This window comes from Maribacter polysiphoniae, assembly GCF_003148665.1.
In the GTDB taxonomy this organism is placed as follows: domain Bacteria; phylum Bacteroidota; class Bacteroidia; order Flavobacteriales; family Flavobacteriaceae; genus Maribacter_A; species Maribacter_A polysiphoniae.
Map to the genome: position 1 here is coordinate 124,471 of NZ_QGGQ01000009.1, position 57,671 is coordinate 182,141.

A 57,671-nucleotide genomic window follows, 5' to 3' on the forward strand; every position below is an offset into this window, starting at 1 on the left:
TGAACAATTTACAATGAACAATGAACAATTGGCAGTTGGCTTTTAGCTGTTAGCAGTAAGCGCTCTACGAAAAGCAATTTGCAATGAACAATTTACAATGAACAATTTACAATGAACAGTTAGCGATAAGCTATTAGCGAAAAGCGATTAGCGATTAACCTTAACTCTTGATTCTTAAACGTTAAAAAAAGTTAACACCCCTATATATTCCCATCGCTTCTTATATCTTTAATTACTTTAAATAGCTAAACCAATTTTATGAAAATGAAACTATTGGCACTCACCCTGCTATGGTGTGGTGCAACTTTATTTGCCCAAGATTACTTTCCGGACAATGAGGGAGTAAAATCAAAAAACAATAATTACACGGCTTTTACAAACGCCAAAATCTATATAACACCTACACAGGTCGTTGACCAAGGAACCCTTTTAATTCAAAATGGAAAGGTTGTCCAAGTCGGAAAATCAGTGGCAATCCCAAAAAACACAGTAACTATCGACTTATCGGGAAAATCTGTATATCCTTCCTTTATCGATGTCTTTTCCGATTTTGGGATCAGCAAACCGAAACGGGCCGAAGGTTCTGGACGTTCCCCACAATACAAACCTTCCAGGGAAGGCTTTTATTGGAACGACCATATTATGCCTGAAAGCAATGCCATAAGCACATTTAAGTTTGACGACAAGAAAGCGAAAGAATTGCGCGATGCAGGATTTGGTGTAGTCAACACCCATATTCAGGATGGTATTGCCCGTGGCACTGGTGTTCTTTTAACCTTAAACGGTGAAGGAGGTGACTCCCAAAGAATCATTGATGATCGATCTGCTCAGTATTTTTCATTTTCAAAGAGTGTGGCTTCAAAACAAAGCTATCCAACCTCCTTGATGGGGGCCATGGCCCTACTGCGGCAAATGTATACCGATGCCGATTGGTATGCCAAAGGGAATGTGGATACGAAAGACCGTTCCCTAGAAGCGTTGAACGCCAATATGGAATTACCCCAGATTTTTGCCGCCGGGAACAATGGCAATGTACTAAGGGCCGACGGTATTGGTGATGCGAGGGGAATACAATATTCTATTTTAGGGGGTGGAGACGAATATGAAATCATTGATGCTATAAAAAACACCCAAGCCAAGCTGATCATTCCTTTGGATTTTCCAGATGCTTACGATGTGAGTGACCCCAACCAGGCCTCTTATGTTTCCTTGAAAGATATGCGTTATTGGAACCAAGCCCCGGCCAATCCCAAGATCCTTGCCGAAAACGGGGTTACTTTTTCCTTTACCCTGAACGGATTGAAATCGCCCACCAAAATGATGGAAAAATTACAAAAGGCCATTGCTTACGGACTATCAAAATCGAAGGCCTTGGAAGCACTTACCACCGTTCCCGCCCAGATCATAGGCAAAACAGATAAGGTCGGCTCATTACAACCAGGTCGTTATGCCAACTTTTTAATCACCTCTGGGGAAATTTTCGATAAAGGAACAACACTCTATGAGAACTGGGTACAAGGCAGTAAGAACGTTGTCAATACCATGGACCTTATCGATATTCGTGGTGATTACACTATGAAAACAGGGAACGAAACCTTTACGATATCCATTACCGGAAAGCCAGGGAAACCTAGGGCGAAAGTTACCCAAGACAGTAGTACATACACTTCCAAAATAGTTTATAAAGACCAATGGATGAATCTTTCCTTCTCAAAGGATGATGCATTGTACCGTTTGACGGGATTGGTAAAGGACAAAAGTAAACCTCTTACAGGAAAACTAGTACTTCCGAATGGAAATGAATCCTCTTACGTAGCTATGCTGTCCAAACCATTTGATCAAAACAAAAAAGAAAATACAACATCCAAAAAGCCGGAAATAGTACCGATTACCTATCCGAATATTGGGTATGGATATCAAAGTATACCCCAATCGGAGAATACCTTGTTCAAAAACGCTACTGTATGGACCAGTGAAGAAGCTGGAATTCTTGAGCAAACCGATGTTTTGGTCAAAGACGGTAAAATTGCCAAAATCGGTAAAAACCTGAATGCCGGCCGGGCGAAAGTCATCGATGCGTCCGGAAAACATTTAACAGCGGGTATTATTGACGAGCATAGCCATTTGGCCGCCTTGGCTATTAACGAGGCCGGCCAGAACTCCTCTGCCGAAGTAAAAATGGAGGATGTCATAGACCCCAAGGATATCGATATTTACAGAAATTTGGCAGGAGGGGTCACCTCCTTACAATTATTGCACGGTTCAGCAAACCCTATTGGCGGACGGTCTGCCCTACTGAAATTAAAATGGGGGGAAATTGCCCAGAACATGATTTACGACAACTCCCCGAAATTCATAAAATTTGCTTTGGGCGAAAATGTCAAACAAAGCAATTGGCAAAGCTTCAGTCGTTTTCCGCAAACACGTATGGGTGTTGAACAAGTTTACATGAATTACTTTCAACGGGCCAAGGAGTATGCGGCCAAAAAGAAAAGTGGGAAACCTTATCGCCATGATGAGGAAATGGAGACCTTGGTCGAAATCCTTAATGGGGAACGATTTATCAGTTGCCATTCCTATGTACAAAGCGAGATCAACATGTTGATGAAAGTAGCCGATAAATTCAACTTTAAGGTAAATACCTTCACCCACATTTTGGAGGGTTACAAGGTAGCCGACAAAATGATGGAACATGGTGTCGGCGCTTCAACCTTTAGCGATTGGTGGGCTTATAAATATGAGGTAAAGGATGCCATACCTTACAATGCGGCCATAATGCAAAGCCAAGGTATTACCGTTGCCATAAACAGTGATGATGCCGAAATGTCGCGAAGGCTAAACCAAGAAGCTGCCAAAACCATGAAATACGGTGGTGTGTCCGAGTTGGAAGCTTGGAAAATGGTCACCATCAATCCAGCCAAACTTTTGCATATAGACGATCGTGTGGGAAGTATAAAGGAAGGAAAGGATGCCGATCTGGTCTTATGGAGTGACAACCCTTTATCCATTTATGCCAAGGCAGAAAAAACATTGATCGAAGGGGCTACCTATTTCGATTTGGAAAAAGACCAACAACAACGAAAAGCAATCACCCAGGAACGCAATAAACTTATTCGCATGATGCTAAAGGAAAAAGAGGGTGGCAACAAAACCCAAGCCCCAAAAAACAACAAAAAAGAAAAGTTTCACTGCGATAGCCTATAACAAAAGAATCATGAAAAAATTAATATATACCATAGTATTTATCGGGTCCTTTTTCTTGGGAACGGCCCAGCAAACCCCTGCCGGACCACAACTCGAAGCCATATCCATAGATGGTGCCACCGCGCATTTGGGCAATGGAAAGGTCATTGAAAATGCCTTGATCATGTTCGAGGGAGGTAAGCTCACCTTTGTTGGGAGTGCAATGACAAAAATAGCCCGAAGGGGAACCGTCATTAAAGGTGATGGCAAACATGTGTACCCCGGATTTATCGCCCCGAACAAATCGTTGGGACTGGTTGAAGTCGATGCGGTTCGCGCCACCAATGACCAGGATGAGATTGGGGAAATGATTCCCCATGTGCGTAGTTTGATTGCTTATAATGCCGAATCACAGGTCGTGGAGAGTATGCGCCCCAATGGTGTCCTTCTAGGACAGATAACCCCAAAAGGAGGACGGATTTCAGGTACTTCATCCATTGTCCAATTTGATGCATGGAACTGGGAAGATGCCGCCATTAAAGTTGATGATGGCATCCATATGAACTGGCCCACAAACTTTCGAAAAGGTCGCTGGTGGATGGGGGAACCCAGAGGGTTTCTACCCAATAAAGAGTATGCCAAACAATTGGAAGGGGTAAAACATTTTTTTAAAAATGCCGCTGCTTACGACAATGTGGGGAATTCGGAATTGAACCCTGCCTTTGCGGCTATGCAAGGACTTTTCGACGGCTCCAAGAAGTTATTTATCAATGCCAATGATGAAAAAGAGATTATCGACGCCATAACAACGGCAAAGGAGAACGGTATCAAGGATATTGTATTGGTTGGTGGGTACCATGCGTATAAGGTTACGGATTTCCTAAAGAAAAACAATATCCCCGTATTGTTGCAGCACACCCAAAGCTTGCCTGTATTTGATGACGAAGATTACGACCTACCCTATAAATTACCAAAGTTATTGACCGATGCCGGAATTTTGGTAGCCTTACAAAATGGGGATGCCGCCAATTTTCAAACCCGAAACTTGCCCTTTTATGCCGGACAGGTCGTCGCACAAGGTTTGGAAAAAGAGAAAGCACTACAACTCATTACAGGTAATAGTGCGAAAATATTGGGTATCGATGACGCATATGGCACACTGGAAATCGGCAAAAGCGCCACCCTGATTATATCAAAAGGAGACGCCCTCGATATGAAAGGCAACAAACTTACCCATGCCTTCATTGATGGACGAAATATTTCATTGGAAACCCATCAAACCGAATTATGGAAACGGTATATGGGTAAATACGATGGAAAATAATATAAGTACAAGCGAAGCGAATAACCAATGGCCACAAACTACCAAAACCATAACCCAACCCTAACCGGACTGATGGGGAAGTTATTAAAACTTACCCCTCAACTCCCCCAAATTATAAAGAATGTCAGAAAAGCGAAGGGTATAAATCCCAACAGTTATGCTTCCATTGGTAAAATCATAGAAGCCAATGCCACCAAACATGGCAATATAGTTGCCCTAAGGTTCGAGGAACAAAGTTATACCTATACCGAATTCAATAAAACCATAAACCTATATGCGAACTACCTTCTTAAGAAAGGGGTCCAAAATGGTGAAACGGTAATCGTTTTCTTGGAAAACAGGCCCGAACTGCTCTTTTTAATTGCCGCATGTGCAAAAATTGGAGCTATTATATCGCTTATCAATCCCAATCAAAGGGAACAGACGCTAATACACGCCATAGAGCTGACGAAATCCAAACATCTAATTATCGGTGAAGAACTGGTTCCTTTTTTCGAAGACGTCAAAACCAGTATTACAACCTTGACCGACCCAAGCTATTATTGGGTCAGTGACCAAAGCATTTCGGGTTGCCCCAAAGACTACATTGAACTGAAAAAGGAACTATTAAAAGTTGATACGACCAACCCTAAGACAACATCGAACATAAAGGCCAGTCAAGTTTACGCCAATGTTTTTACCTCGGGAACCACGGGATTGCCCAAAGCATCAAGACAAACGAACAGAAAATGGATGGCAACATACTATTGGTTCGGAAAAGTAAACATGAACCTCAACCCCGATGATGTCATGTATGTTCCCCTACCCTTTTACCATACCAACGCTCTTATTGTAGGTTGGCCTACAGCACTTGCGGCTTCCTGTACCATGGTAATGAGAAGAAAGTTCTCTGTCACCCATTTTTGGGAAGATGTTGCCAAATATAATGTCTCCGCTTTTATTTACATTGGGGAATTGTGCCGCTATTTACTGAATGCCCCTCCTTCAGACCTAGAGACAAAACACAGGATCAAAAAAATAATGGGTAATGGACTAAGACCCGATATTTGGCACCAATTCAAGGAACGTTTTCAAATTAAGAACATCTATGAGTTCTATGGTGCTGCCGATGGCAATACGAGTTTCACCAATACCTTGAATTTCGATTGCACTATTGGATGGTGTCCTCAAAAGTTCAAGATCATAAAATACGATGTCGAGAACGATACCACAATGAAGGATCAAAATGGATTTTGCATTCCGGTTCGCAAAGGGGAAACCGGATTGTTGATTTCCGAAATAAGTGAAAAATCGGCTTTCGATGGTTATGTAAACAAAAAACGCAATGAAGACAAAATTCTTCGCAACGTATTAAAAACCGATGATATGTGGTTCAATAGTGGGGATCTTCTTCAGGATATCGGTTTTCGACATGCGCGTTTTGTGGATAGGATCGGCGACACTTTTCGATGGAAGGGCGAAAATGTGGCAACGGCTGAAGTTGAAGGTATTGTTGGGCAAGTCTATGGTGTTGAAATGTGTGCGGTCTATGGCGTACAGATTCCCAACAATGATGGCAGGGCCGGCATGGTCACCATTGTAAAACATGAAAGCAAAAATTTCAATCTAACATCCCTAACGGAACATTTACATAAAGAACTCCCTAGATACGCCGTGCCGATCTTCATTCGAATTAAGGATGCTATTGATTTTACCCACACCCATAAAATGAAAAAATTCGATCTAAAAAAAGAAGGTTTCAATTGTATTGACCCCATTTATGTGCTACTACCGAAATGTGATGCCTATATTCCAATGAACAAAAACCTTTTAGATGAGATCAATGCAGGGACATACATTTTTTAATACGGTCTATGGATCCTCTTCAGTTGCCCAAGGTAATCAACCTCCATCATTAAAGATAGTGTCAGCCACATTTGTCTGAAAGTTCTGCCGAATTGCCAAAATTATTGACGACCCAATATAAAACCCATGACTTAGGCTTACTTTTAGCCTTACACCAAGTTTTTATCCGAAAAACCAATGAAAACCAAGTTACGTATATTCAAGATTGTCGCCACCCATTTAAGCTTTACCAAAGCGGCCGAGCAGTTATTCATATCCCAACCCGCCGTATCAAAGGCAATTCGAAATTTGGAGGATGAGTATAGAACAACCTTGTTTCTACGAAAAAGAAACTCAATAGCCTTAACGAGTGAAGGCAAAGCATTTTTAGTTTACACCAACAAAATTTTGGAGATCCATGATGAAATGGAGCAGCGCTTCCTACACCAGAAAGAACAATTCCCAGACATCATAAATTTCGGCGTTAGTACAACCCTTGCCAATTACATCATCCCTAAAGTAATCGCCAAATTCAGGGTCCAGTTCCCTAAAACAAATTTTAATATTACCAGCGGAAATTCAGACGATATTGCCACCCTCATTTTAAACCAGGAATTGAATTTTGGAATAACGGAAGGAAAGAACACCAACCGTAAACTGCATTTTACCCAATTCATAAAGGATGAAATCGTACTCGTTACACATGCCACCAACAATGCGTTCAAAAAGGGTAGCATGAACATGGAAACATTACAGGAAATCCCAATGGTCATGCGCGAAATGGGTTCAGGTACAAGGGAAATCGTATTTGAATACTTGAGTAGGAATAACATAAAAAAATTGAATACCGTTGTAACCCTGAACAGTACGGAAGCCATTAAGAATTACCTTTTCCATTCTGATAATTATGCTTTTATTTCCATCAACGCCATTACGGATGAGTTAATGAACAACAAGCTTAAAATTATAGATGTCAAGGATTTAACAATAGAAAGATGGTTCTATTTTGTCTCCCGAACAGGTTTTCAATCCGATTTAATACGTTTTTTCGAAAATTATATTTTGAATACCTATAACTTTTAGTTATCCCAGATAGCATATTAAATTGCTTAATAGTTATTAAGTAGGCATAGTTTTGTATCGATTAATTCTAGCGATATGAAAAAAATGCCTGCAATACTCATTTATTGCCTAATTGTATTTGCCGCCTTATTTGGGATCATCAATAGTCCGACTGCTTTGGTTTTAGGATTTGCATTCTCCATATGCTTTAAGAATCCGTTCAAATTATATAGCCATAAAGCCATCAATTACCTCTTGAAGGTATCGGTAATAGGTTTGGGTTTTGGAATGTTCATTAAAGAAACCTTGGAAACCGGTAAAGCAGGGTTCAGTTTAACCTTCTTCTCCATAATCCTAACGATAAGTTTGGGACTTCTTCTTTCCAAAACAATGAAAATGGATCTTAAATTGGGACATTTGATTACCTCAGGGACATCCATTTGTGGAGGAAGCGCCATTGCTGCAATTTCACCGGTAATCAAAGCAAACGGCAAATCAATAAGTATTGCTTTAGGCATCGTTTTTTTATTGAATTCCATTGCCTTACTCATCTTCCCTAGTATCGGCCATTTGCTCCATCTGTCCCAAGAACAATTTGGTTTGTGGTGTGCCATTGCCATACATGATACCAGCTCGGTAGTTGGTGCCGCGATGGGTTATGGGGAAGAAGCGTTGAAAATAGCCACAACCGTAAAGCTATCAAGAACGCTATGGATAATTCCTGTTTCTCTTTTCTCCATGTTCCTTTTCAAGACCAAAGGGGAAAAAATCAAAATTCCCTATTTTATCTTGTTGTTTATCATAGCCATTATGATAAATAGCTATCACTTATTGCCTGTTTCGATAACAAGTGTACTCGTGTCGGGTTCTAAACGACTGTTGGTATTAACCCTTTTCCTTGTAGGCTCAACCATTTCGATAACCGACTTAAAAGCAACGGGCATAAAACCGGTTTTTCTGGCTTTGATCCTATGGATATTCATTTCTGTCTTCTCATTGCTGTACATAACGCATTAACCATATTGGAAATACGAATTCCCATAACATAAGAAATCAACCTTTGTTTTTGATTTTTGGAATTGGGTTTTGAAACTTGGAACTTGGAACTTGGAATTTGGAATGGAATAAAAAGCAAAACATTCTTAAAACGACCTCTAATTTTGGAATAGTTCACACATACTTTTCGTACCATCCAAAATATGAATTTAGCAATCCAACTATATTATTTACAACCCAAAATATACCTTTTCTTCCAACCTTCTTACGCCAGTTTCATTAGCATCATAAAAAAATGGGATACAGATTAAAAATCACCCAAATATTACCTGCCGAGTAAAACAGGTAAGCATACAAAACCTTAACTTTGTGACACAACGTTAAGCTGAACAAAGCAAGGATGAATTTAACCATTGAAAACATATTATTGGTAGGCTCTATATTATTGCTTATTAGCATTTTTGCGGGTAAGACTTCTTATAAGTTCGGCGTCCCGACTTTATTACTCTTTTTGGCCATTGGTATGTTGGCCGGTTCCGATGGTATTGGCGGAATACATTTCAACAACCCTAAAATCACCCAATTCATCGGTGTAGTATCCCTAAATTTCATTTTGTTTTCGGGTGGACTTGACACCAGTTGGAAGGCCATTAAGCCTATTCTTTGGGAAGGTATTGCCCTTTCGACCCTTGGGGTATTGCTTACCGCCGTTTCTTTGGGAGTTTTTGTATGGTCATTCACCGGATTAACGATTTATGAAAGTTTATTATTGGGATCTATTGTTTCCTCGACAGATGCTGCAGCGGTTTTCTCTATCCTCCGTTCCAAAAACCTTGCCCTTAGAACGAACCTTAGGCCTACTCTGGAATTGGAAAGCGGAAGTAACGACCCCATGGCCTATGTATTGACCCTTGCTTTTCTATCCTTGGTAATCAACCAAGATCTGGGCATTGTATCTATTATTCCCTTATTTCTAAAACAAATGATCATTGGGGGTATTGCCGGTTTGGCATTTGGTCGGCTCAGTAAATATATCATCAACCGAATAAAACTCGATTTTGAAGGACTGTATCCTGTCCTGGTCATTGCGTTAATGTTCATTACTTTTTCTGCCACTGATTTTATGGGCGGCAATGGTTTCCTTGCCATTTATATATGTGCGGTTTATCTCGGAAATCAAGAGTTGATTCACAAAAAAACCATTTTAAAAATGTACGATGGTTTGGCTTGGCTTATGCAAATCGTTTTGTTCCTTACTTTGGGCTTACTTGTTTATCCAACACAAATTGTCCCCATTATTGGTATTGGGTTGCTTATTTCCCTATTCCTCATCTTTATTGCCAGACCTGTAGGGGTGTTCATTAGTCTGTTATTCTTTAAGATGAAACTTCGAAGACGTTTTTACATTTCCTGGGTTGGTTTGCGGGGAGCGGCGCCTATCGTTTTTGCCACCTATCCCCTTCTAGCGGGAATTGATAAAGCCAATTTGATCTTCAATATCGTATTTTTCATCTCCGTTACGTCTGTTTTGATCCAAGGTACTACCCTTTCCATTGTTGCTAAATGGCTTCGAGTGGCGCTACCCGGAGAGGCCAAGAAACCTTCACCGACCGATTTATTGCTTGCGGAAAACCCAAAAACAGAAATGAAGGAAATTCTTATCACTCCCGATTCTTTCGCTGTAGATAAAAAAATAGTGGAGTTGGGCTTTCCTAAAAATGCCATAATCGCAATGATCAAAAGGGATGATAGTTACATAACCCCGAATGGCTCAACAAAGATCGAATCCCAAGACACCCTGATCGTTCTTGCAGAAAGACCAGAGATCATTAATGATGTCTACAATGTACTTAAGATTCCATTGCATCAATAATATTGTTTTGTTGTTCTTCTTATACTTTCAAAAAAGAATTGTTTTACCTTTGCCCAATGAAAACTAAGGTCCGGATTTTTGGAGCAAGTATCTTAATAGCCATATACTGCTTAGCAGTAGGTGCTGTTATGCATACCTCCGTTGATCTAGATCACGTCAGTGATGATTCTACAAACCTAGTACAAAATCATCCCGTTGTCTCAAACAACTTCTTCAACCATATATCTTTCTTTGAAAGTACGGTAGATAGTCTAAACAATATTCCGCCCCCCAATTTTGAAAGTCCATTTGATAAATTATGGGCGACAACCAAGGCCACCGAACATCTGTTTAAAGCCGTATTCAAACAATACGACAACTTTATTAGAAGTTGCCCAATACAGCTAGGGGCGACTGATATCATTTTTCCCTTTCATTATTTCTGGTAATTCATTTTTAAGTCGTCATACCTTATCCAAGGATATGACCTTTTACCGCTAGGCCTTGTTTTCACATGGCCCAATCATCACTGTAAATAATTCAAAATACTTAAAAATGAACTTAGATTTAGGAAGTGTCATTGTTGGCGCTATTATTTTAATCGTATGTATCCTACCTTTTATTCTCATAGGCAGGAGCAGAAAAAAAAGAGAAAAACATTTTTTACAATCACTCTCAAACATTGCGAACCAGCACAATTGCCAAATAAACCAACATGAGATATTCGGCACCTTCGCTATTGGAATGGACAAAGTGCACAATGCCGTATTCTTTTGCCGACAATTCAAAGATGAAATGATTGAGCAATATGTCGACCTTACTAAAATAAAGAACTGTAAGGTTATCAATACGGGCAGAACCTTAAAAAGTAAAGATGGACAAAAAAAGGTAACGGATAAACTGGAATTGGGATTTAGCCCCTCCGTTAAAGACAAACCCGAGGTCAAATGGGAGTTTTTCAATGCTGACATTAATTTCCAACCCAATGGGGAGCTCCTATCCATGGAGAATTGGTCAAAAACCATCAACAACCGGATAAAGCTCATTCACTAATAAACAAAAGCCCAATGGTTGCGACCATTGGGCTTTTTATTTACACCTATAGCCAACAACACGCTATCATTAAGTCCCCATATCAATTGGTCATAAAGCAGAAACCTTAAATTTGCATATTGAACAAGTTCCCTGTAAAACCACAGTACTGGCTTAACAGTGAAATCCGGATAAAACCGGAATCAAAAGGTCCTAAGCGTTAAGGGGCCAAAAAGGAAACACTAATTATTAAATAATAGGTTATGACGAAAATTGAACAGGAAGACCATGAAAAAAAAGGCCGTTTTGTTATTTATGAAAACGATGTCTTTGCTGGTGAAATGACGTATACGTGGGCCGGAAAAACAAAATTCATTATCGACCATACCATGGTAGACGGGAAATTCGGAGGTAAGGGCTTCGGTAAACTACTTGTTATGAAATCGGTGGAATTCGCGCAACAAAATGACTTGAAAATCCTACCACTTTGCCCATTTGCAAAAAAAATATTCGACAGGGACAAAGGCATACAGCATTTACTATTCCAATAAAATTACTCTTCTGGGGCATAAAACCCTGATAAACAGCACATCGTCCCTATTTAAATAACCAAGGATGGATTCACTTTCTTCCAGTATGGATATTGGTTGTACCTTTTAAATTACGGAACACGATTCATCATGGTTCAACCACATTCTTTCCCTTGATGGTGAAAATCCAACCCAAAGATCATATCTTTAAGAAACATTGAAAATACCATCCATGAAAAATCTTAAAAGTTTGATACTATTCATCGGTTGTGCCGGATTGCTTTTGCAAGGTTGCGGTCCAAACCTGAACCCGAATGCAGATAAGGAAGAATGGATTGCCTTGTTCAATGGCCAGAACCTAGAAGGTTGGACCCCCAAGATCAAAGGCTTCAAGTTGGGAAAAAACCATAATAATACCTTTAGGGTCACCAATGGTAATCTTAAGGTTTCTTATGCGGCCTATGATTCTTTCGATAGTAAATTCGGGCATCTTTTCTATAAGACCAAATTTTCACACTATCGTTTAAAAGCCCAATATAGAATGGTAGGTGAACAGGCTAAGGGCGGACCCGGTTGGGCCTTTGCCAACAACGGTTTCATGTTGCATTGCCAAGACCCAAAAACAATGACCTTAAACCAGGATTTCCCCATGTCGACTGAATTTCAATTACTGGCAGGAAAGGATCATGATGAACGTCCAACAGGTAATTTATGTACGCCAGGGTGCCATGTACACATTAATGGTAAATTGGTTGAGGACCATTGCATTCCCCATACCAAAGGCGTTACCTATCCCCTTGAAAAATGGGTAAGCATTGAAGCAATTGTCTTGGGCGATTCGATCATACACCAAATTGTTGAAACAGATACGATAATCTCATTTACAAAACCTGTCATCGGTGGGGTATTGGAAGGACTTGACAAAGATAAATTCAAGGAGGGCACCCCAATTACCGAAGGTTATATTGCCATACAAGGTGAAAGTCATGATACCGAATTCCGGAATATTGAATTATTGGACCTATGTGGTTGTAAAGATAAAAAAGCCTTGAACTATAAGTCGTACTACGTAAAACACAATCCTTCGGAATGCATTTATGACTAATGGTCTTGCTCTATTATACAATTAATCAAACGACGATAACGTAGTAATCCCCTTAACCTGTACCACAACATTCCAGAAGGCCAATATTCAGTCAACCACTGTATATTCTATGGTGTTGCACGATCAAGGGTTCGTCCGAATAAATGGCACCACCTCCCCTATTTCGTAGGCATTTCCCCGGGGATTTAAACAGACAAATCCGTTGGAGCGTACCAAACTGGTTAAATCACCTGACCCATTTTCATGTACCGGTATGGCCCAAAGATTTCCTTTTCTGTTTTCGATTTTCACTTGCATAAAGCGGGTCAATGGCGGTTTTACGGCTACGGAAGCATCCAGTAGTACTTCCTCTTGAGGGATTCCAACATCCAAAGAGCGACATAACCACGGTAAAAAGTAGATATGATAGTTCGCAAAGGTGGAAACCGGATTCCCTGGAAATGAAAAAACCACGGTTTTAAGGGCTGACTGTACCCCAAACCAAAATGGCTTTCCCGGTTTTTGGGCTACCCTATGAAATATTTTTTCCACCTCGAGATCTTCAAGGACCTCGGGAATAAAATCGAACTTACCTTTTGATACGCCCCCACTTAAGAGTAGCACATCATAGGTTTTCAAGATATGGATCAGTTCCTTTTTTATATCGGCCTTCTCATCCTTAAGATGTATCGAAGTTGCTTCTATTTTTTCCTTTTGTAAAGCCGCATACAACGATAGGACATTCGATTTACGAATTTGGTGGGGCAAGGGACTTTGGTCAACCTCAACCAACTCATTACCCGTTGATATGACACAAACCTTTGGTAGTTTCTTGACCCGTATTTTAGATTTTCCAACAGATGCCAACACACCAAACTCGGCAGCACCAATACGTGTATTCTCTGGCAATAGTACCGCACCAGAAGTTAGGTCGCTACCTTTACAATGGATTTCCTGTCCTTTTTTCACCTGTTTCAACAAGGTTGCAACCCCATTTTCGATATTTAAATGCTCATACATAATAACGGTATCCGCATTTCGAGGAACAACAGCACCTGTCATTATCTCAATACAATTATTGACATCCTTTAATTTTTGCTGGGGCATCCCGGCACTGGCAAGTCCTTCAATCCTAAAAGAATCCAACCCATTTTTGAGTGCATCGGAATGTATGGCAATACCATCTTTGGCTGCGCGGTCAAAAGGAGGAAAATCCCTATCAGCATAAATAGTCTCCGCAAGGATCCTTCCCAAACCTTGGTTCAATGCAACCATTTCGGTTCCTAGATCCAAAGTATGTTCCAATACTTTGTCGTAAGCATCATTAAAATGTATCATGCTTTAAAAATTTAAACAAGTGGTAAAAACCAAAGATAGTAATTAGAGTTCCATCAATTGAAAAAACGGTATCCACAAGTGTACCCCGTCAAAAAAGGTACGGTATTTACTATCGATTTCACTGTCATTTTATGTATTTTTAACTAACCAATGTAAAAAATGATTGATTACTTTCAAGATAGTAAATTATGAGCGAAAATTATTTTAAGACGTATCCTAATGAAGAAGGATTTTTTAATGAATATGGCGGTGCATTTATACCTCCCATGTTGGAAGAGGAGATGAAAAAAATCACTGATGCCTACTATGCCATCAGTAAATCACATAGTTTTATTTCAGAACTCCGAAGCATACGCAAGCATTACCAAGGTCGTCCTACCCCGGTATATTATTGCAATCGCCTTTCTGAAAAATATGGAGGGCGAATCTATATGAAAAGGGAGGACTTAAACCATACAGGTGCCCATAAATTGAACCATTGCATGGGTGAGGCCCTTCTGGCAAAACATTTGGGCAAAAAGAAATTGATCGCCGAAACCGGTGCTGGCCAACATGGTGTGGCATTAGCCACGGCTGCTGCCTACTTCGGATTGGAATGTGAGATCCATATGGGCGAGGTTGATATGGCCAAAGAACGTCCCAATGTAGTACGCATGCGTATTCTTGGAGCTAAGGTCGTACCCGTTACCCACGGATTGAAAACCTTGAAAGAAGCAGTGGACTCCGCATTTGAAGCCTATATGAAAGACCCGATCAGCACTATTTATTGCATTGGTTCCGTCGTAGGTCCGCATCCTTTTCCTATGATGGTACGTGATTTTCAACGCATTGTTGGTATTGAGGCCAAGGAACAGTTCTTTGATATGACAGGGGAATTGCCAGACAATGTTGTGGCCTGTGTTGGTGGAGGAAGTAATGCCATGGGTATTTTTTCGGCCTTTTTGGACGATAATGAATGTAGCCTCTATGGTGTAGAACCCGGTGGCCGTTCATTGGAACATGGGGAACATGCCGCTACAATGACCTTGGGTAGACCAGGTATTATCCACGGTTTTAAATGTTATACCCTGCAGGATGAAAACGGGGAACCCAGTCCGGTTTATTCCGTAGCCAGTGGTTTGGATTATCCAGGGGTCGGTCCTGAACACAGTATGCTCAAGGATCTAAAGAAGGTAAGCTACGATGTCGTTTCGGATAAGGAGACCATAGATGCCTTTTTTGAATTGAGTCGTTTGGAAGGTATAATCCCAGCCTTGGAAAGTGCGCACGCTGTTGCCTACGCCTTTAAATTGGCCCAGGAAAATCCGCATGAATCAATTTTGGTGAATCTAAGTGGTCGGGGTGACAAGGACCTTGATTTTGTGGTCGATAATTTTGATATGCCCGAATAGCGGTTTAGAACAACCCTAACCCATTTACAAACAATACCCGCAAACCAACGATCAAAACCAATATTGCGGTTATTCTTTTGATACTATTGGCGGACAATTTTTTAAGGCTTAGCCTTACTCCCAGTTGTCCGCCAATCAATACCGTGACGCCCAATGCCAAAGTTTCTACCCATGGGAGTTCAATCGTACCTGCAATCAGTAGTCCTACCAAACCGGAGATGGAATTCACCAAGATAAAAAAACTGGCCAAGGCAGCAATTTTGACCGATTTGTTCCAATTGATATGATTTAGGATAGGGGCTAAAAAAATACCCCCGCCAATACCCACTAATCCGGACAACAACCCTATGACCGCCCCAATCACATAACTCAGCGAGCTGGGATACGTCTTCGTAGGCTCGTTCAATTTTATACCAGAGGTCTGCCAAAGCAATGATACCGAGGAAATGATCAAAGCAACCCCTAGGATAATAAAAAACACCTCCTCCTTCAAGCGAAAGGATGCCCCTAAAAATGCCATGGGAATACTGGTTATCACGAATGGAAGAAAGTCTTTAAGTCGGGTATGACCATGCTTTAAATAGAGGAATGTACTCCCGGAAACCACCACCAAGTTACAGACCAATGCGATGGAACGAATGGCGAAAAAATTGACAAGTACAAGGGTCAACAAAGCCAAATAACTGGAACCTCCACCGAATCCCACAGAGGAATACAAGGTAGAAACCACAAAAAAACCTATACATAAAAGGACCAATCCCTCAATACTTAACAGCATACTTTTTCAATTGCTCAATCCCACCGTTCACATTAATGATATCGGATTCATTTTTATAGGCTACAAGTATCGCTTGGGCCTCAAGACTTCGTGAACCACTATGACACAAAACATAAACCGGTTGATCATATCCGAGTGTATGTTTCCAATCCTCAATATCTTCCAATGGCAGATTAATAGAATTTTTAAGATGGAATTCCTCAAATTCCCCAACCGTGCGTACATCGATAATTTGAATGTTATCGATGGACAATAGCTTTTCAAAATCTTTCGATTCTATCGTATCGGAATTGACACTACATGAAAGACCATAAGTTTCCTGAAGCGATGTAATTTTCAAGTTAGAGGGGTTCGCACCAAAGTTTATCTTTTGGAAGGTTTGCTCCAGACCATTGAACAATAGCAATTTACCAGACAACACCTCCCCTATACCCGTAAGCACCTTAACAGCCTCCAAAGCCTGAAGGTTTCCGACTATTCCCGGAATAACACCTAGTACACCATGCGCATTACAATTTGGCACTTCTTTGGCCGAAGGCATTTTGGGAAAAAGACATCTGTATGTAGGTCCGTTTTTATAATTGAACACACTTACTTGTCCCTCAAAACTATGTAAGGCCCCATACACAAATGGCTTTTTCAGTATCACACAGGCGTCATTGATCAGATAGCGCGTCGGGAAATTATCCGTGGCATCAATTACCAGATCATACCCCTCGATAATCGAAAGGGCATTTTCCAAAGTCAGGAATTCATAATAAGGAATTAATTGGGTATCCGGATTTTGCGCCTTTAATTTCTTGATGGCAACGTCCAATTTGGCGTGCCCAACCTCATCCGCTGAATATAATACCTGACGATGTAAATTGGAGAGTGAAACCTCATCTTCCTCAACAATGCCCAAGGTACCGACTCCCATTGCATTCAAATAAGTAAGTACGGGAACACCCAGACCACCTGCACCTACTACTAAAACCTTGGCTGCTGCCAGCTTGGCTTGGGCTTCTGGACCAAAATCCTTCAGTTGCGTTTGTCTGGAATATCGTTCACCATTCATACTTATGCCAATTTCGCCAATGCTTCCTGATATTCCAATTCTGAATTGGCATTCATCAGTACATTTTCGTTTTCCGGATAAACCAAATGTGTATCATTGTTGATCAGGAATTTACGCGGACAAGATCCATTACGACCAGCTTCCATATAACTTGTCGCCATTTTTAACCCATAAGGTTCCCAAATGGCGCATAAAGGCTCTGGCAATGGATTCTCCTTCAAGGCATAACAAGTGGCATAGGCATTGCTTTTGCGGGAAGCTATTAGGTTGCGCAATGATTCCACATCGATCAAAGGCATATCGCAGGCCAATACCAACCACGCCACTTCAGGATATGCCTTGTGTGCGGACAATATCCCGTTGAACGGCCCTTTGAAAACATCCTCATCCACAATGGTTTGAAATGTGGCACCTATTTCATTGGTTTGTTCTTTTCGAATGCTCATAAAGGTGTTATCGCACACTTCCGCTAACAAACGGTATAAGTACTCGCGTTGGGGAACACCATGATAGGCAATCAGCCCCTTGTCCTTTCCCATGCGTATGCTCTTACCTCCTGAGAGGACCAATCCATATATTTTAGCGATTGAAGTCATGCTTACCTCCGGATTTTTGCTCTAGTTGAATATTTGAAATTGTGATGTCCTGGGACAAGGCCTTACACATATCATAAATGGTCAGGGCACTGACCGAGACCCCTGTCAAGGCCTCCATTTCTACCCCCGTACGCTCCGTGCATTTCACCTTGCAGGTTATATTCAAAGCGTTTTCCCCTGGTTGTATATCGATATGTACTTTGGATAAATTGAGTTGATGGCACAAGGGTATGAGTTCCGAAGTCTTCTTAACACCCTGTATACCTGCGATAATGGCCGTCTGTATGATACTACCCTTTTTGCCCAAAAAATCTTGTGCCTTCAAGGTTTCAAACACCGTATTCGGAAAACACACCCTCCCTGAGGCGATGGCCATTCGGGATGAAACCATTTTCTCCGATACATCTACCATTGAAGCGTTACCCGCTTCATCTATATGTGAAAGTTTCCCGTTCATTTTACCCTCCGATTGTTGTCATAGAATTCGTATACTCCCCTTTGTATTGCTTTTGCGCCTCAAAACCAGTTTTGGCCCTACTACCAATAGCCTTCATTATTTGTTGCTTTACTTTTTCCTCGGATGATAATCCTCGTAATATATCCCTGATATTCATACAGGGCTGGGCATACAGGCAGGTGATCACATCGCCAGTTGCCGTAATCCTTAGTCTATTGCAACTACCGCAAAATGTTCGACTAAATGAGGGTATAACCCCAAAAGTTCCCTTAAAACCGGGTATTTTGTAAATCATGGAAGTAGATGTCGCTTCCGTGGGAATTTCCCCATAATCGGGATAGGCTTCCTTTATATGAGATAATATTCGTTTGTAATCCCACGCATTGGCCTCAAAATGTCGAGACCCTCCATTAAATGGCATTTCCTCCAAATACCGCACACAAATAGCATGCTGTTTGGTCAATTCCAGCATGGGTAGGATATCTTGGGTGTTTTGTCCATGTAAAGCAATGAAATTGATCCGTACATTAAAACCTTCATCACACAAACGCATAATGTTGTTGTAAACGATATCGTATTGGTTCCTCCTTGTAATCTTTTCAAAGGTCTCCCGATCAATAGCATCCAAGCTAACGTTGATATTTTTTATGCCCAAGCTTTTGAGTTCATCAATATAGGGCCCGATCAGGGTCGCATTGGTGGTTATTGAGATATCCTTTAACCCATCCATATGGGCGAGATTGCGAAGCAACACCATCAGATCTTTGCGTACGAAAGGCTCCCCTCCAGTTATCCTGATCTTATCAATGCCCTGGGCCACCAATATACCACTCAATCGGGATAGTTCCTCGATGGTGAAAAGGGTTTCTTTTTGGGAAAAGTCTATACCATTTTCGGGCATACAATAATTACAGCGCAGATTACAACGGTCCGTAACCGCTAAACGCAAATAATTTATTTTCCTATTATGGTTATCTATCAACATATATTAAGGGTGGGCCGAAACCCAAACTGATTTGTTCTTGAACATTTCCTTTTTCCAAATGGGAACCGTTTCTTTTAAGGTATCGATCATATACCTACAAGCCGTGAAGCAAGCATCCCTATGTGCTGTTGAAACCCCAATAATCACCACGGGTTCCTTTACTTTTTTAAGTCCGACAGCATGGCGTATCACTACTTTGTTCAATGGCCACTTTGCCGATGCTTGATCAACGATTTTGGCCATTTCCTTCAAAGCCATGGATTTATAGGCTTCAAACTCCAGGGATATTACGGATTCATTATCGGTAAAATCCCGAACCGTACCAATAAACACACAAATACCCCCACTTTTGGCATCTGACAATTCATCGTATACCTGAGTCGTATCAATGGTTTCAACAATTTCTATTATCGGTTTTTCCATTACCCTCCGCTTACTGGTGGAATTATTGCAATTTCATCCTTCTGCCCTATTTGTGCTTCAAGGGAAGCGTACTCCCCGTTTACCGCAACAGCTAAGGATGATAACTTATTGAAATCGGGATAAGCATCATTCAGCAGATGGATCAATTCACCTACCGAGTGGGGTTTTTCATTATAGGAAGACAAATCCAAGGATGACTTACCTACGATATCCCTTGCTATCCCAAATAAAATTATTTCCATATCCCAAATTACTAAATCATTTTCATACTATGTGCCCGAAAAATAACACTTTCAAAACCAATTCCTCTATACCTTATGGTAAAATTCATTTGGGTTCATCGTTTTAATCCCCAATTGGATTCAAATTACCAAAATAACCCTGGGAAAATTTTCATGGACAGGTATTTAACCTTCCTTTATGTTAACCACTTTGTCGTAAAAATGGAGGTGATTTTACAGCATTGCCCTATTTTTGTACCAATGAACATATCGAAACATATAAGCAGTCCACAAAACGCAATGATAAAACAACTTGTCCTTCTTCAGGAAAAGTCCCGCGAAAGGAGAAAACAAGATGCATTCATTATAGAAGGAAAAAGGGAGATATCCTTAGCGATCAAAGCTGACTATGAGATAAGATCATTGCTATATTCACCAGACATTATTTCAAGTGGGATGGTTTTGGATCTGGTAAAAAATACGGGGAAACAACCAGAATTGATAGAGGTTTCCGATGCGGTATACCAAAAATTGGCCTATAGGACTTCTACAGAAGGCGTAATTGCCGTAGTAAAGACCAAAAAACATGCATTGCATGACCTTCAACTTAAAAACAAGAATGCCCTGATCCTTGTTGCCGAAGCCCCGGAAAAACCAGGGAATATCGGCGCATTATTGCGAACTGCGGATGCTGCGGCTTTGGATGCCGTTCTTATTGCCAACCCCAAAGGAGATCTATACAGTCCGAATATCATCCGCTCCAGTGTCGGTTGTCTATTCACCAATAACATCGGTATAGGGAGCACCAGTGAAATAGTGGCTTTTTTAAAGGAAAAGCACATACATATATATTGTGCAGCCTTATCGGCTTCCGAAACCTATACCAAAACAAATTTCACGGAAGCTTCCGCAATTGTTGTGGGCACAGAATCAACCGGACTTTCGGAAGCGTGGCTGAAAGCATCGACACAAAACATCATTATTCCCATGGAAGGCCAAATAGATTCGATGAATGTATCAGTATCGGCGGCAATACTTATATTTGAGGCCAAACGGCAAAGATCACTTTAGCATCGACCGAATTTCCGTTAAATACCAAAAACCATTTAATGACACAAACAAGCTTGTTTTATATTATTATTGCCATCTTGGTGATAGAGTTCATTATTGAAACTACACTGGACCACTTGAATTCAAAACGGTACAATGACCCCATACCGGATGATCTAAAGGATGTTTTTGATACCGAGGAATACCAAAAATCACAAGAATATAAAAAGACCAATTACAAATTCGGTCTTCTTACCTCAACCTTTTCCTTGCTTCTAACCCTAGGATTTCTTTCTTTGGGTGGGTTCGAATGGATTGACACTTTGGCACGGAGCGTATCGGACAACCCAATTATAATCGCATTGGTGTTCTTCGCTATCATCATGATCGGTAGTGATTTGATCACGACCCCTTTTGGGTACTATAAGACTTTTGTTATTGAGGAAAGATTCGGTTTTAACAAAACCTCGAAAACCACCTTTTTTACGGATAAATTAAAGGGGTATTTGATGATGGCCATTATTGGCGGTGGGCTTACAGCGCTCATCATATGGTTTTTTGAATGGGCAGGAACCAACTTTTGGATTTATGCCTGGGCAGTCGTGGCGATCTTCACCTTGTTCATGAACCTCTTCTATAGTAGGTTGATCGTGCCCCTGTTCAATAAGCAGAAACCCTTGGAGGAAGGAAGTCTTAAAAATAAGATAGAAGGGTACGCCCAAAAGGTAGGCTTCGAAATCCGTAATATATTCGTTATAGACGGTTCTAAAAGATCGACAAAGGCGAATGCCTATTTTTCTGGTTTTGGCAAAGAAAAAAGGGTAACCCTCTATGACACCCTTATCAATGATCTGGATGAAGATGAAATTGTGGCAGTTTTGGCCCATGAGGTAGGTCATTACAAACGCCATCATATTGTTTTCAATTTAATTTCCTCTATTTTGTTGACGGGATTCACACTTTTTCTTTTGTCCCTATTCATCAACAGTCCAGAGGTTTCAAGAGCCATAGGGGTTTCACAACCAAGTTTTCATGCCGCGCTGATCGGATTTGGAATTCTATACAGCCCAATTTCCGAGGTAACCGGTTTGATCATGAATTACCTATCCCGAAAATTTGAATATCAGGCCGATGATTTTGCCAAGAATACATTCGCGGCCAAACCATTGATTACATCGCTAAAGAAGTTATCCAAAAACAGCCTCAGCAACCTTACCCCCCATCCTGCCTATGTTTTTATGCATTATTCCCATCCTCCACTAATAGCACGAGTCAAGAATTTAAAGGCATAATTTTTGTTGTGTATTAAAGGGGATTGTGTAATTTTATTAGAGTATGACTCAAGCAGCTATAGAACAGGAAAACAAAAAAATTGCAAAGCAATATAAGGAATTGCTGAAGATAAGCTACCAGACCTTGTCTGATGATGATAAGGCTTTGGTTCGGCATGCCTTTGAAATCGCTGTTGATGCCCACAAGGAACAACGAAGGAAATCCGGTGAGGCTTATATTTTCCATCCAATAGCAGTGGCCAAGATCGTCGCTTCGGAAATAGGCCTGGATGCCGTATCGATTGCATCTGCCTTATTACATGATGTCGTAGAGGATACCGATTACACCCTTGATGATATCGAGCGTATGTTCGGGGAAACGGTGGCCCGTATTGTTGACGGACTCACCAAGATATCCCACCTTAAAAAGGACATGAACATATCGCAGCAAGCGGAGAATTTCCGTAAAATGTTGTTGACCTTGCATGACGATGTGCGTGTCATCATCATAAAGATTGCGGATCGATACCACAATATGTTGACCTTGGATGCGATGCCAGAACACAAACAAGTGAAAATGGCATCGGAAACCTTATATATTTACGCCCCTTTGGCCCACCGAATCGGCCTATACAATATTAAGACAGAGTTAGAGGACCTCAGTTTAAAATACACGGAGCCCGAGGTGTACAAGGATATTTTGGGTAAAATCGAGGAATCCAAAGAAGAGCAACAAAAATATATTGACGATTTTACGGGTGTCATCCGTGATTCATTGGACAAGGAATCTCTCAATTACCACATTAAAGGCCGCATGAAGTCGATCTTCTCCATTCGTAAGAAGATGAAGGTCCAGAATGTTTCCTTTGACCAGATCTACGATAAGTTTGCTATCCGCATCATATACAAATCGGACCGGGCCAACGAAAAATTCCTGGCGTGGAAAATATATTCAATAGTCACAGATCACTTTACACCGAACCCGGTACGTTTACGTGATTGGATATCCTCCCCAAAATCCACGGGATACGAAGCCTTGCACATTACCGTGATGGGGCCCATGGGTAAATGGGTCGAAGTGCAAATCCGAAGTGAGCGTATGCATGAAATCGCTGAAAAAGGATATGCTGCACATTTTAAATACAAACACGGCGACCAAAAAGAACAAGGTATAGAGGTCTGGTTGAACAAATTACAGGAGGCTTTGGAGAATTCAAATGCCAATGCTGTTGACTTTGTTGAGGAATTCAAACTCAATCTATACTCAAAGGAAATTTTTGTGTTTACCCCTTTGGGCGAATTAAAATCGATGCCAAAAGGTGCCACACCCCTTGATTTCGCTTTCAACATACATACCGAAGTGGGCATGCATACCCGTGGCGCCAAGGTAAATGGCAAACTTGTGCCTTTGAATACCACCCTAAAAAGTGGTGACCAGGTTGAAATAATCACTTCCGACCAGGCTCAACCGAACCAAAACTGGCTCGATTATGCCACGACGGCAAGGGCAAGGGCAAAAATAAAATCTTCCCTACGGGAAGAAAAGAAAGCCGTTGCCAACGAGGGCAAGGAAATTTTACGAAGAAAACTTAAATCTCAAAAGATAAACCTTAACGAGGATACCATTAACAAAATGGTCACTTTCTTTAAGCTTAAGACCAGCCTGGATTTATTCTATCGCGTAGGTATAGGGGCCATAGACAATCAAAAGATAAAAGACTTTGCGTCATCGTACAGCAATGCATTCATCAGTTTTTTCAAGAGCAAGATCAGAAGGTCCCCGATTCCTGAAAACATTGACAGGGATGAGATTACGGCAAAATATGACATGCTGGTCTTTGGTAAGGAAGAGGAAAAACTCGATTATAAACTTTCGCAATGCTGCAATCCCATTCCAGGCGATGCCGTTTTTGGGTTCATAAGCGTTAACGAAGGTATAAAAGTCCATAAGAAAAACTGCCCTAATGCTATCTCGCTGCAATCGAATTACGCTTATAGGATTATCAGTGCAAAATGGATAGATTCGTCCCAACAGGAGTTCAGATCCGAAATCCAATTAACGGGAATAGACAATTTAGGATTGATCAGTGAAATTACCTCGGTGATTTCGACCCATATGAATGTCAACATGCAAAACTTGAATTTCAGTACTGAGGGTGGCACTTTCACAGGTAGGATTACCGTCGTTGTAAAGAACAATAATATTCTAAAGAAACTGATTCAAAACCTAAAGCTTATCAATGGTATTGATAAAGTCACCCGAGTTTAGAAACTTAATTAAAATTTAGCCGTACATTTGTACATTAATGCAGTGATTATTGTTATGCCTCCTAATAAAAACCAGGAAATTGTAAAAAACGTATTCACCACCTTTTTAGAAGAAAAAGGGCATAGGAAAACACCCGAGCGCTACGCTATTCTCCAAGAAATTTACGAAAGTGACGAACATTTTGATATAGAATCGCTCTATATCAATATGAAAAACAAAAACTATAGGGTAAGCCGGGCTACACTTTACAATACCATTGAGCTTTTGTTGGAATCCAAATTGGTACGAAAACATCAGTTTGGCAAAAATCAGGCTCAGTACGAGAAATCCTATTTTGATCGTCAACATGACCATGTTATCCTAACGGATACGGGTGAGGTGATGGAATTCTGCGATCCACGTATACAATCCATCAAAAAGACCATTGAAGAGGTTTTCGATATCAAGATAACGAATCATTCATTATACTTTTACGGAACAAAGAACAAAGAAGGTAACACAAACAACTAACCAAACTAAATAATGGCAGTAGATTTATTGTTGGGATTACAGTGGGGAGACGAAGGAAAAGGAAAAATCGTCGATGTACTCACAAAAAACTATGATATTATAGCTCGTTTTCAAGGAGGCCCAAATGCCGGACATACTTTGGAATTTGATGGTATTAAACACGTTTTACATACCATACCCTCAGGGATATTCCACAAGAAAGCCATCAATGTTGTCGGCAACGGTGTCGTCATTGACCCTGTCATTTTCAAAAAAGAACTTGATGCCTTGGACGTCTTTGATATCGATGTAAAATCAAAACTATTCATTAGTAGAAAGGCTCATCTAATCCTACCGACCCATCGTTTGTTGGATGCTGCTTCCGAAACCTCCAAAGGGAAAGCGAAAATAGGCTCGACCTTAAAAGGTATTGGCCCAACCTATATGGACAAAACCGGTAGAAACGGTATGCGAATCGGGGATTTGGAGTTGTCCGATTGGAAGGAAAAATACCGTGCATTGGCAGACAAACATGAGGCCATGATCGGTTTCTACAATGTGGATATCCAATATAACCTGGAAGAATTGGAAGACGAATTCTTCAGTGCCATAAAAACACTTAAGGAACTAACCTTCATCGATAGTGAGGAATATTTATACCAAGCCCAAAAGGAGGGTAAAAAAATACTCGCGGAAGGTGCCCAAGGATCATTATTGGATATTGACTTCGGTACATATCCCTTCGTAACCTCCAGTAACACCACCGCCGCAGGTGCCTGTACCGGATTGGGTGTGGCACCAAACCAAATCGGTGAGGTAAAAGGTATTTTCAAAGCATATACCACCCGTGTTGGTAGTGGCCCATTCCCAACAGAGTTATTTGACGAGGATGGGAAGACCATGGCCAGTGTCGGTAATGAATTTGGTGCTACCACAGGTAGGGCCAGAAGATGTGGATGGCTCGATCTTGTTGCCTTAAAATATGCCGTCAGGGTAAATGGGGTAACCGAACTTATGATGATGAAAGGTGATGTCCTTAGTGGATTCAAAAAACTTAAGGTCTGTACGGCCTATAATTACAAAGGGGAAGTCATTACGCACTTACCCTATAACATCGAAGCTGAAAATGTAACACCCATTTACACCGAGATGAAAGGGTGGTCCCAAGACCTTACCAAAATGAGTAAGGCAGAGGAACTTCCTAAAACCCTGAATGATTATATCGACTTTTTGGAAAAAGAACTTGAAGTTCCCATTAAGATCGTTTCCGTGGGACCAGACAGGACCCAGACAATTCATAGATAGGGAAACGGTAACCATACCGACTCGAAAATAAAAATCATTGGAGTGCCTTTAAAGTTTATTCTTTAAAGGCACTTTTCTTTTTACATTCCCACGAAAAACACCTACCTCTTCTTTGGTGTATTTAGGGTGTCATTTCTGTTTTTTAATTGATCGCTTTTACGTAAATTGTAGAAATATCCACCAACTCCAAAATGAAATCCAATCATGACTTAATCGGTTCTTTCCAATTATACAGTGTATTTCGTTTTATTTCCTCACTTATAACACCTCGAAACCCTAATATAATAACATTTTATATGAATAACACGACCAAACCTGGACCTACCATAAAATTACTTTTTGTGATAGCCCTATTGCTCTTCGGTAATTGGACCATGGCCCAAAAGAACCTTAAATTAAGCTCCCCTGACAAGCAACTCGAAGTGGTCATTGACCTCGCCGACAACATTTCGTGGAATGTAACCCTTAAAGGTTCCAATATTATAGACAATGCGGTCATTTCCATGGACATGGGTGAAGGAAGGATCTTGGGTAACGCCCCCAAATTGCGAAACCAAAGTATGGTCAGCAAAAATGAAGTCTTTATCCCAGTGGTTGCCAATAAGGATGCTAAAATCAACAACGAATACAATCAATTGACCCTGGATTTTAAGAATAATTACCAATTGATCTTCCGAGCATATAATGATGGTATCGCATACCGGTTTATTGATGGAAACAGAAAAACCAGGCTTGTTCTTAATGAAGAAATGACCTTGTTTTTTCCTGATGGCACCTCATCGTTCTTTCCTGAAGAGGAATCTTTTTATTCGCACAATGAGCGCGATTATTTAGTGAAAAATGTAGCGGATATGCAAAAAGGGGCCTTTTGCAGCCTACCGGTGATGTTCAATACGAAAACGGCCAAAGTGCTTTTCACTGAAGCCTCGTTGATCAATTACCCTGGAATGTTCTTGGCCAAAACCATGGACCATGCGATGACATCCACTTTTCCCAAATATGTATTAAAAGCCATCCCTAATGAAGCGTTTAGCCCCGATCGGAACCAAATCATCGAGGAAGAGGCCGATTACATTGCGAAAATCAATGGTAAACGAGCATATCCTTGGAGGGTATTCATTATTAGTGATGATGACAGGACCTTTGTGGAAAGCAATCTGGTCGCCTTATTGTCAGACAAATCAAAGATCACTGATACCAGTTGGATAAAACCCGGACAAGTCGCTTGGGACTGGTATAATGCCAATAACGTCTATGGTGTCGATTTTGAGGCAGGCATCAATATGGATACGTATAAATATTTCATCGATTTCGCCTCTAAAAATGGCATTGAATACGTGATATTGGATGAAGGCTGGACAAAATCCACCACAGAAATCATGGATGACAATGAAAACATGGATGTCCCTGAATTGATCAAATATGCCAAATCCAAAAATGTTGGGATTATTTTATGGGTCTTATGGAAACCACTTTATGAGAATCCTGAGGAAATACTGAAATTATACAGTAGTTGGGGTGCCGTGGGCATCAAAGTGGATTTTATGCAACGAAGTGACCAATACGTCGTTGAATCCTATGAAAAAATTGCGGAAATCGCCGCAAAATATAAAATGCTGGTCGACTATCATGGTGCTTTCAAACCTGCCGGGGTTGAGCGTATGTGGCCCAACATCATCAATTACGAAGGAGTCCGGGGTAATGAGAATAACAAATGGACCAATGCCATAACGCCAGAACACAATGTGACATTACCATTCATTCGTATGGCCGCAGGCCCGTTGGATTTCACCCCTGGTGCCATGATCAACATGAACCAATTGGATTATGAAACCGGTGGACCCAATTACGCCCCTTTATTCACCAGGCCAATGAGCTATGGCACAAGGGCCCACCAAGTGGCCATGTATACGATCTTTGAAGCCCCGCTTCAAATGCTATGTGAATCACCGACCATTTATTACAAAGAACAGGAAACCGTCGATTTCATAACACAAATACCAACGGTATGGGATGAGACCGTTGTACTGGAGGGTGCCGTTTCCGATTATATTGTCCTGGCCCGTAGAAAAGGTGATAATTGGTACCTTGGTGCAATGACCGATTGGACGGCCAGGGACTTTGAAATAGACCTTTCCTTTTTGGAAAAGGGCAATTATACCCTGCAGGGCTACCAAGATGGGGTAAACGCTTCTAGGAACGCACAGGACTATAAGATCATAAAGCAAGACGTCGACCAAAACACCAAACTAAAGTTAAAATTATCCAGTGGTGGTGGGTACTCCGCCATTATCACGAAAAACTAGATTATGAAAAACATAAATAGAAGAAACTTCATTCGAAAGACATCATTGGCTGGTGCCGCATTGGCAGTAACCCCTTCGATAGTCAAAGGTGCCTATTCCAATTCTGAACGCCCTTATGGCGCTAAATACATGGGTGATTTCGCTGCCCCAAAGTTAGAGACCGTACGGGCTGCTTTCATCGGCGTGGGTTCAAGGGGCCCTGGACACCTTAAATTCTTTGCCTCACTTCCCGGAACCGAAGTGGTTGCCGTTTGCGATTTATATCAAGATTTTACTGAAAAGTGGAGTGCGGAAGCCAAAGAAATCGGAAAGGGAAAACGACATAAGAAGATAGCCCAATATTACGGTGATGAAAATCAATGGAGGACCATGCTAACCGAAGTTAAACCCGATGTGGTTTTTATCGCAACCAATTGGAGTAACCATGCACCCATGGCTATCGAGTCCATGAAAAAAGGGGCCCATGCCTTTGTAGAAGTGCCCATAGGAATTACACTTGAAGAAATGTGGGAACTCGTAAACACCTCGGAGCAAACCCAAAAGCACTGTATGATGATGGAAAATGTCAACTACAACAGGGATGAGCTAATGTTCCTCAATATGTGCAGGCAGGGTGTTATTGGGGATTTTTTACATGCCGAAGCTTCCTATATTCACGAACTCCGGTCCCAGATGGTAGATCAAGAACGTGGTACAGGCTCTTGGCGAACATACCATTATGCCAAACGAAATGGCAATTTATACCCAACCCACGGACTAGGTCCGGTTGCCCAATACATGAATTTAGGACGTAGCGAGGATAACTTTGGCAGTCTGGTTTCTTTTTCTACCCAAGCTTTGGGAAGAAAATTATATGCTGAAAAAAACTATCCGGCCGATCATAAATGGAATAAACTGGATTATAAGGGAGGAGACTTGAATACCTCCATAATAAAAACAACTGTTGGCCGCACCATAATGGTCCAATGGGACGAAACAAGTCCACGCCCCTACTCAAGATTGAACCTGATTCAAGGTACCAAAGGGGTTCTGGCTGGATTCCCGACAAGGATTGCCTTGGAAGGAGGTGTGGAAGGTGTAACCGACAACCATCACACATGGGCACAAGGGGAACAACTGGCCGCTATTTACGAAAAATACGACCACCCATTGTACAAAAGATTGAATGAAGCCACCAAAGACACTGGTCATGGTGGTATGGATGGTATGATGATGTATCGTATTGTCGAATGCTTGCAAAAGGGACTTCCCCTAGACCAAAACCTCTATGAAGGTTGTTTCTGGAGTGCGGTATCCCCGTTAAGTGAGCGTTCCGTAGCCAGTGGCGGCGCCCCCCAGAATTTTCCAGACTTCACAAGAGGTAACTGGAAAGACACCAAACCATTAGCCATTATTTCATAAAAACAACGTAATAAAAAAACCAACCTATGTTTAAAAAATTCCATGTCCCATCCTTTTTTGTTTTCATATCAATCTTGGCCATCACCTCATGTGCATCCCATAAAAACAGTAATGACGATGGATTCAAAGCCCTTTTTAACGGTGAAAATCTAGAAGGCTGGGTAGGCAATACATCGGCTTACCGGGCCGAAAATGGTATGATTGTCGTTGACCCCAACGGAAGTGATAGCGGGGGTAACCTTTTTACCGAACGGGAGTTCAGTGATTTTATCCTAAGATTCGAATTTCAATTAACCCCAGGCAGTAACAACGGATTGGGGATTCACGCCCCCTTGGAAGGGGATGCCGCATATGTGGGCAAGGAATTACAGATTTTAGACAATACGGCCGACAAATATGCAAAACTGCACCCTTACCAATACCATGGTTCGGTCTATGGTATCATTCCGGCTAAACGAGGATTTCTAAATCCCGTTGGGGAATGGAACCATCAGGAGGTTTATGTAAAAGGCTCAAAAATAAAGGTTATTTTAAATGGCACTGTTATTCTTGATGGGGATTTCATAAAAGCAAGTAAAAATGGTACCTTAGACCATAAAGACCACCCAGGGTTGGAACGAACTAACGGACATATCGGTTTTCTGGGGCATGGGGATGTCGTCCGTTTTAAAAATATTAGAATAAAGGATTTATCAACCAATAATTAAAGAATTTATGTGCGCATACAATAAGGAACGCAGGGATTTTGTAAAGAAAAGTGGGTTAGGTCTATTAGGAATTGCTATTGCACCTTCACTATTAGGAAACTTAAGCCCCAATAACCGTTTGAGAACAGCCCATATTGGCGTGGGAGGAATGGGTAATGAAGACTTAAAGGCTATATCTTCCCATAAGTTGGTCGATGTTATCGCCTTGTGCGATGTGGACAGTACCAATTTGGCAGCTGCCCAAAAACTACACCCTAAGGCTAAGCTATTTTCTGATTATCGTGTAATGCTGGCCGAACTGAAAAATGAAATTGATGCCGTAATCGTTTCAACACCAGACCATACCCATGCACCAGCTTCAATGATGGCGATGAATCTTGGCAAACCGGTGTATTGCCAAAAGCCACTTACCCACCATGTATCCGAAGCCCGGGCTATGAAAAAATTGGCCGCGGACAAAAACCTGATTACCCAAATGGGTATTCAAGTACATTCGTTCTATGACTATAAATTGGCTACGTTGTTGATACAATCTGGAATAATAGGCAAAGTACATACGGTACGTGCATGGTCACCAAAAAACTGGGGATATGACGGACCAAAACCACAAGGTAGCGATCCCATTCCAGAAACGTTGGATTGGAACCTATGGTTAGGAACATCGGCAGAAAGACCATACAAAAAGGATGTTTATCATCCTGGCAACTGGAGAAAATTATTGGATTTCGGTTGTGGCACACTTGGGGATATGGGGGTCCATATATTTGACACCCCTTATAATGCCCTCGAATTGGATGTACCAAGGACCATACGCAATGAATGTAGGGAACCAAACGGTTTTGGGTTCCCCGAAAACAACATCGTTACTTATGAATTTCCAGGCACCAAACATACCGCAGAAAAATTGACTTGGGTTTGGTACGATGGCCCTGGGGCTCCAAAAATGCATAAAGACCTTATACTTCCTGGTGCAAAAGAAGCTACATCGGCCACAAACGTTGATAAAAAAGAAAAGTCCGTGGAAGAAAAAATGTCATTGGACACCAAGGCTACCGGAGCTGGCAAATTACCTGAACAAGGTGCCATGTTCATCGGTGATAAGGGTCGTTTATTACTACCGCACTTTATGGAATTGCCCAAGAAGATCGTTGATGGCAAATACGTGGACATTTCAGACGAAATTGCCCGTATAGAAAAAAAGAACAATATGGGCAAACCCATACGCAACTACAATTCCGAAGGACAAAAACACTACCATCAATTTGTAGATGCCTGTCTGGGCCAAGCAGAATGTAGTGCCCCTTTTTCCTATGCGTCAAGGCTTACAGAAACAATTCTGTTGGGTGTCATAGCAGGCCGTTTCCCAAACAAGACCTTACATTGGGACAACAATGAGGCCAAATTCAAGGAAGAAGAGGCCAACCAGTATTTGGAATCGGCTTATCGGGATTTCTAAAGAAGACCAAACCAAAGACCGTCTTATAGGTTCAAGGTGGTTTTGTAGTTTAAAAAGTTACAAAACCACCTTTTCCTGACGGTCTTCTTTACGATATGCCAACAATAGAACAACATCGTTCATTTCGCTGTCCATGCCTCCAGTTATACGGTTCCATTTGGGCGGCCTAAAAAATGGATTCAACCACAGAAAGTGCAAAAACCCAGTATCGAAAAGTAAAAAAATATCCGCAACGTTTTATCGGTTTACTAAATCTATCCCAATCATTGATTACACTCCCTCAAAAAGTCATATTTTTGGGCAAAATTCATAACCTTGTTCAATAAAATCATTTACATACTGGTTGTATTGGCTTCACTACCCCTATTTTCCCAAGAAGCCCCCCCAAAGCAAATCAACATTGTTTATGGGGCCAACTTCACCAAGGATGAGGCGCAATATCCAGGAGCTTCCATATTCAGCAAAGACAACAGGCAAATACAATTTGAGCACGAGGGGGCCGATCTGTTTTGCGACATCGCCATCTACTATCAAAAAGAAAATAGGTTAAAGGCCATTGGCAACATTCGCTTACAACAGGGAGACTCCATTCAAATGACCAGTGGAAAGATCAACTATGATGGTAACGAAAACATGGCAAAAGCCTGGGAGAACGTCGTATTGACAAGTAGTTCCAAAATGACCTTGAAGACCGACACCCTTCGTTTCAACCGATTGGAACAGCAGGCTTATTATAAGGATTTCGGTACGGTGGTCGACTCTGTCAATACCCTGACCAGTGAAATAGGCCGGTATTTTTTGGAAAATAAAAAGTTACAGTTCCTAGACAGTGTCCATATTGTAAACCCGGATTACATATTGGATTCCGAACAATTGGATTATTACGAAACCTCTAAAAACGCTTACCTCTACGGCCCATCGACTATAACGGGAAAAACCTATAAAATATATTGTGAACGCGGGTTTTATGACACGAAGGTAGAAACGGGATACTTTATCAAGAACACGAGAATCGATTACAACAATCGTATCATTAAAGGTGATAGCGTCTATTTCAACAAGGCTAGGGAATTTGCCTCGGCAACCAATAACATCAAGGTTATAGACACCGTGAATAACGGGGTAATCAAGGCCCACTATGCGGAGGTCTTTAAGGCCAAGGATTCCGTTTTTGCCACACGGCGGGCGGTATCAATATCGGTAATGGAGAAAGACTCGTTGTACATGCATGGCGATACGTTAATGTTGACCGGCAAGCCAGAACACAGGGTTCTTAGGGCCTTTAGAAATGCTAAATTCTACAAAACCGACCTAAGCGGCAAATGCGACTCCATTCATGCTGACCAGAAAACCGGGATCACCCAACTGATAACCAATCCCATCATCTGGAATGGGCCCAACCAAATGACCGGAGACAGTATCCATTTAAAATCAGATTTAAAGACCGAAAAAATGGATTCGCTTAAAGTATTGAACAATGCATTTATCATTTCCCTGGACAGTGTTAGTATGGAAGGCTACAATCAGGCAAAAGGAAAGGACCTGTTCGGGAAATTCAAGGACAATCAACTCAAACTAATCGATTTAATCAAGAACACAGAGGTCATCTATTATATGTACAATGATGATGATGAACTCATTGGAATCAATAAAACAATCTGCAGCGCCATTCGTATAAAAATGGCCGAAAACGATATTGAGGAACTTACTTTTTTCACCAAGCCCGACGGGGATATATTCCCTGAAACAGAACTTCCCGAGAACAGCCGGAAATTAAAAGGTTTCGTTTGGCGGGGTGATGAACGGATCATTACAAAAGAGGATATTTTTGATGAGGATGACAACAACTTGGTTCTGCCCATTATCAGGGGTATTTCGAATCCAATCGATATTGATGCGGAAGAAGAGGAACGGAGTTCCAATGAAGGTGACCCGGTCAATAATATCCCACCAAAAAACGATAAGGCCATAAATCCCAAGAAAAATTCAAAGGAAGGAAAAGCCAATTAATAGGTGTTATGAAAAAGGATTTTTTAAAATTCCAAGCCCAAACATCCCCACATCCTTTAGCCATGGAAGTATCCCACGCCAAGGGGTCCTATATCCATGACAGTGAAGGGAATGCGCATTTAGACTTTGTAGCAGGGGTATCTGCCTGTAGCCTGGGGCATTGCCATCCTAAAGTGATCAAGGCCATAAAAGATCAGGTAGATAAGTACATGCATGTCATGGTGTACGGTGAATATATCCAAGAACCGGCAGTGGCATATACCAAACTTTTGGCCTCATTGCTCCCCCCCCCTTTGGAAACCACCTATTTGGTCAACTCAGGAACGGAAGCTATTGAAGGGGCTCTGAAGTTAGCGAGGCGATTTACCGGAAGAAGTCAGATAATCGCTGGAAAAAAGGCCTACCATGGCAACACCATGGGGAGTTTGAGCCTAATGGGGCTCGAAGAACGGAAAGGAGCCTTTAGACCTTTGATCCCGGATATCTCCTACATTGAATTTAATGAGCCATCGGATCTTGGGAAGATTACCCAAAAGACTGCCGCCGTCATTCTAGAAACCATACAAGGGGGCGCCGGCTTTATTGAGCCAAACAAGGGCTATCTGGCCAGCGTAAGAAAACGTTGTACTGAGGTGGGAGCCCTTTTGATTCTCGATGAGATCCAACCGGGTTTTGGTCGTACAGGAAAATTGTTCGCCTTTGAAAATTACGATTGTATTCCCGACATATTGGTCATGGGCAAAGGCATGGCCTCTGGTTTACCCGTGGGGGCCTTTACGGCTTCCCATGAGATGATGTCAACCTTACAGGACAATCCCAAAATGGGCCATATCACCACTTTTGGTGGTAATCCGGTCATTGCATCCGCCGCTTTGGCCACACTCAAATGTATTGTCGAAAGTACCCTCATGGCTGATACCTTGGCCAAGGAAAAATACGTTCGTTCCTTGTTGAAACACCAGTTCATCAAAGAGATCAGGGGAAAAGGTCTCATGTTGGCCTTGATTATGGAAAGTGCCGAAATTGCAGATTACCTTATACTGACCGCAGCGAAGAGGCATCTCATCCTTTTTTGGCTATTGTTTGAGAAAAAAGCCGTCAGGATAACCCCTCCCTTAACGGTTTCATTAGAGGAACTTAAGGAAGGATGCGATACCATTCTAGAAATATTGAACGATTACAGGCAATAATTTGTTAACTAATTTGTTAATAATATAGCCCAATTCAGGAGGAAAACGTAGTCTCAAAAGAGTACTTTTAAACCTGAGATTAACCAAAAAATCCCTATGGCGTTAGAAGCCAACGAAAGGCCAAACAAACCCATTGCCAAGTTTGAATCCATGCTGAAGACAGACGATGTCTATTTTTTCGATGCAGAGGATTTTGAGGATATCATACACCATTACCTCAACCATGGAAAAATAGCTTTGGCAAAAAAAGCCATTAAGATTGGCTTGAGACAACACCCCGACTCCATTGCGTTGAAACTTTTGGATGTTGAGGTTCTTGTGTTCGAGAATAATCTTGATCGGGCAGAGGATCTATTGGATAAACTACAGGTTCTTGATAGTTCAAACGAAGAGATTTATATTCAAAGAGCGAACATCTATTCAAAAAAAGACAATCACGAAGCTGCGGTCAAATTGCTTAAAAAAGCACTTAACCTTTCAGAAGAAAGTTATGATATCCATTCATTATTGGGTATGGAATACCTCTTTATGGATGATTTTAAGTTGGCCAAGGAATGCTTCATGAGATGTGTCGATTTCGATGACCAGGATTATTCCTCTCTCTACAATGTAATCTATTGCTTCGATTTTCTTGAGGATTTTGAAGGTGCGATTGTATACCTCAATGACTATCTGGACCGAAACCCCTATTGCGAAGTGGCCTGGCATCAATTGGGAAAACAGTATTATTCCAAACACATGTTCAAGGAAGCTTTGACCGCTTTTGATTTCGCCATCATCTCTGATGATTCGTTTATCGGGGCGTATTTCGAAAAGGCCAAAGTACTCGAAAAGTTGGGGAAATACAGTGAAGCCATAGAAAATTATGAGATCACCATTCAAATAGAAGACCCTACTTCCCATGCTTATTTAAGAATCGGAAAGTGCTATGAACGTCTTGGGAATGATGAAATGGCCAAATATTACTATTACCAAACCGTGCATGAAGATCCTTTATTGGACAAAGGCTGGTTGGCCATTACGGACTTCTATTTTTTAAAAGGTGATTTGGACAAAGCCCTGCATTATATCAACAAAGCGTTGAACATTGACGGTGAGAACCCAACATATTGGAAGAAAAGCGCCAACATCAATGCTGCCCTGGAAAATTATGACCAGGCCGATTTTTCCTTTAAACAGGCCGTTGACCTCGGTAATTACGAATTGGATACCTGGTTAAACTGGGCGAATGTCGCCAAGGAAAACCATGACTACCTCTCAGGAATCCATATTTTGGCACAAGGGCGTGAATTTTATCCGGAAAGCGCGGAGATCCTTTACAAGACAGCAGGTCTGCACCTCTTGGCCAATGATAAAATCAACGCGCGTATCGGTCTAATAGATGCCCTGAACAAGAACTCTGAAAAATTACACCTTTTCGAAGAAGAATTTCCCTCATACTTCAAAACAGAATGGACCCAAAACATAATATCGAATAACAAAAGAGCTTCTCGATAAATAGTCTATTTTTGCTTTTTTGTCTATGGAAAATCGAAACTTACTCCAATATATCTTCATTACCTTAAAAGGAATTGCCATGGGGGCGGCAGATGTCGTACCTGGTGTTTCAGGAGGGACTATTGCCTTTATTTCAGGTATTTATGAAGAATTGATCACGTCAATCAACAATATTAAGCCTTCCCTGATAACAACCTGGAAAAACGAAGGGTTTAAAGCCTCTTGGCAAAAACTCAATGGTAGTTTTTTGGTTGCCCTGTTCTTAGGTATTTTCATTAGCCTTTTCTCTTTGGCTACCTTGGTAAGCTGGCTAATGGAAAATGAACCAATACTGCTTTGGTCTTTCTTTTTTGGATTGGTTGCCGCCAGTATCTTTTTCGTTGGAAAGGAAATAACGAAGTGGAATCCGGCCACCGTGATAATCTTGTTATTGGGTGCTGCCGTAGCCTATTTTGTAACTACCCTACCGGCATCAGAGCATGCAACAAGCCTCCCCTATTTATTTATGTCCGGGGCATTGGCCGTTTGCGCCATGATACTACCGGGAATTTCAGGGGCTTTCATTTTAGTGTTATTGGGATCATATAAAACCATTTTGGACGCTGTTCATGAAAGGGATGTAAAAGTGGTCATTACCGTGGCTTTGGGTGCCATCTTTGGACTTTTGAGCTTTGCGAAACTCCTAAAATGGATGTTCAGCAACTATAAGAATTTGACCTTGGCCCTATTGACGGGATTTATTGTGGGATCGTTAAATAAAATTTGGCCATGGAAATTGATTTTGGAAACCAAAACCATTGGCGATAAGATCATTACCCTAAAAGAACAAAACGTATCCCCTTTCAATTTCGAAGGCGAACCAAAGTTAATGTTGGCCATTGTTGCTGTCACCATCGGTTTTTCCCTTATTTTTATACTCGAAAAAATTGCCTCAAAAAAATAAGCGTTTTACCATATGTACGAGCCTAGAACATTTTTGGATAAATTGTTTTTGGTTATCAAGGGCCTTGCCATGGGCGCTGCCAATAAGGTGCCTGGGGTCTCTGGGGGCATTGTGGCCTTCGTTGGGGGATTCTATGAGGAATTCATCTATTCCCTTCAAAAAATAAACTTTAAAGCCGTGAAATTGCTTCTGAACGGTAGGTTCCGAAGTTTCTATCGTTACATAAACGGCCAATTTTTGACACTTCTCATTTTTGGTATGCTCGTAAGTTATTTCAGTGTATCCAAATTGCTCGATTATTTCCTGGAAAGAAAGGAACTTTTTGTCTGGGCCACCTTTTTCGGAATGATCTTAGGATCGATCTACTATATTTCAAAGGATTTCAAACACTGGAATAAAAAAACACTGACGGCCGGCATCCTAGGACTTGTCTTCGGCATATCCATAAGTTTTTTGAGTCCCGCCAGGGAGAATGACAATCTTTGGTTCATTTTCCTATGCGGAATGATCAGTGTATCGGGTATGACCCTGCCTGGATTATCGGGTTCTTTTATCCTTATCCTATTGGGAAATTATGTGCTACTCTTAGTTGATTCCGTTAACGCCCTCTATGACTCCATGGCCGAAATGTTACGGGGTGATTTTAGCTTTGTAAGAAACCATGAAAGGTTGGAAACCTTGAAGATCCTTGCTGTATTCACCCTAGGGTCTGCCACAGGGTTAGTTACCCTTTCACACATACTCACCTATGTACTGAAGCACTTTAAACACATTACTACGGCCGTTATCATTGGATTCATCACTGGATCATTGGGAGTGGTATGGCCCTGGAAGCGAACGATTTTCAAAACAGATGGGGACGGACAACTATTTTTGGATTCAAACGGCAAGGAAATAATCCTTAATTACGAAAGGTACTTACCTGATTTTACCGCGACAGAAACGTGGTGGGCCATATTCTTTGTCATCTTGGGTATATTTATTTTATTAGGTTTGGAATGGTATGGGGATTATAGAAAAAAATAATTACGGCTTGGTGGGTAAGAATATCTCTTACTCTTTTTCAGAAAGCTACTTCGAGGAAAAATTCAAGAAATTGGGTCTAGAGGGATATTCCTATAGGAATTTTGACCTGTCCCAAATAGAGGAATTCACTCCATTGATACAAGAAAACAAACACATTAAAGGACTGAATGTCACCATTCCCTATAAGGAAGCCGTGATTCCTTATTTGGACAGACTCAACAAAAAAGCTAAAAAAATAGGCGCCGTAAATACTATAAAATTTACGAAAAAGGGACTAAAAGGGTATAATACCGATATCTACGGATTCAAAAAATCAATAAAACCATTCTTGACAAAAAATCATACCAAAGCCTTGATCTTGGGTACAGGGGGTGCATCAAAAGCAGTGGCATTCGTCTTTGGTGAACTGGGCATCAAGTTTAAGTTTGTTTCAAGAAGACCCAAAAAAAACCAATTGCTGTACACTGATTTAAATGAAAAAATAATGAAGGAATACACCGTATTGGTCAACTGCACCCCTTTGGGTACCTTCCCCAATATCGAGGAAAAACCGAACATTCCATACCAATGGATCACAGATGCCCATCTACTTTTCGATTTGATCTACAACCCCGAAAAATCAGCCTTTTTACGCGAAGGTGAAAACCAAGGTGCAGCTATATGTAATGGTTTAAGAATGCTAGAGTTACAGGCAGAAAAGGCTTGGAAAATCTGGAATTCATAGGAAGTCCCAAAAAAAGAACCTACATAAGCTTTGGTATTCATTCGGTTGTTAGTATATTACATTAGCATTCTTAAGCAGAACTAACACGAATTACAATGCAAGAAGAAAAAGATCAAGAACTACAGGAAACTGTAGGTGGTGAAAATAATTCAGAAACTACCGAGACGACTGGAAAGACTCCGGAGAAAAGCCCTGAAAGTACGATTGAAAACCCAAAGTCAGTCGATTCCCATGAATCAGAAAAAACCGAACCCACAGAAGAGCCTACAGACCCTGAGCCTGTTAAGGAAGAAACGGAGGGTAAGACAGACCCGAAACCAGTAAAGGAAGAAACAGCGGGTAAGGATGATGATGTCTTAAATGAGATTGATGAGTCCAATGCAGAGGATGCGGAGGACCAGGATAATCAACATAGGCATAATATCCCTATGTTGGACTACCATGCCATGTCTATGGAGAATTTGGTGGGCGAACTACAGCGATTGGTAAAAAACGAAAAAGTCCAGGCCATCAAAAAACATGTTGATGGGATCAAATATGAATTTGACCTTAAATTCCAGGAATTCATAGAACAGAAAAAGGAGGATTTCATAAACAATGGGGGTAACGAGTTGGACTTTAGGTATAACTCGGTCTCCAAAAGACAATTCAACGAAGTCTATTCTGAATATCGCGAAAAACGCAATCAATATTACAAAAACCTTGAGAATAATTTAAAGGATAATATGGCCAACAGATTGGCGATTATCGAAGAACTGAAAAGTTTGGTCAATGTCGAGGAAGACATCAATACCACCTACAAACAATTTAAGGAGGTACAGGAAAAATGGCGAAATGCCGGACCTGTTCCCCGTAATAATTACAATGACGTTTGGCGTACTTACCATCACCATATCGAAATTTTTTATGATTTTCTACACATAAACAGGGAATTACGTGATCTTGATTTCAAGCACAACCTCGATGAGAAAATAAAGCTGGTGGAACGTGCTGAGGCCTTGGAAAAAGAAGAGGACCTTAATAAGGCTTTTCGTGAATTACAGACCCTGCATAAAATCTGGAAAGAGGATATTGGCCCCGTTGACAAAGAGCACCGTGAAGAAATCTGGGAACGTTTTAGCAATGCCACCAAGGTATTACACCAAAGAAGACAGGACTACTACAAAGACCTAGATAAAATACATGAACAGAATCTCGAAAAAAAGAAAGAGATCATCAATGCCATTAAGGACATCTCTGAGAATATTGCCAGCAACCATAAGGCCCTACAACAACAAATAAAAAAGGTTGAGGAGTTGCGCGATGCCTTTTTCAAAGCAGGAAAAGTGCCCCAAAAAGTCAATGAACAGACCTGGGCCGAATTTAAGGAAGCGGTACGTGGTTTCAACAGAAATAAAAACGCCTACTATAAAAACCTAAAAAAGGACCAACAAGAAAATCTAGATAAAAAACGCGAATTATTGAACCTTGCCATTTCACTGAAGGATAGTGAGGAATGGGATATGGCCACTTCCGAAATGAAGCGCATTCAGAATGAATGGAAAAAAATAGGTCATGTTCCCCGTAAATATTCCGATAAGATCTGGAAGGAGTTCAAAGATGCCTGCAACCATTATTTTGATCGTTTACACGCTTCAAAAAATGAGTCCCATAAGGATGAGATTGAAAATTACGAAAAAAAGGATGCTTGCCTAGAACGATTGAAGTCCTTCGAATTGACGGGCCAAAGGGAAACCGATCTGGCTACGATAAAATCCTTCATTGAGGAATGGAAAACATATGGTCGGGTACCTTTTAACAAAAAGAACATCAATCAGAAATTCAATAAAATCCTAGATGCCATCTTCAAAAAACTGGATGTTGACAGACAAGAATCCGAGCTATTGAAATACGGCAATAAAATCCAACAATTGGCCAATGCAGAAAACGACAGGGCCATTGCAAATGAACGTTCGTTCATTCGTAAAAAGATTGATGAAAGCAAGAATGAAATCCGCCAACTGGAAAACAACCTTCAATTCTTTTCAAATGCCTCCGAAGACAATCCTTTGGTAAAGGATGTCATTAAAAAAGTGGAAAAACAAAAAGAGGCGTTGGAAACCTGGATGGCCAAATTGAAAAAATTGAACATCATGCAACGCAATTTGGAAAAGGAAGGACTCGATGAGGAAACCGGGGACTCCCAAGAAGAAGAATAGGAAAATTTGCCCCACCTAAGTCCTTTCGATTAAAACGGACAAAGGTTTTAACAAAACAAGCTAAAATCACTGGATATTCCAAAAAACAAAACATGGCCTAATGCCATGTTTTGTTTTTATCCAAGATCCAATACTAAGTTTCCCCTAAACGGTACTAGGCATTAATCCTCATATTGTTGCAACAAAAAGTTGATTAAGTCGGTTGTGGTAACCATCCCTACAAGCTCTCCATCATCCACAACGGGAAGGGCATGAAACTCCTTCTTAGATAGTATTTCGGCAACATCCTTTACAATGGTGTCCGAGGACACGCTCACTAAATTTTTGGCCATCACCTGTTCTAGGCTGAACATATTATAAACCATTGAATCAACTTCTTCCTCATCTTCGTAAACAGCATCCGCAAAACTGATTCTCAGTAAATCGGTGTAACTTAACATACCGATGATTTTAGATCCCGAGACTACAGGTATATGTCTAATATGATGCTTTCTAAATAAATGTTCCGCCCTTTCCAGATTATCCGAGGCTTTTAAAGTAATGACATTCTTGGTCATTATTGTCGCGATGGGAGTTCCTTTTTTCATAATCTTGGGTTTAAATTACATTACTAAAAATAATCAGTAATAGTCCCGTAAAGTATGATAAAAATCATGTAGGCCTTACTTTTATAAAATCAATAATACCAATTGAACGGGACCTATATTAGATAATAATGAAAATTCCCACAACATTGTCCACTTATCAATAACAGCACCAATCCTTTCCCCTGCTTAATAAATAAATTACTTTTAGGTATCTTTACGGGTCTCTTTTTACCCCTAACCTAGGAAGCTATTCACAACCCTATGAACCTGAAAGTACTTTTGATTATTTTCCTCTTCAATGGCATTCATGCAATCGCCCAGGAATTGCCTCCTATCACCACCTACCCTCCCGAGCAATACCAAGCCGACAATCAGAATTGGATGATATCCCAAAGCTCCGATAAAAAAATCTATATCGCGAATAATTCAGGCCTATTGGAGTTTGATGGTGCCCGTTTCAAACTATACAATTCCCCCAATAGCTCCGTAATACGTTCCGTAAAGGTCATAGGAGATTTGGTATACACGGGTTGTTATATGGAATTTGGTTATTGGCAAAAAAATGGGTTGGGTAGTCTCGTTTATCATTCCTTGATTCCCAAACTTAACGAACCTTTGATCGATGATGAACAATTCTGGAATATCCTTAAAGTTGGTGATTGGGTCTTGTTTCAATCACTCGACCGTATCTACAGCTACAACACCTTGGATGGATCCTTTCGTATAATAGATTCTGAAACTACGAGGGCCCAGATTTTCAATGTAGACAATGAAGTGTACTTTCAAAAACCCAATGAAGGTATTTTTAAGATTGAAAATGGAAGCCCTGTGTTGGTCTCCAAGGATTCCATCTTTGCGGATCGCATTGTCCTCGCTATTTGCAAGGTAGATAAGAAGCTCCTGTTTATTTTCGAAAAAGAAGGATTCTATTTTTTGGAGGAAGACGGACCTAAAAAATGGCATATTCAGGCTGACAAGGAATTGGCTTCAGTAAACCTATTCAGCAGTATTCAGTTGAGCGATGGTAGTTTTGCGTTGGGTACCATATCCAACGGCGTATATCACATCGGCCGCGACGGGTCGGTAATAAACAAAATCAATAAGGAAAAAGGGCTCCACAATAATACCATATTGTCTTTATTCGAAGATACAGACCACAACCTTTGGCTCGGTTTGGATAATGGACTGAGTGTTATAAACTACAACTCCCAATTCAAGGAGTTCAATGATTTAAAAGGGGAAGTGGGAAACGTATATGCCGCTAAGATTTTTAATGGACTTTTTTACATAGGGACCAATCAGGGACTTTTTTATAAAGAGCCTAACGGCCAGGATTCCTTTACTTTAATCGATGGTACCCAAGGCCAGGTATGGTGTCTTGTTGAACAGGAAAATACTTTGTTCTGTGGGCATAATAGAGGCACCTTTTTGGTGAAAAATAAGACTGCGGAATTAATTTCGGATTTCCCAGGAACTTGGGACATTAAAAAAATCAAGGGAAACAAAACTTTATTATTACAAGGTAACTATGAAGGGTTGAGTATGCTCGAAAAGATCAATGGCCAATGGTCTTTTCGAAACAAAATAAAAGGGTTTGATTTTTCCAGTCGTTTTTTCGAGTTTACCGATGACCTTGAAATAATCGTAAACAATGAATATAAGGGAATATATAAAATAACCGTTGACCCTACCTTCAATACCGTCATTAATGCAAACAATGAACCTGCCAATGGTTTTGGGTCGAGTTTGGTTGCCTATGACGATAAGCTACTTTATTCCCAAAATTCGAACCAACATATCTTAATATACACTAAGGATCAACATAATTTCGTCGTCGATTCGGTCCTTACGAACATATTTTATGGCAAGGATGACAACCTTCAAGGTATATTGATACCCGATTATGACACAAATAAACTTTGGGGATTCAGCGATAATAATATCATATATACCACCCCTGGTAAATTCAGTGACACCCCGGAAACCATAAAAATTTCAATTCCAAGGAATTTCAGAAGGAGTATGGGTAATTCCGGTTTTGAATATATAACCCATTTAAAGGACAACACCTATCTTATAGGGGGTTCTGACGGATACACGACACTCAATTTGGACAAAATAAAATCCCGGACCCATACCATCCAAATTACCGAGGCCTATAATGAATTTCGGAATGCACCCAAAGTGGGGATTGCATTGGATAGGGAAGCCGAGCTTCATTCGAAGGAAAACAACATTGGCTTCTCGTTCAGTGTTCCCAATTACGATAAATATGCCGAAGTAATTTATCAGTACAAACTTGATGGATTGGATACGGGATGGAGCGATTGGTTTTCCACTCCGAACATTTCCTTTGAAAATTTAAGTTTTGGAGAATACACCTTTAAGGTCAAGGCTAAAATCGGCGATCAGGAATCACGGAATACGGCAAGTTTCAAATTTATCATCAATAGGCCTTGGTACTATTCCAATATCGCCATCGCATCCTACATTCTTATAATAGCCCTAATTTCCTTTATCATACATAAACTATACAAGTCGTACTACAGGAGACAACATAAAAGGTTATTAAAGGAGAACACCAAAAAATTAAAGCGTAAAAAATTAAAGGCCCAAAGAAAGATCGTTGAAATAAAGAATGAACAACTACGTCAGGATATTGCCAATAAAAACCGGGAACTGGCCATTTCAACCATGAGTATCATCAAAAAGAATGAGTTCTTAAGTGCCATACGAGATCAGTTAAAGGAAAATGCGGACAACCCAAAAATAAAATCGGTCATTAGAACCATAAACCAGAATATCAATAATGTTGATGATTGGACCTTTTTCGAAGAAGCCTTCAATAATGCGGACAAGGATTTTTTAAAAAGGATAAAAAAATTACATCCAGACCTTACCCCCAACGACTTGAAGCTTTGTGCTTATTTAAGGCTAAATCTGTCTTCAAAGGAAATAGCCCCATTACTCAATATTTCGGTTCGAAGTGTAGAAGTCAAGCGCTACAGACTTCGGAAAAAGATGCAACTTCAGCACGAATCCGGTCTAACGGACTACATCCTAAATCTATAAACCACACAGGAGGGTACTTCATCACCTCAACATTACCTATACAAAAACGATTTCGTAGCGCAATCAGCGCTATTTCAACAACTTCCAATTCCTTGCAAACCCATATAACCTACAAGGCAAACAACTGCGAATAATCTATTTTATGTCCTTTTTTTTGAGATGTATGTTTTTTGTTGTGGTGTTTTTTAAGGAATCCTTAACCTTCCCTGTTAAATTTACCTTAACGAAAAGTAATCAAAAATGAAATGCGCATAACGACGATCCCATGGCAAAAGGAAACCTTGTTTATGCGAATTCCATCTGAAAAATTAAAAACTAACTAAAATTAACAGATGAAGTCAAAAATTTTATTTCTCACATTGTTCTTGATAACATCGTTTACATTCGGTCAAACGACCAATGTATCCGGTACCGTTTCAGATTCGGGCAATATGCCTATTCCGGGCGTAAATGTTATCGTGAAAAACACGACAAAGGGAACAGCAACGGATTTTGATGGTATTTTCACCTTAAATGACGTTCCCATCAATTCGACCTTGGTTTTTTCCTATTTAGGATTCCAATCACAGGAAATTGTAGTGACCCAAAGTAACCAAAACTTCAATGTTATAATGAATGAAGACACTGAAGCTTTGGAAGAAGTCGTTGTTATCGGTTATGGTACACAAAAGGTGACCAAAGTATCCGGTGCCATTTCCACCGTAAAGTCAGAATCGATTGAAAGACTGAAACCGTTACGTGTTGAGGAAGCCCTTCAAGGTAGCGCCTCTGGGGTATCGGTTATCCAAAGTGGTTCCCCAGGAAGCAAACCTACCGTATTGGTTCGAGGTATTCCTTCATTTACAGGAACAGACCCCGTTGTTATTATCGATGGTGTACCCCAGAGTTTGGACGATTTAAATTCCATCAACTCTGCCGACATCCAATCACTGAACATTCTAAAGGATGCCGCATCAACAGCGATTTACGGTGTTAAGGGGGGTAATGGTGTAATTGTGGTAACTACTAAAAACGGTAGAAAGAATGAGAAAGCGGAATTCAGTTTCAACACCTATACCGGTTTTCAATCCGTAATCAAAAAGATAGGTGTCTTAAATGCATCGGAATATGCCGGTATGATCAATGAAGGTAGTGTAACCGCCGGAGGGGACCTTATTTTTTCTGATATCTCCGATTTAGGACAAGGTACTGATTGGCAAGACGAAGTCTTTGAAGATGCCTCCGTAACCTCCTATTCCCTTTCTGCCAGAGGTGGTTCGGAAAGTATAGGCTATTTCTTGTCCACTGGTTACCTAAGCCAAGGTGGTATTGTAGGTGGAAATGATAAATCCAATTTCAATAGATTGAATTTCACGGCAAACGTGGATGTTCAATTGACGCCAAAATTGAAATTCATTCTTAATTCCAGTTATGCCAATATCAAAAGTCAAACTGTAGCTGAGAACTCTTTCAACTCCATTATTGGTAACGCATTGAACTTCGACCCTACAGTATCTGTTTACAATACCGATCCCAACGACTATGCCACTTATGGGTATAGCAATCTATTGCTATCGGAAATATTCAATCCAGTACAAAGATTGGAAGACACCCATAATGAAAGTAATGGGGATAAATTATACGGTAAATTCGAGTTGCAATATGACATCCTGGATAACCTTAAGATAACATCCCGTTTTGGTTATACCAAATGGGACCAGGTTAGTAAAAGTTTCACCCCTTTGGCCTATTATGGGCCGAACAACGTATCTAGTGATTACTACGCAGACGGTACGGTAAAAACGCAGGAAGTGGACAATGGTGATGGTACAACCTCAACCATTCCTTCCTTTCACAACAGTGTTACGGAAAGTACCGTATCCAACTTCAGTTACACCTTTGAGACCTATGCGAGCTATAACTTCACCTTAAATGAAAAGCACAATTTTGATGCTGTATTGGGTATTTCCAGAAGTAAATCAACAGGATATGGCTTTGGTACCACAAGACAGGATGTTAGGGACAACGCTTGGGAATGGGCAGACATAAGTGCTGCTACCGGAGTAAATACCGAGTTGAATACCGATGCTTACACGGGTTATAGTTATCAAGACCTTGAACGCAGGAATGTATCTTACTTCAGTAGGATCAACTACGATTATCAAGGCAAATATTTAGCATCATTCTCTGCCCGTCGCGATGGTTCCATTGCTTTTGGTGACGACAACAAATTCGCGAATTTCTACGCGGGTTCTTTGGGTTGGGTCGTAACCAATGAGAACTTCTTCAATTCCGAAGCCATTGATTTCTTGAAAATCAGGGGAAGTTACGGTACCGTAGGTAACGAAAACGTAGACCCTCAATATGTTAAAATCACTATTGGAGGTCCAAGTTATAATTCCACAGCGAATAGCAATGGATATACCTTCGGAACGGAATTCGTTTCCGGTGCCACGGTAAACTCTTTTGAAAACCCCACCTTAAGTTGGGAAGAACAGACCCAATACAACATTGGTTTCGATGCTACCTTGTTCAAGGATATTTCCATAACCGCGGATTACTTCAATAAATCCGTAGACGGATTATTGTTCACAGATGCGCCCCCATTATATGCCGGTACATCAGAACCGGTAACCTCCAATATAGGTAGTACCGAAAGTAAGGGTATCGACTTTACCGTGGGATATAGCAACAACGGGGCTCAAGATTTTAAATTCAATACCTCCCTGACTTTTACAACTTCCAAGAACGAAGTTACCGAGACCAATAGCGACGGAACGGCTTTTGTATCTGGAGGTTCCTATTTCAATGGACAAAGTCACAATATAACACGTTTTGAAAAAGGCTATACCCCTGGATATTTTTATGGGTATAAAACCGATGGGTTATTCCAAAATCAAGCCGAAATCGATGCCCATGCCACACAAGACGGTGCGCAACCCGGGGATATTCGTTTTGTCGACTACAATAACGATGGAATCATTGATGATGATGACAAAACAAAAATCGGTGATCCATTCCCTGAATTCACTTTAGGTTGGAATGTAGGTTTCAACTATAAAAACTTCGATTTAAGTATGTTCACCTATGCCTCTGTCGGAAATGATATATATAGGGCTTACGAACGTAATGCACAATATTCGAACAAATTCAGGAATATATTGGATCGATGGACCGGTGAAGGCACTACCAACGATGCAACTACCCCAAGGTATACATTTGCCGACACCAACAGTAACATCAGGCCTTCCGATAGATATGTTGAGGATGGAAGTTTCATCAAAATAAAGAGTTTGATTTTGGGATATACCCTACCGGAATCATCAAATAACTTTTTTAGCAAGATACGGATCTATGCACAAGCCAAGAACCTCTTGACCTTGACTGATTATACAGGTTATGATCCCGAAATATCCGGTGGAATATTAGACACTGGGGTTGACAGAGGTGCTTACCCACAAGCTAGAACAATCTTACTCGGTTTGGATCTTAAATTTTAACATCGAAATAATATCAGTATGAAAAATATAAAAAACAGTATAAGCCTAATCATCATACTTACAACCTTGGTTGGTTGTTCAGACGTGGTTGAATTTGACCCGCATGATGAATACGAAGTAACTGAGGTGGACTATCTACAGACACAATCAGATTATGAAACCATGGCCGTCAGTTGCTATACACCCACACAATGGCTCAACCAATTGGTGGTTATTGGTGATATCGCATCGGACAATGCCGTGGCCGGTGGTGAAAATGCATCCGATGTTGTTGCCTTACAGCAAATAGATGACCATGCCATATTAACCAATAACAGCACCCTTGAGGATTTATGGAAATCAGCTTACGAGGGCGTTAACAGAACCAATTACCTTATCAGCTATAAAGATGTTAACCTACTAGGCGAAACCGTTGAATTCGATGGAAAGGAAGCACTGTATGGCGAAGTTTATTTCTTAAGGGCCTATTACTATTTCAACTTGGTGAAAATGTTCGGAGACGTGGTGCTCTTTACCGACCATAAGCTGGGCCTATCGGATTTTGGTACTTTACAAAGGTCCCCCAAGGAGGATGTTTACGCACAAATCGAAATAGACCTACTTGACGCTATCAGTGTTTTACCAACAACACAATCGCAACAAGGAAGGATTACGAAATATGCGGCCCAAGCTTTGTTGGGTAAAGTATATTTATATCAAGAAAAATTCTCAGAGGCAGCCGCAATGCTAGAGAATGTGGTAAACGGCCCCTTTAGCTTAGTGTCCAATTTTGATGACATCTTTTTATTGGAAGGTGAAAACGGACCGGAATCGGTATACGAAGTACAATATTCCAACGGACAACCTTATTACAACTGGAGTGGCCAAACAAGAGGTCAAGGTAATTATGCCGTACAACAATGTGGTGTAAGAGGTTTGAACGGAACAGCAGAGATGCCCTACAACTCGGGCTGGAGCACGAATCTGCCAACCCAAGACCTTGCTGCTGCTTATGAAAATGGGGACCAAAGAAAAAATGCTACGGTTTTCGATGTGGAAGCATATGCCAATGACAATCCTGGTTTAAACGTAACCTATCAGGTGGCACCCTATAAAAATACTGATTTGTACAACAAAAAGTATTTACCTCGAAAAGGACAAACAAGCGGACAGGTAGAGTTGAATTACGAAAACAACCACCGCATAATTCGCTATTCCGAAGTTTTATTAATGGCTGCAGAAGCCAATTTGAGATCGGCCACACCTAATGTGCCTAAAGCACAAGGTTATTTAGACCAAGTACGCGATAGGGCCTTTGGCGATACAGACCATAGGGTTACTGCCACAGTTGATGCGATTTGGAACGAAAGACGTTTGGAGTTGGCTATGGAAGGGGATCGATTTTTTGATCTAGTAAGAACGGGACAAGCTGCTTCGGTCTTAGGAAGTGGATATAATTCAGCCACCAACGGACTTTTCCCCATTCCACAGAATGAAATTGAAATTTCCAACCTCACCCAAAACGATGGTTACTAATAACAAAAAGACTTTAAAATGAAAACATTAAAATATATTTTAAGTGCTATTGTCCTTTTGACCACCTTTTGGGGTTGCGAGGAGGATAACTTTGACAACCTCGATTTTGTTGGATCGGCGGCTGCCCCCACCAATGTTTCTGCATTATTCGGTGTTACCCAAGACAATACGGGACTCGTAACGATAACCCCGAATGGTGAAGGCGCGGTTTCCTATACCATTTATTATGGCGATGACACCCCAGAGGCCGAGACGGTTTCACAAGGGGAAAGTACAGCCCATACATATGCCGAAGGTTCTTATACTGTAAAGATTATTGCTTATGGTATCACAGGCAAATCTTCAGAAACCACCTTGCCTTTAGAAGTATCGTTCAAGGCCCCTGAAAATTTAGAGGTCACCATTGCCAATGATGAAGCGATATCTAAACAAGTGAACGTTACTGCAAATGCCGATTATGCCATTTCCTTTGATGTCTATTTTGGGGAAGAAGGTAATGACGATCCTGTTTCCGGCAATATAGGTGAAACGGTTTCTTATGTATATGCCGAACCTGGAACCTACACCATAAGGGTGGTTGCAAAAGGCGGTGCTATTGAAACTACCGATTATACACAGGAATTTGAAGCCGTGGCCATAGTACAACCCATAGCATCGGCCGCTACGCCACCAACAAGAAGTGAGGATGATGTGATATCCATTTATTCCTCAAAATACACCAACATCCTTGATGTGAATTACAATCCCGATTGGGGACAATCAGGTCAAGGAAGTGGTTATGCGGAGTTCGACCTGAATGGAGATACCATGTTACAATACATTAACCTGAGCTATCAGGGCATTCAATTTTCAGCAGCAGAGGACCTTACCTCCATGGAATACTTACATATGGATGTTTGGACAGCAGATGCTGAAACCTTGGAAACCTCGTTGATCAGCTTAACCAATGGTGAAAAACCAGTGGTTTCAGAATTGACCACTGATCAATGGACAAGTATCGATATTCCTATGTCCGCTTTTACAGACCAAGGTTTAACCGTGGCCGATATTCATCAACTTAAATTTGTAGGCACCCCTTGGGCTGGAGGAACAGTCTTTATCGACAACCTATATTTTTATAGGGCATCGACTGCTCAGATAGATGGGTCACTTCCTATAAATTTTGAATCCGACTATTTACTGAGCTCTTTCGACGGAGGCATTATTTCGACAGTCGAAAATCCAGATACTTCTGGAAACCCATCCGCTACGGTTTTGGAATTGGTCAAAGGTGACGGTCAAACTTGGGCAGGATCTAAAATAACCGTAGAAGATCCATACGATGTATCTGAGAACACTGTAGTTACTATGAAAGTATGGTCTCCTAGGGAAGGATTGAATGTATTGATGAAATTCGAGGATGATGCTGTTTGGCCCGATACTTCCGCCACAAGTGAAATAACGGCAACCACTACCGTTGCCAATGCTTGGGAAGAACTATCGTTTACCGTTACAGGAGTTGATTCCAGTCTTGATTATTATAATTTGGTATTGATCATGGATAATGGAACCGTAGGTGATGGTTCAAGTGATTATACAATCTATGTTGATGACATTTCAATCGCCTCATTCTTGGATTTTGAAGAAGATTATTCCATGAGTTCTTTTGATGGTGGATCTATGGCTACAGTTGAAAACCCAGATACCTCTGGCAATTCTTCCGCTACGGTAGCACAGTTGGTCAAAGGTGCTGGTCAAACTTGGGCAGGATCTAAAATAACCGCAGAGGAGCCTTTCGATATTGAAGAAGGCACCACGATCAAGATCAAGGTATGGTCACCACGGGAAGGATTGAATTTATTGATGAAATTCGAGGATGCTGCTGCTTGGCCAGACACTTCGGCTACAGATGAAATTACCGTCGCTACCACAGTTGCCAATACTTGGGAAGAACTAACGTATACCATTACAGGTGTTGATTCCAGTCTAGAATATTACAATTTGGTATTGATCATGGATAATGGAACAGTTGGTGATGGATCAAGCGATTATACCATCTACGTTGATGATATTTCACAAAACTAATAAGTCTAAATAATTAAATGAACTTATGAAAAATTCTAAAATATTATTTAAAACCATCTTCTTGGTACTGACGACCCTCTTGGTTTCGTGCGAAGAAAAAGAGTATGAATTCGGGGACATTATCGCGCCATCGAATTTGGACATCAATTCTGTAATTGTAGGTCAGGATACGGAAAACCCTTATGGGGATGGTTCTGGTGCCGTAAATTTTACAGCATCGGCATCGGACGCCCTTACCTATAAATATATTTATAATGGCAAGGAAGAAATGGCACCTACGGGGGAATTGACCATTAACTTCTCAACTACAGGGATAAATAATTACAATGTTACCGTACAAGCCTTCGGCAAAGCAGGTGTTAGTACTACGGAAACCATCGAAGTGGAAGTATTAGCCCTTTATTCCGCTCCCGATGATCTATTGGAAATGCTTTATGGTGACGGAGAAAAGACTTGGAGGGTTAAAGCTGAGTCCGTAGGTCATTTCGGCGTAGGTCCCGCAGACGGTACCTCACCTGACTGGTGGGCTGCTCCAGCTTATGATAAATCTGGCCTCGGGGCATATGACGACAGAATTACGTTTAAGTCCGATGGTACCGTTACGTATACTACCAATGGAACCATTTACGGTCAGGCCTCTGCTTTGGATGCGGATTACGGAATTTCATGGGAAGCCAATTCAAATAGCGAATATGAAAATTATCCCGTTGATGAATTTTCGGACACTTGGTCGTTGACTGCTCCCGAGGGTCAAGAAACCTTGAATTTTGATGGCAATGGTTTCCATGGCTTCTATGTGGGTGGCGATCATAGCTACGCCATTCTTGAACGTACGGATACTGAAATGACGATAAAAACTATTGGCGCAGATGGCCTTGGTTGGTTTGGTATATTGACTTCCGAAGAGGAACCTACAGACGAAGAAGCGACCGTTGATGTCACGTATTCCAATTTAATTTGGTCCGATGAGTTCGATACCGATGGGGCACCGGATACTGCCAAATGGACCTATGATATTGGAATAGGTTCCAATGGATGGGGCAATAATGAATCCCAATATTACACCAATAGAGCCGATAACGTAACCATATCCGAAGGTACGTTAAAGATTACGGCCAAAAAGGAAAGTTACGAAGGGTCTGAATATACCTCTGCTAGAATGAAAACCCAAGACTTGTTTGAGTTTACCCATGGTAGGGTCGATGTTCGAGCAAAATTACCAGCAGGGGGCGGAACATGGCCTGCCCTTTGGATGTTGGGAGCGAATTTTGAAACAGTAAGCTGGCCTGCTTGTGGGGAGATAGATATTATGGAGCATGTGGGTAACGACGAAGGTACCGTACATGGTTCCATTCACAATACCTCAAGTTCTGGTGCAACTATAAATACCGGTGAAACAACAGTAAGCGATGCTACTTCCGAATTTCATGTGTATTCGGTAAACTGGTCAGAAGATGAGATTTCATTCTTAGTAGATGATGAAATTTTCTATACCTACAGCCCAGACCCAAAAGATGGGGATACTTGGCCATTTGACGCCGATCAGTTCATTATCATGAATGTTGCCATGGGTGGCAACTTCGGAGGGGCTATAGATACCTCTTTTACAGAAGCAACGATGGAGGTTGATTACGTTAGGGTTTATCAATAATAGTTAGATTGAGTTTTGTTTGAGTTTTAAAAAAGGTTAGCGTAATACCTAACCTTTTTTATCTTAAACCGTTTCATAATCCATACCCAATCAAACGGAATAAAAACATGGGAATCCGTAACGTCATCCACTGGAATTCCATAGATATGATTTTACAGCAATAAATTCCAACCATCAATACAATGAGAAGTTTAAACAGAAGTGGTTTTTTATTCAGCGTAACGGCATTCTTCCTATTGCCACTGTTATTGACAAACTGTACACCCAAAAATAAAAAAATCGAGGAAAGCTCCACCGGGAAACCTTCCATCGAAATAAATGGGATTTCGGTCCATACAATGAAAGGTAATATCTATACCACCGCCCATAAGACCGATTTAAAACTTACCAAAACAGGGACGGTATCATTCGGTGACACCGAACAGCCCCTAGAAACTGAAATAGATATTTATGTAAATCCGAACAAACAATTTCAATCACTAGTGGGCATAGGCGCAGCCTTGACCGATGCCGCTGCCGAGACTTTTTATAAACTTTCGAAAGATAACCAAGAAAAATTCCTGGAAGCCTATTTCGATAAGGACAAAGGCATCGGCTATTCCTTAGGCCGTACCATTATCCATAGCTGTGACTTTTCATCGGGTAGCTATACCTATGTTGATGAAGGTGATGCCGAACTAAAAACGTTCAATATAGCCCACGATCGTAAATATCGCTTGCCTTTTACTAAAAAGGCTATCGCCGCTACAGGGGGTAAATTAACCATGTATGCAAGTCCATGGAGTCCACCCGCATTTATGAAAACCAATAACAACATGTTGCAGGGCGGTAAACTGAAACCGGAATTTTATCAATCTTGGGCCAATTATTATGTGAAGTTCATCGAGGCATACGAGGCGGAAGGTATTCCTATCTGGGGGTTGACCATCCAAAATGAGCCCATGGCCGTACAGCGATGGGAATCATGTATATACACCGCTGAAGAAGAACGCGATTTTCTCAAGAATCACCTGGGACCAACTTTGGAAAAAGCAGGTATGTCAAATAAAAATGTTATTGTTTGGGACCACAATAGGGATTTACTCTTTCAAAGGGCAAGTATTATCTTGGACGATCCTGATGCTGCAAAATATGTATGGGGTACCGGTTTTCATTGGTATGAGGATTGGAAAGACGGTATACCCATGTTTGATCATGTTCAAAGGGTACATGAGGCGTATCCCGATAAAAATCTAATATTCACTGAAGGGTGTAACGAAGGCTATGACATTGACCAAATAGATGAACCTAGGCTTGCCGAACGCTACGGAAGGTCTATGATCAATGATTTCAACAATGGCACAGTGGCATGGACCGATTGGAACATCCTACTGGATGAAACCGGGGGACCAAACCATGTGGGCAATCTATGTTTCGCACCTGTTCACGGGAATACGAAAACCGGTGAACTTATGTTCACGAATTCCTATTACTATATTGGTCATTTCTCCAAGTTCATCCGGCCCGGCGCAAAAAGAATCAGTAGTGTTTCCTCCTCAAACAGCTTACTGTCCACCGCATTCATCAATGAGGACGGCAGCATTGCCATAATTACCATGAATCAGAGTGATAAGACATTGCAATATAGTATAACCATCGCTGAAAACAAGGCAGATATCGACCTTCCAGCCCATGGCATTCAGACCATCCTATTATCCGAATAAAAGACTTAAATTAGAGAAGAAAAGAGATTGTAACCAGAATCAATTAACCACTAAATACCATAACCATGCAAAAAGCCGATACCGTTGTAAAAATGAATAATACTTATACCATTCTTATAAGTCTCATTGTGGCCTTAGGGGGTTTTTTATTGGGTTTTGACAGCGCCGTTATCTCGGGTGCTGTAAAGGGAATAACGGTTTATTTTGAGATGACCGAATTGATGTTGGGTTTTGCAGTAGGCTGTGTGGTTTTTGGTGCAATGGCCGGAAACATCGTGGCAGGCCCTATGGCCGATAAATTCGGCAGAAAAAAAGTACTCATTGTCGTTGCCGCTCTTTTTACCATCTCGGCAACATGGTCGGCCATGGCCACTGGCTATACCGAATTCATTATTGCCCGGATCATCGGTGGCATCGGTATTGGAGGTGCCATTTTGATCGCCCCGATTTATATTGCTGAAATTGCCCCACCCAAATTAAGGGGCAGTTTGGTATCCTTCAATCAATTGAATATTGTAATTGGGATATCAGTGGCCTATTTCTCCAATTATTTTTTGGTGAATCTGGAAGGGGAAAGTTGGAAATGGATGTTAGGGGTCGAAGCCATTCCCGCACTTATTTACTTTCTTGCATTATGGACCGTACCCCGTAGTCCAAGATGGTTGATCCTAAAATTGAACAAAGTGGAATTGGCGCAAAAAACATTACAAAAAATCGGTGGTGATGCCTATGCCGAAGTAACCATTGCCGAAATTCAACGGGGCATTGACAAAAAAGAGGAAAAAGGCAAGCTTTCGGATATTTTCAAAAGTAAGTATGCAACCATAATGATCATTGCCTTGGGTATTGCGTTCTTTCAACAAATAACCGGAATCAATGCCGTATTTTATTATGCGCCAACCATCTTTGAACAAGCAGGTGGCAGTACCGATTCATCCTTTCTGCAGGCTATTGTAGTCGGACTTACCAATTTGGTTTTTACGTTGGTGGCGATATGGTTGATTGACAGGCTAGGGAGAAAACCCTTATTGTTGATAGGAACAACATTTATGACCATCGCGCTTTTAATGGCAGCTATGGCCTTCAATAATGCCACTTACGATTTTAATGAAACCACATTGTCTAAAATCGGGGATCCCGAGATAAAAAATGCATTGATTGATTTGGAAGGAAAATCCTTTGACAGTCAGGCTGCACTTTTCGCGGAAATCGAACCTAAATTAAAACAAGAACAGTTCTTGGACTTCAAGCGAAACCAGATTACCAATTTTATCCAAATCAATGCGACCTTGGTATTAATTGCCATTCTCCTTTATGTGGCCTCATTCGCTATTTCACTTGGCCCTGTTATGTGGACATTGCTTTCTGAGATATTCCCGAATAAAATAAAGGGCATTGCCATATCCGTTGTTGGCTTTTTCAATTCATTGGTCAGTTTTTCGGTCACCCAGGTATTTCCATGGGAACTTTCATCCCTAGGGCCCACAGCCACATTCGGTATTTATGCGCTCTTATCGTTCTGCGCCATCCTCTTTGTGTACAAATTTGTCATAGAAACCAAAGGGAAAACCCTAGAAGAAGTAGAAGAATTATTAATTAGAAAATAAACATAAAATGAAGCATAT

44 protein-coding genes (1 of these 44 running past the window's edge) are annotated in these 57,671 nt (G+C 41.0%); 35 read left to right on the top strand and 9 right to left on the bottom strand.

The features are described from left to right. Positions 1-258: 258 nt before the first annotated feature. The 10 genes from LX92_RS16640 (at position 259) to LX92_RS16690 (ending at position 12,908) form a co-directional block, all read left to right on the top strand. Complete coding sequence (locus LX92_RS16640; protein WP_109653082.1) at positions 259-3,204, top strand: amidohydrolase family protein; 2,946 nt, start codon at positions 259-261, stop codon at positions 3,202-3,204. Positions 3,205-3,214: 10 nt separating this feature from the next. Beyond that, positions 3,215-4,507 carry an amidohydrolase family protein gene (locus tag LX92_RS16645; protein ID WP_109653225.1) on the top strand — a complete coding sequence of 431 codons (1,293 nt, stop codon included), beginning with the start codon at positions 3,215-3,217 and terminating at the stop codon, positions 4,505-4,507. Between the two features lie 27 nt (positions 4,508-4,534). Continuing rightward, positions 4,535-6,352 carry a long-chain-acyl-CoA synthetase gene (locus LX92_RS16650; protein ID WP_109653084.1) on the top strand — a complete coding sequence of 606 codons (1,818 nt, stop codon included), beginning with the start codon at positions 4,535-4,537 and terminating at the stop codon, positions 6,350-6,352. A gap of 177 nt (positions 6,353-6,529) precedes the next feature. Next, the gene (locus LX92_RS16655; RefSeq protein ID WP_109653086.1) at positions 6,530-7,414 is read left to right on the top strand and encodes a LysR family transcriptional regulator; all 885 of its coding nucleotides are present in this window, start codon (positions 6,530-6,532) and stop codon (positions 7,412-7,414) included. 75 nt (positions 7,415-7,489) lie between these two features. Next, the gene (locus tag LX92_RS16660; RefSeq protein ID WP_109653088.1) at positions 7,490-8,410 is read left to right on the top strand and encodes a YeiH family protein; all 921 of its coding nucleotides are present in this window, start codon (positions 7,490-7,492) and stop codon (positions 8,408-8,410) included. 379 nt (positions 8,411-8,789) lie between these two features. Beyond that, positions 8,790-10,262: a potassium/proton antiporter gene (locus LX92_RS16665; RefSeq protein WP_109653090.1), complete on the top strand. Its 1,473-nt coding sequence runs from the start codon at positions 8,790-8,792 to the stop codon at positions 10,260-10,262. 56 nt (positions 10,263-10,318) lie between these two features. After that, positions 10,319-10,690: a hypothetical protein gene (locus LX92_RS16670; protein ID WP_109653092.1), complete on the top strand. Its 372-nt coding sequence runs from the start codon at positions 10,319-10,321 to the stop codon at positions 10,688-10,690. A 106-nt stretch (positions 10,691-10,796) separates the two neighbouring features. After that, complete coding sequence (locus LX92_RS22305) at positions 10,797-11,294, top strand: hypothetical protein (protein ID WP_146197855.1); 498 nt, start codon at positions 10,797-10,799, stop codon at positions 11,292-11,294. A 242-nt stretch (positions 11,295-11,536) separates the two neighbouring features. Further along, positions 11,537-11,824: a GNAT family N-acetyltransferase gene (locus LX92_RS16685; RefSeq protein ID WP_109653098.1), complete on the top strand. Its 288-nt coding sequence runs from the start codon at positions 11,537-11,539 to the stop codon at positions 11,822-11,824. Between the two features lie 211 nt (positions 11,825-12,035). Beyond that, on the top strand, positions 12,036-12,908 hold the full coding sequence (locus LX92_RS16690) for a 3-keto-disaccharide hydrolase (RefSeq protein WP_109653101.1): 873 nt from the start codon (positions 12,036-12,038) through the stop codon (positions 12,906-12,908). Between the two features lie 123 nt (positions 12,909-13,031). On the opposite strand, the gene LX92_RS16695 is transcribed toward LX92_RS16690, so the two are convergent. Beyond that, complete coding sequence (locus LX92_RS16695) at positions 13,032-14,225, bottom strand: molybdopterin molybdotransferase MoeA (protein WP_109653103.1); 1,194 nt, start codon at positions 14,223-14,225, stop codon at positions 13,032-13,034. A 188-nt stretch (positions 14,226-14,413) separates the two neighbouring features. On the opposite strand from LX92_RS16695, the gene trpB reads away from it, so the two are divergent. Next, complete coding sequence (trpB, locus tag LX92_RS16700; RefSeq protein WP_109653104.1) at positions 14,414-15,616, top strand: tryptophan synthase subunit beta; 1,203 nt, start codon at positions 14,414-14,416, stop codon at positions 15,614-15,616. 4 nt (positions 15,617-15,620) lie between these two features. Here the strand turns inward: trpB and LX92_RS16705 are convergent, their stop codons facing one another. Genes LX92_RS16705 through LX92_RS16735 form a run of 7 tightly spaced genes read right to left on the bottom strand, consistent with a single transcriptional unit; the run spans position 15,621 to position 20,154 of the window. After that, on the bottom strand, positions 15,621-16,394 hold the full coding sequence (locus LX92_RS16705) for a sulfite exporter TauE/SafE family protein (RefSeq protein WP_109653106.1): 774 nt from the start codon (positions 16,392-16,394) through the stop codon (positions 15,621-15,623). Continuing rightward, the gene (locus LX92_RS16710; RefSeq protein WP_109653108.1) at positions 16,378-17,451 is read right to left on the bottom strand and encodes a HesA/MoeB/ThiF family protein; all 1,074 of its coding nucleotides are present in this window, start codon (positions 17,449-17,451) and stop codon (positions 16,378-16,380) included. The genes LX92_RS16705 and LX92_RS16710 overlap by 17 nt, the downstream gene beginning before the upstream one ends. A gap of 2 nt (positions 17,452-17,453) precedes the next feature. Next, positions 17,454-18,047, bottom strand: coding sequence for a molybdenum cofactor guanylyltransferase (gene mobA, locus LX92_RS16715; protein ID WP_109653110.1), 594 nt, complete (start codon positions 18,045-18,047; stop codon positions 17,454-17,456). After that, entirely contained in the window at positions 18,031-18,504 is a 474-nt protein-coding gene (moaC, locus tag LX92_RS16720; protein WP_109653112.1) for a cyclic pyranopterin monophosphate synthase MoaC, read from the bottom strand. The genes mobA and moaC overlap by 17 nt, the downstream gene beginning before the upstream one ends. Position 18,505: 1 nt before the next feature. Further along, positions 18,506-19,489 (bottom strand): GTP 3',8-cyclase MoaA, encoded by a 984-nt coding sequence (gene moaA, locus LX92_RS16725; protein ID WP_109653113.1) that lies wholly within the window; start codon positions 19,487-19,489, stop codon positions 18,506-18,508. A gap of 3 nt (positions 19,490-19,492) precedes the next feature. After that, positions 19,493-19,912 (bottom strand): molybdenum cofactor biosynthesis protein MoaE, encoded by a 420-nt coding sequence (locus tag LX92_RS16730; protein ID WP_109653115.1) that lies wholly within the window; start codon positions 19,910-19,912, stop codon positions 19,493-19,495. Then, positions 19,912-20,154, bottom strand: a complete 243-nt coding sequence (locus LX92_RS16735; RefSeq protein WP_109653117.1) for a MoaD/ThiS family protein — start codon at positions 20,152-20,154, stop codon at positions 19,912-19,914. Before LX92_RS16735 ends, LX92_RS16730 begins: the two co-directional genes overlap by 1 nt. Before the next feature lie 279 nt (positions 20,155-20,433). On the opposite strand from LX92_RS16735, the gene LX92_RS16740 reads away from it, so the two are divergent. From LX92_RS16740 to LX92_RS16815, 16 genes are all read left to right on the top strand, one after another. Further along, positions 20,434-21,204, top strand: coding sequence for a TrmH family RNA methyltransferase (locus LX92_RS16740; protein ID WP_394340350.1), 771 nt, complete (start codon positions 20,434-20,436; stop codon positions 21,202-21,204). A gap of 38 nt (positions 21,205-21,242) precedes the next feature. Beyond that, positions 21,243-22,475 carry a M48 family metallopeptidase gene (locus LX92_RS16745; protein ID WP_109653119.1) on the top strand — a complete coding sequence of 411 codons (1,233 nt, stop codon included), beginning with the start codon at positions 21,243-21,245 and terminating at the stop codon, positions 22,473-22,475. Between the two features lie 43 nt (positions 22,476-22,518). Beyond that, positions 22,519-24,723 (top strand): RelA/SpoT family protein, encoded by a 2,205-nt coding sequence (locus LX92_RS16750; protein WP_109653121.1) that lies wholly within the window; start codon positions 22,519-22,521, stop codon positions 24,721-24,723. 54 nt (positions 24,724-24,777) lie between these two features. Beyond that, positions 24,778-25,233 (top strand): Fur family transcriptional regulator, encoded by a 456-nt coding sequence (locus tag LX92_RS16755; RefSeq protein WP_109653123.1) that lies wholly within the window; start codon positions 24,778-24,780, stop codon positions 25,231-25,233. Between the two features lie 12 nt (positions 25,234-25,245). Then, positions 25,246-26,517 carry an adenylosuccinate synthase gene (locus LX92_RS16760; RefSeq protein WP_109653125.1) on the top strand — a complete coding sequence of 424 codons (1,272 nt, stop codon included), beginning with the start codon at positions 25,246-25,248 and terminating at the stop codon, positions 26,515-26,517. Between the two features lie 296 nt (positions 26,518-26,813). Then, the gene (locus LX92_RS16765; RefSeq protein ID WP_223308444.1) at positions 26,814-28,823 is read left to right on the top strand and encodes a glycoside hydrolase family 97 protein; all 2,010 of its coding nucleotides are present in this window, start codon (positions 26,814-26,816) and stop codon (positions 28,821-28,823) included. Between the two features lie 3 nt (positions 28,824-28,826). Then, positions 28,827-30,224: a Gfo/Idh/MocA family protein gene (locus LX92_RS16770; protein ID WP_109653127.1), complete on the top strand. Its 1,398-nt coding sequence runs from the start codon at positions 28,827-28,829 to the stop codon at positions 30,222-30,224. 26 nt (positions 30,225-30,250) lie between these two features. After that, entirely contained in the window at positions 30,251-30,931 is a 681-nt protein-coding gene (locus LX92_RS16775; RefSeq protein WP_109653129.1) for a 3-keto-disaccharide hydrolase, read from the top strand. A 7-nt stretch (positions 30,932-30,938) separates the two neighbouring features. Then, positions 30,939-32,387 carry a Gfo/Idh/MocA family protein gene (locus LX92_RS16780; protein WP_109653131.1) on the top strand — a complete coding sequence of 483 codons (1,449 nt, stop codon included), beginning with the start codon at positions 30,939-30,941 and terminating at the stop codon, positions 32,385-32,387. A 315-nt stretch (positions 32,388-32,702) separates the two neighbouring features. Then, entirely contained in the window at positions 32,703-34,397 is a 1,695-nt protein-coding gene (locus LX92_RS16785) for an OstA-like protein (RefSeq protein WP_109653133.1), read from the top strand. A gap of 8 nt (positions 34,398-34,405) precedes the next feature. Continuing rightward, positions 34,406-35,587: an aspartate aminotransferase family protein gene (locus tag LX92_RS16790; protein WP_109653136.1), complete on the top strand. Its 1,182-nt coding sequence runs from the start codon at positions 34,406-34,408 to the stop codon at positions 35,585-35,587. A 96-nt stretch (positions 35,588-35,683) separates the two neighbouring features. After that, complete coding sequence (locus tag LX92_RS16795) at positions 35,684-37,084, top strand: tetratricopeptide repeat protein (protein ID WP_109653138.1); 1,401 nt, start codon at positions 35,684-35,686, stop codon at positions 37,082-37,084. Positions 37,085-37,109: 25 nt separating this feature from the next. Beyond that, positions 37,110-38,027 (top strand): DUF368 domain-containing protein, encoded by a 918-nt coding sequence (locus tag LX92_RS16800; protein ID WP_109653140.1) that lies wholly within the window; start codon positions 37,110-37,112, stop codon positions 38,025-38,027. 12 nt (positions 38,028-38,039) lie between these two features. After that, positions 38,040-39,053, top strand: coding sequence for a DUF368 domain-containing protein (locus LX92_RS16805; protein WP_109653142.1), 1,014 nt, complete (start codon positions 38,040-38,042; stop codon positions 39,051-39,053). Beyond that, positions 39,031-39,777, top strand: a complete 747-nt coding sequence (locus LX92_RS16810; RefSeq protein WP_109653144.1) for a shikimate dehydrogenase family protein — start codon at positions 39,031-39,033, stop codon at positions 39,775-39,777. The genes LX92_RS16805 and LX92_RS16810 overlap by 23 nt, the downstream gene beginning before the upstream one ends. Positions 39,778-39,872: 95 nt before the next feature. After that, the gene (locus tag LX92_RS16815; RefSeq protein WP_109653146.1) at positions 39,873-41,975 is read left to right on the top strand and encodes a DUF349 domain-containing protein; all 2,103 of its coding nucleotides are present in this window, start codon (positions 39,873-39,875) and stop codon (positions 41,973-41,975) included. 161 nt (positions 41,976-42,136) lie between these two features. On the opposite strand, the gene LX92_RS16820 is transcribed toward LX92_RS16815, so the two are convergent. Continuing rightward, a complete protein-coding gene (locus tag LX92_RS16820; protein WP_109653148.1) occupies positions 42,137-42,562 on the bottom strand; it encodes a CBS domain-containing protein in 426 nt (141 codons plus the stop codon). A gap of 261 nt (positions 42,563-42,823) precedes the next feature. Between LX92_RS16820 and LX92_RS16825 the strand changes: the two genes are divergently transcribed. The 8 genes from LX92_RS16825 to LX92_RS16860 form a co-directional block, all read left to right on the top strand. Then, positions 42,824-45,634 (top strand): helix-turn-helix and ligand-binding sensor domain-containing protein, encoded by a 2,811-nt coding sequence (locus tag LX92_RS16825; RefSeq protein WP_223308443.1) that lies wholly within the window; start codon positions 42,824-42,826, stop codon positions 45,632-45,634. 332 nt (positions 45,635-45,966) lie between these two features. Continuing rightward, a complete protein-coding gene (locus LX92_RS16830) occupies positions 45,967-49,113 on the top strand; it encodes a SusC/RagA family TonB-linked outer membrane protein (protein WP_109653150.1) in 3,147 nt (1,048 codons plus the stop codon). An 18-nt stretch (positions 49,114-49,131) separates the two neighbouring features. Then, positions 49,132-50,628: a RagB/SusD family nutrient uptake outer membrane protein gene (locus tag LX92_RS16835; protein ID WP_109653152.1), complete on the top strand. Its 1,497-nt coding sequence runs from the start codon at positions 49,132-49,134 to the stop codon at positions 50,626-50,628. Between the two features lie 18 nt (positions 50,629-50,646). Beyond that, positions 50,647-52,692, top strand: a complete 2,046-nt coding sequence (locus tag LX92_RS16840; RefSeq protein WP_190263567.1) for a hypothetical protein — start codon at positions 50,647-50,649, stop codon at positions 52,690-52,692. Between the two features lie 25 nt (positions 52,693-52,717). Continuing rightward, the gene (locus LX92_RS16845) at positions 52,718-54,343 is read left to right on the top strand and encodes a glycoside hydrolase family 16 protein (protein WP_109653154.1); all 1,626 of its coding nucleotides are present in this window, start codon (positions 52,718-52,720) and stop codon (positions 54,341-54,343) included. A gap of 182 nt (positions 54,344-54,525) precedes the next feature. Continuing rightward, positions 54,526-56,046, top strand: a complete 1,521-nt coding sequence (locus tag LX92_RS16850) for a glycoside hydrolase family 30 protein (protein WP_109653156.1) — start codon at positions 54,526-54,528, stop codon at positions 56,044-56,046. Between the two features lie 65 nt (positions 56,047-56,111). Then, entirely contained in the window at positions 56,112-57,653 is a 1,542-nt protein-coding gene (locus LX92_RS16855; protein WP_109653158.1) for a sugar porter family MFS transporter, read from the top strand. Between the two features lie 7 nt (positions 57,654-57,660). After that, positions 57,661-57,671, top strand: partial view of a glycoside hydrolase family 2 TIM barrel-domain containing protein gene (locus tag LX92_RS16860; protein WP_109653160.1) — the 5' end (the start) only. 1,309 nt of this gene lie beyond the right edge of the window; the window shows 11 of its 1,320 coding nt (coding positions 1-11); the start codon lies at positions 57,661-57,663; the stop codon falls past the right edge of the window.

Coding starts and splice junctions, on each gene's coding strand:
- LX92_RS16640 (WP_109653082.1), top strand. CDS start 259: ATGAAAATGAAACTATTGGCACTCACCCTGCTATGGTGTGGTGCAACT.
- LX92_RS16645 (WP_109653225.1), top strand. CDS start 3,215: ATGAAAAAATTAATATATACCATAGTATTTATCGGGTCCTTTTTCTTG.
- LX92_RS16650 (WP_109653084.1), top strand. CDS start 4,535: ATGGCCACAAACTACCAAAACCATAACCCAACCCTAACCGGACTGATG.
- LX92_RS16655 (WP_109653086.1), top strand. CDS start 6,530: ATGAAAACCAAGTTACGTATATTCAAGATTGTCGCCACCCATTTAAGC.
- LX92_RS16660 (WP_109653088.1), top strand. CDS start 7,490: ATGAAAAAAATGCCTGCAATACTCATTTATTGCCTAATTGTATTTGCC.
- LX92_RS16665 (WP_109653090.1), top strand. CDS start 8,790: ATGAATTTAACCATTGAAAACATATTATTGGTAGGCTCTATATTATTG.
- LX92_RS16670 (WP_109653092.1), top strand. CDS start 10,319: ATGAAAACTAAGGTCCGGATTTTTGGAGCAAGTATCTTAATAGCCATA.
- LX92_RS22305 (WP_146197855.1), top strand. CDS start 10,797: ATGAACTTAGATTTAGGAAGTGTCATTGTTGGCGCTATTATTTTAATC.
- LX92_RS16685 (WP_109653098.1), top strand. CDS start 11,537: ATGACGAAAATTGAACAGGAAGACCATGAAAAAAAAGGCCGTTTTGTT.
- LX92_RS16690 (WP_109653101.1), top strand. CDS start 12,036: ATGAAAAATCTTAAAAGTTTGATACTATTCATCGGTTGTGCCGGATTG.
- LX92_RS16695 (WP_109653103.1), bottom strand. CDS start 14,225: ATGATACATTTTAATGATGCTTACGACAAAGTATTGGAACATACTTTG.
- trpB (WP_109653104.1), top strand. CDS start 14,414: ATGAGCGAAAATTATTTTAAGACGTATCCTAATGAAGAAGGATTTTTT.
- LX92_RS16705 (WP_109653106.1), bottom strand. CDS start 16,394: ATGCTGTTAAGTATTGAGGGATTGGTCCTTTTATGTATAGGTTTTTTT.
- LX92_RS16710 (WP_109653108.1), bottom strand. CDS start 17,451: ATGAATGGTGAACGATATTCCAGACAAACGCAACTGAAGGATTTTGGT.
- mobA (WP_109653110.1), bottom strand. CDS start 18,047: ATGACTTCAATCGCTAAAATATATGGATTGGTCCTCTCAGGAGGTAAG.
- moaC (WP_109653112.1), bottom strand. CDS start 18,504: ATGAACGGGAAACTTTCACATATAGATGAAGCGGGTAACGCTTCAATG.
- moaA (WP_109653113.1), bottom strand. CDS start 19,489: ATGTTGATAGATAACCATAATAGGAAAATAAATTATTTGCGTTTAGCG.
- LX92_RS16730 (WP_109653115.1), bottom strand. CDS start 19,912: ATGGAAAAACCGATAATAGAAATTGTTGAAACCATTGATACGACTCAG.
- LX92_RS16735 (WP_109653117.1), bottom strand. CDS start 20,154: ATGGAAATAATTTTATTTGGGATAGCAAGGGATATCGTAGGTAAGTCA.
- LX92_RS16740 (WP_394340350.1), top strand. CDS start 20,434: ATGATAAAACAACTTGTCCTTCTTCAGGAAAAGTCCCGCGAAAGGAGA.
- LX92_RS16745 (WP_109653119.1), top strand. CDS start 21,243: ATGACACAAACAAGCTTGTTTTATATTATTATTGCCATCTTGGTGATA.
- LX92_RS16750 (WP_109653121.1), top strand. CDS start 22,519: ATGACTCAAGCAGCTATAGAACAGGAAAACAAAAAAATTGCAAAGCAA.
- LX92_RS16755 (WP_109653123.1), top strand. CDS start 24,778: ATGCCTCCTAATAAAAACCAGGAAATTGTAAAAAACGTATTCACCACC.
- LX92_RS16760 (WP_109653125.1), top strand. CDS start 25,246: ATGGCAGTAGATTTATTGTTGGGATTACAGTGGGGAGACGAAGGAAAA.
- LX92_RS16765 (WP_223308444.1), top strand. CDS start 26,814: ATGAATAACACGACCAAACCTGGACCTACCATAAAATTACTTTTTGTG.
- LX92_RS16770 (WP_109653127.1), top strand. CDS start 28,827: ATGAAAAACATAAATAGAAGAAACTTCATTCGAAAGACATCATTGGCT.
- LX92_RS16775 (WP_109653129.1), top strand. CDS start 30,251: ATGTTTAAAAAATTCCATGTCCCATCCTTTTTTGTTTTCATATCAATC.
- LX92_RS16780 (WP_109653131.1), top strand. CDS start 30,939: ATGTGCGCATACAATAAGGAACGCAGGGATTTTGTAAAGAAAAGTGGG.
- LX92_RS16790 (WP_109653136.1), top strand. CDS start 34,406: ATGAAAAAGGATTTTTTAAAATTCCAAGCCCAAACATCCCCACATCCT.
- LX92_RS16795 (WP_109653138.1), top strand. CDS start 35,684: ATGGCGTTAGAAGCCAACGAAAGGCCAAACAAACCCATTGCCAAGTTT.
- LX92_RS16800 (WP_109653140.1), top strand. CDS start 37,110: ATGGAAAATCGAAACTTACTCCAATATATCTTCATTACCTTAAAAGGA.
- LX92_RS16805 (WP_109653142.1), top strand. CDS start 38,040: ATGTACGAGCCTAGAACATTTTTGGATAAATTGTTTTTGGTTATCAAG.
- LX92_RS16810 (WP_109653144.1), top strand. CDS start 39,031: ATGGGGATTATAGAAAAAAATAATTACGGCTTGGTGGGTAAGAATATC.
- LX92_RS16815 (WP_109653146.1), top strand. CDS start 39,873: ATGCAAGAAGAAAAAGATCAAGAACTACAGGAAACTGTAGGTGGTGAA.
- LX92_RS16820 (WP_109653148.1), bottom strand. CDS start 42,562: ATGAAAAAAGGAACTCCCATCGCGACAATAATGACCAAGAATGTCATT.
- LX92_RS16825 (WP_223308443.1), top strand. CDS start 42,824: ATGAACCTGAAAGTACTTTTGATTATTTTCCTCTTCAATGGCATTCAT.
- LX92_RS16830 (WP_109653150.1), top strand. CDS start 45,967: ATGAAGTCAAAAATTTTATTTCTCACATTGTTCTTGATAACATCGTTT.
- LX92_RS16835 (WP_109653152.1), top strand. CDS start 49,132: ATGAAAAATATAAAAAACAGTATAAGCCTAATCATCATACTTACAACC.
- LX92_RS16840 (WP_190263567.1), top strand. CDS start 50,647: ATGAAAACATTAAAATATATTTTAAGTGCTATTGTCCTTTTGACCACC.
- LX92_RS16845 (WP_109653154.1), top strand. CDS start 52,718: ATGAAAAATTCTAAAATATTATTTAAAACCATCTTCTTGGTACTGACG.
- LX92_RS16850 (WP_109653156.1), top strand. CDS start 54,526: ATGAGAAGTTTAAACAGAAGTGGTTTTTTATTCAGCGTAACGGCATTC.
- LX92_RS16855 (WP_109653158.1), top strand. CDS start 56,112: ATGCAAAAAGCCGATACCGTTGTAAAAATGAATAATACTTATACCATT.